We start from the raw sequence: 56847 nt of genomic DNA on the forward strand, positions 1-56847 counted from the left end.
TCGACCTCCTCGTAGGTCTCGGTGAGCGGGTCGTGGGCCCAGTCGAGGTAGGTGAGGTGCGTGCCGAGGTCGACCCGCGGGATCAGGTCGAGGTGGAACGCGTACGTGCCCTGGCCCTGGACCGAGTCGAGGGTGAAGTGCGGGATCGGCAGCCCCTCGCGGGTGAACGCGAAGACCATGTGGCTGTCGAGCCCGATCATCTCCACGGCGAGGCCGACGTAGACCAGCTTGGCGACCGGCTCGGCGTCGTCCGCGGCGGTGAAGACCCGGACCTCCCCCACCGGCGCGGGGGTCATCGGGGAGGTGAGCGTCCGGAACGGACCACCGTCCTCGGCGGTCACCTCGACCAGGCCGCGCGCGGCGACGATGCGCTCCCACGTGCGGTGGCACAGCCCGCTGGGCAGGCTCAGCGTGGCCTCGGACTCGGCGGTGCTCATGCAGGGACCTCTTCCTCACGCGACGGCTTGTTGGACGGCTTCGTCGACGGCTTGTCCTCGGCGGTGTCCGTCCGGGGGACGTCACCGCGCTCCTCGCGCTCGGCACGCTTACCGAGCAGCTCCTTGCTGCGGACCTCCTTGAAGTTCCACGCGGAGGCGAGCTCCGGGACCTCCTTGCGGATCGGCGACGGGATCACCCGTGCCTCGACGCGGGCGGGGCCCTCGCCGACGATCGTGTTGCCCTCGACCGACCAGCCCTTGTCGATCAGCTCCTGGCGACGGCGCCGGTAGAGCACGGCGTTGTAGTCGCTCTTGACGTGCAGCTCGGCCGACAGGTCGAACGGGAGCAGCTCGGGGCGCACGCCGTTGACGACGGCCTCGTCCTCGTACAGCACCTTGAAGACGCGGCGGCGGGCGTCACGGTCGGCCCACCTGCCCTTGAAGAACGTCCGCAGCGCGACGAACTTGACCAGCGTGGTCTCCTCGTCGATCGGGATGTTGACGTCGAAGATCTTCAGGTCGCCCATCGGAGTCTTGACGTGCAGCAGGATCATGTTGGGCAGCCACCAGGTGGTGGAGACGGGCACCTGCGGGCGCTTCTGCAGGTCCTTGGTCTTGTTGGGGTTGAGCAGGCCCCAGATGCCCTTGGAGTTGGGCGGGTTGAGCTTGACCGACACCTTGCAGTGCCACTCCGACTCTTCCACCTCGAATTCGGGGACCTCCGGCTTCTCGCGGTTGCCGAAGACGCCGCCGTGCACGAACGGCGTGTGCGCGACGTCGACCCCGTTCTCGAGGATGCGCTCGTAGTTGGACTTCCAGAGGAAGCTGCCCGTCACGGCGCGGTAGGTCTCGGTGTCGTCGATGTCCGACCAGTCGGGGATCGGCGGACGCTCCGCCTCCGGAAGGTCGCCCATGTAGACCCAGATGAAGCGGTACTTCTCCTGCACCGGGTAGGCGTCGATGCGCGCCTTGCGCGGGATGCCCTTGTCCGGGTGCGCGGGGATCTTGCGCACCGTGCCGTCCGGCTCGTACTCCCAGCCGTGGTACGGGCAGACGATGCAGTCATCCTTGATCTCACCGCTGGACAGGGCCGCGCCGCGGTGGACGCACAGGTCGGACATCGCGACCACGCTGTTGTCGCTCGACTTGCGGTAGAGCACGAGCTGCTGGCCGAGGATCTTGACCTTCTTCGGCGTCCCGGCGACGAGGTCCTCGCTGAACTCGACGGCGTACCAGAAGTTCTTGAACATCGCGGAATCTCCTCACTCGCGTCGCCGGGCGGCGGCGATCTCGGGCACGGGCTGCTCCGCGAGCAGCTCCAGAGCGTTCTTTGCCTCGGCGTCGCCGCGCACGTGCGCACGCAGGAACGTGGAGACGGTGGCGGCAAGCACCTCGCGCAGGGCGTCGGCGTCGCCGGTCGACGGGTCCTCGAGGAACCCGCGGGCGGTCGTGGGGTCCTCGGGGTGCGCGGCGAGCAGGTGCGTGGCGTCAGCCAGCTGCACGAGCCAGGCCTCGGCCGTCGCGGGGAGGGCGCGCTCCCAGGTGGCGGTCACCGGGTCGTGACCGGGCGCCTCGGGATCCTCGCCGTAGCGGACCGCACTCGCGGCGACGACGCCGTCCGCGGTCCCCGCGAGGAGCATCGCCGGCACGGTGACAGGCGTGGGCAGCAGCGTGCTCGGCGGGTGGCCGAGCATCTGGGACGCCATCGTGTGGGCGCCGTAGGTGGTGACCGCGCGGACCTCGGGGAACCACTGCGGGCTCGCCGACTGGAGCGCGACCGTGCCGCCGGCCGAGTGGCCGAAGAGGCCGACCGCGCCGACGTCGAGCAGACCCTCGAGAGGTCCCGACTCCCCCAGCGCGGCGACGGCGTAGAGCACGGGCCGCAGCGCCTGCGTGGTGGGAGCGGTCCCGTAGGTGTCCGGTCCGACGACGCTCAGGTCGACGCCGGGGGTCAGACCCTGCTCGCCGGGGCCGTGCTTGCTCGCAGGAAAGAGCTCACCGACCCAGTCGTACGTGACGGCGACGAAGCCCTCCTCGACCAGCCGGACGGCCAGCCACGCGTACGCGTCGGCCGCCACGTTGACGCCCGAGAGCACCACGACCAGCGGGTACGGGGCACCCGCGGGGTCGGCAGGAAGGCGACCGCTCATGCGCTCTGCCGTCGTGGACGCCGGCAGCGCCGGGTAGCGGACGGTGACGTGCGCGGTGTCGTACGGGGCAGCCGCGCCGGGGATGCGCGCGGCTGTCCGGACGGCGCGGACGAGGACGGGTCGGCTCATCGTGCGGGGTGCGCCTCGTGGTCGATCGCCCGCGGCAGGACCCGGTCCCCGCCCCAGAGGGCACGGACGAGCCGCTGCGTCGTCTCGGCGCCGAAGTAGCGGTCGCCCATGACGTTGGCCGGGTCGCGCTCGGCGATGTTGCGCCGGATGGCCTCGTCGTCGGCGGTCAGCGCGGCGCGCTCGGCGACGGGGACGGCCTCGGCCTGGTCGACCCAGCCGAGCCAGCGGTCGAGGTGCTCCTCGGCGACCTCGGTCACCAGCTTCGTCATCTGCTCGCCGGCCGGTGCCATGTGGCAGAACGCGGTCGGCGAGAGGCCGGCGCGCACGAAGGCCGAGCGGCTGATGAACGGCTCGAGGAAGCTCTCGTTCTGGAGCTGCTCCCAGCGGGGGTTGACGGGCTCGTAGTAGCGGTCGAAGGAGTCGGTGTCGGTGACCAGGTAGCTGCGCGGGACCGAGTCGAGGAAGAACCAGCCCTGCGGGAAGCAGCCGAGCGCCATGCCGAAGTGGGGCACCTTGACCTGCGGGCCGAGCCAGATGGTGAGGTGCACGTTGCAGAAGCCGGCGGTGGCGTTCTCCATGTGGGAGTGGACCATCCAGTCGATCTCCGGGCCCGCGTACGCGCGCACCCGACCCTTGGCACCGGTCTCGCCGCCGAAGTCCTCGAGGACCTCGGTCGACGGGTCGCGCTCGAGGGCGAACCGGTCTGTCACACGCGTCTTGAGCCGCTCGACGAGCTCCAGCCAGGAAGCGAAGGTCTCACTGACGTCGGTCGGACCCGACTCGTCGAGGTGCTCCTGCACGTACTTCAGGCTCTGGCTCACGGAGACTCCTTCATCAAGGCGATTTAACGAGACTATATATGATCTATACCGCTGGAGGACAGAGTTCGGGACGAGAATCTTGTCCTCTGCCGACCGTCCGCCGTCAGCGATGTCGGAAGCCGTAACCGAAACTTGATGCCCAGGTCAGGAGGGGTAAGCGGTGGCCCCGAGGCCAGCTCCACCGGCGCGGAAGGCGGCCGGGGCGTGCAGCACGCAGGTCTGCACGTGCTCGAGGATCCCCTCGTCGGAGTACTCCCTCCCCCATCCCGACCGCTTCACGCCGCCGAACGGCGCGCGCAGCGACATTCCCGTCCGGTTGTGGGTGTTCACGAACGTGAACCCGGCGTCGAGCCGCGTCCCTAGGGCGAAGGCGTGGTCCTCGTCGGCCGACCAGACCGACGCGCCCAGTCCCAGCTCCCCGGCGTTGGCCCGGGCGACCACCTCGTCCTCGGAGTCGAACGCGAGGACCGGCAGCGTCGGACCGAACTGCTCCGTCGCGACGAGGGCGTCGGCGTCGGAGGCCCCCAGGACGAGGGTGGGCAGCACGTAGTAGCCGTCGGACAGCGAGGTCGCGGGGTCGACCGTGCCGATCGGGAGCACGTCCGCTCCCCCGGCCCGCGCGGCGTCGACGAGCCCGCGGACGCGCTCGGCGGACCCGGCGCTCACGACGGGTCCCATCGTGACGCCCGGGTGCAGCGGGTCGCCGGTGCGCAGCACGCGCGCGGCCGCCGCCCGCGCCGCGTCGACGACCTCGTCGACCCGGGACCGGTGCACGTACAGGCGCTTGACCGCCATGCAGACCTGCCCGCTCGTCGCGAAGGCCGCCATCACCAGCCGCTCCGCGACGGCGTCGTCGAGCGCGACGTCGGCGAGGAGGACCGCAGGGTCGTTGCCCCCGAGCTCGAGCAGCGACGGGGTGAGGGCACCGGCCGCGGTCTTGGCGATCGCCCGCCCCGCGACGTCGCCTCCGGTGAAGGCGACCCGGTCGACCCCGCGGTGCCCGACGAGGGCGGTCGCGGTCTCCGCGTCGCCGTGGACGACCCCGAGCAGCCCGTCCGGCAGCACGTCTGCCATCGTCGCGACGACGCGCCCGACCGCGAAGGGCGCCAGCGGCGACGGCTTCACGACCACGGCGTTGCCACCGACGAGGGCGGGCGCCAGCTTGAGCATCGCGAGGATCACCGGCGCGTTCCACGGGGTCACCGCGGCCACCACGCCGTACGGGCGGTGGCGCAGCACGAGCCTCCCCTGCGCGTCGTCGACCTCCCGGTCCACCAGCAGCGTCTCCGCCCGGTCGGCGACCCAGCGCAGGACGGTGACGGCGAAGCCGGCCTCGCCGCGGCAGTCCGTCAGCGGCTTGCCGGTCTCGCGCGCCATCAGCTCCGCGACAGCGTCGAGCTCGGGGTCGAGGAGGTCCGCGGCCCGGCGCAGCGCGGTCGCCCGCGAGGCCACCGGTACGGCAGACCACTCGGCCTGCGCCGCACGGGCACGGGCCACGGCGCGGTCGACCACCGTCACGTCGTCGACCGGCGTCTCGCCGACGATCTCCTGGACGCGGGCCGGGTTCTCGCGCTGCGTGACGGTGGTCGCGACCGTCACCGCGGATCGCCCACCGGGTCGAGAGGGCGCAGCGAGTCGATCATCGAGGTCCGCCGCAGGTAGGCGCGGGCGGCGACGGGGTCGGCGGCGAGCGCCCGCAGCTCCGCGTGGTGCGCGGCGCGCGCGGCGGGGTCCTGCTCGCGCAGCTGCTTCCAGTTGTCGTGGGTGACGGTGCGGACGTACGACAGCGCCACGTCGCGGCGGCGCTCGAGCACCGCGTCGAGGTCGGTGGTCGACGCCTCTCCGCGCACCACCTCCGCGAGCGCCTGGGCCGACAGCACGGCGTCGTGGATGCCGCTGTTCATGCCCATTCCGCCGAGCGGGTTGTTGACGTGCGCGGCGTCGCCGACGAGGATCACCCGCCCGGTGCGGAACCGGTCGGCGACCCGCTGGTGGACGGCGTACAGCGAGGCGTGCAGCACGGCCCAGTCGCGACCGAGGTCGGCGACCCGACGCAGCCGGTCCTGGACCCGCTCGGCCGCGACCTCCGCCTCGGCGGGACTCTCCGGGTCGGTCGGGAAGAGGATCCGCCAGTGCTCCGGCGTGCGCAGCAGCACGAGCCACTCGGACGGGTCGAAGACGTAGTTGACGTCGGCGATGCCCGGGAGCACCTCCGCGAGGTCCTCCGTCGTGGAGACCACGAGGAAGCGCTCGGGGTACGTGATCCCCTCGAAGGCGGCGCCGACGGACTTGCGGACGACCGAGCTCGCGCCGTCGGCACCGACTACCCAGCCGGCCGTCCAGGTGCGGCCCGTGCGGCTGGTCACGCGGACGCCGTCGGCGTCCTGCACGACCTCCTCGACAGGCTCGCCGAACTCCACCGTGCTGCCCTCGTGGCGCAGCAGGTGCGCGAGCAGGATCGGTGTGAGCTTGCTCTGCTCGCACTGCACGCGGAACGGGTACGGGGTGTCGTCGGCGAGCAGACCGAGGTCGAGCTCGGCGACCGGGCCCTCCTCGCGGTCGCGGTACTGGAAGGCCTGGGACACGATCCCGCGCTCCCTCAGCTCCGCGAGCACGCCGAGGTCGTCGAGCATCTCCAGCGTCGGCGGGTGGTACGTGCTGGCGCGGGACTCCGCCGCGAGGGCGTCCCCTGCCTCGAGCACGGTCACGGCGTGACCGGCCCGGGCGAGCGTCAGGGCCGCGGTGAGGCCGACCGGCCCCGCTCCGACGACGATCACCGGTGTCCTCATCGTGTCGCTACCACCTCTGCGTAGCGCTCTTCGAGCGCGATCTGGTCACCGAGCCCGACGAGCTCGGTCAGGTCTGTCCAAGACATCCGGGGCGCCCCGCCGCCGGCGTGCCCGTCGCGGGCGATCGCCGCGTAGGCGTCGGCGGCCGCCCTCGCTGCCGCGAGCAGGGCCGACACCGGGTGGATCACGAGGCGGACGCCGAGACCGGCGAGGGTCGCGTCGTCGGCCCCGCCCTCGACCGGTCCCCCGGCCTCGGAGCGGTTGACGAGGAACGGGACGCCCGCGCCGAGCGAGCTCCGCACCTCGGTCAGCGCCGCCAGGTCGGCACCCTCGACGAAGACGGCATCGGCACCGGCCTCGACGAACGCGTGCGCCCGCTCGACGACCGACCCGATCCCCTCCACGGAGAGCGCGTCAGTGCGGGCGACCACCACGAGACCCGTACCGGCCTCGACGGTCGCCCGGACCCGGCCTGCAGCCTCGGCGACGTCGACGATGGCCTTGCCGGTCATGTGGCCGCACCGCTTCGGTGCCACCTGGTCCTCCAGGTGGAGGCCGGCGACGCCGGCTGCGGCGTAGCGCACCGCCGTACGACGGGCCTGCAGGGCGTTGCCGTACCCGGTGTCGGCGTCGGCGAGAAGCGGGACGCCGTCCAGGGCGGGCACGACCTGCGCCGCCCGGTCGGCGATCTCGCTGCCGTGCACGAAGCCGAGGTCGGGAAGCCCCAGCGCGACCGCCGAGACGACCGCACCGGACAGGCACACGGCACGAGCGCCGGAGCGTACGGCGAGCCTGGCGCTCACCGCGTCGTGCACGCCGGGAAGGTGCACGACCTCGTCGCCGGCCAGCAGCGCACGGAGGCGCGCGCCGGGCGCGGGAGAGGCGCCCGTCATCGGCGGAGCCTCATCGCCCGTGCAGCGCGAAGCTGCCCTCGACGCCCACGACGCGGGCCCCGGTGAAGCAGCGGATCGTCTCCACCGTGCCTTCCTCGCCGAGCCCCGACAGGCCCCACGCGGGCCGCGGCGTCATCAGGTGCAGGCTCATGATCGTCGAGCCGTTGACCTTGACCTCCCCGGCGCGGACCCGCCGCGCGAAGGCGAGCGCCCGGTCGGTGTCGGTGCCGACGACGTAGCCCTCGAGCCCGTACGCGGTGCCGTTGGCGATCGCGAGCGCCTCGCCCTCGTCGGTGTAGGGGTGCACGGTCGCGATCGGGCCGAAGATCTCCTCGACCGCGTCCTGCGGGGCGACCCCGGTCACCAGCGCGGGCGCCAGGTAGTTGCCCTCCTCCGGGACCGTCGTCGCGCGGTGGACCTCTCCCCCGGCGGCCCGGAGGGCCTCGAGCGCCGTCTCCAGCCGCGCCCGGTGGACGGAGTGGACGATCGGGCCGAGGTCGGACGCCTCGTCCAGCGGGTCGCCGGCGTGGAGGGCGGCGAGCCGCTCGAGCGCCAGGCGCACGATCTCGTCGGCCATCGACGCGGGGACGACGAGGCGCCCCAGCGCGCGGCACCACTGGCCGTTGAGGGTGGTGAGGAGGTCCACGGCGGCGTGGGCCGCGGCCGCGGGATCGGCGTCGGGCATCACGACGAGCGGGTTGTTGCCGCCGAGCTCGAGCTGCAGCGCGGCGAGCTTCTCGGCGCACGCGACCGCGACCGCACGGCCGCCGACGGCGCCGCCGGTGAAGGACACGGCCCGGGTCCGCGGGTCGGTGACGAGCACGCCGCCGACACCCGGTCCGCCCTGGAGGAGCTGGAAGACCCCGCCGTCGACACCGGCGTCGGCCAGCACCTGGGCGACGGTCGTTCCCAGCACGGTGGTCGCGTACGGGGCGTACTCGCTGGGCTTGAGGATCGTCGGGCAGCCGGCCGCGAGCGCGCTCGCGACCTTGTGCGCCGCCATCGGGGCCGGCGCGTTCCACGGGACGAGGCAGACCGCAGGACCGACCGGCAGGCGCAGGACCTCGACCGGCTGGCCCGCGGCGCCCTCGACGGGCGGGTCGAGCAGGGCACCCGAGCGCAGCATCTCGGCGGCCAGGTGGAACGCACCGGGGACGATCATGCCGACGACGGAGGTCTGGCGCAGCGGGACGCCGGTCGCGAACGCCTCCAGCGCCGCGAGCTCGCCCTGGCGCGCGGCCAGCGCGACCCCGATCGCGTCGAGCAGGGCCGCACGCTCCTCGGGGGTGGTCGACGACCAGGCGCCGCTCGTGTGAGCGGCGTCGGCCGCGGCCAGGGCGCGCTCGACCGAGACTGGGTCGCTCGCGACGGCCGTGCCGACCTGCGCGCCGGTGGCCGGGTGCTCGAGGACGAGGTCGAGCGTGCCGGTCGCCGGAGCGACCTGGCCGGCCACCACCTCGACGACCTCGGGCAGCGTCACCGCCGTCGTCGCCCCGTCCTGGGTCGCCACCGTGTGCGTCGTACTGGTCATCCCTGTGCTGCCTTCGCCTTCTGGTCGACGGCGTCGGGCGTGGTCAGGCCGATCCACGACTCGTCGGTGACGAGCAGCTGAGCCAGGTCGAGGCGACCCCGCTCGGCGGGGAACGCCTGGACCAGACCCATCGCGGTGTCACGAACGGCCCGGCCGATGACGTTGTCCATCAGCGCACCCGACGTCCCACACATCTTCAACGATCCGATGGCGACGGCGAAGGCCTTCTCGCAAACTGCTCCCTTGGTGAGCTTCCAGTTCTTGACGACCTCGGGCTTGGGCAGGATCGGCGGGTCGCTCGACTCGAGCTCGACCTGGTAGCGCAGCCACAGGTGCATGTCGGCGAGGTCGTGCTGCGCCTCTCCGATCAGGACCTGGTGCATCGGCGAGGAGGCGATCGGCTTGCCGGTGTCGGCGAACCGGGCCTTCATGGTCCGCTCGAAGGCGTAGTCCCACGCCCCCTGCGCGACGCCGGCGTAGATCGCCGCGATGGCGATCTGGTTGCCGACCCACGAGCCGCGCGACATGGAGGTCGCGCGTGCGAACCCGGCCGGCACGGCCAGCGCGTGGTCGCCGGGGACGAAGCAGTCCTCCATCACGAGGCCGTGGTTGTCCGACGCGCGCATGCCGAGGCCGCTCCACTGCTGGCGCGGGCGGATGCCCTCGCTGTCGCGGGCGACCAGGAACAGCGAGATCCCGTCGATCCCGTCGATGTCGGCGCGCCGGGCGGTCACGAGGTAGAAGTCGGCGGTGCCCGAGAGGCAGCCGAACGACTTCTCGCCGTTGAGCACCCAGCCGCCCTCGACCGGCGTCGCGGTGGTGGAGATGAGGACGTTCGCGTTGCTCGCCTTGGCGGCCTCGCTCGCGAAGTTGGCCAGGCAGCGCTTGTCGGTGCCCATCAGGGTAAGGACCCGCTCGGCGAACGCGCGGACCTCGTCCGCCTCGTCGTCGGTGTACAGCCCCGCGTCGAGCGCGGCGAGCGGGAGCAGGCCGCGCGAGGAGGCGGAGCAGTGGAAGAAGTACGCCAGGGCGGTGGAGCCGCACACCGTACCCAGCGCGTACGTGGTGGCGACGAGGTCGCGCAGGCCTCCCCCGAGGCCGCCGTACTCGGTGGGCACGACGAGCCCGAGCAGGCCGGACTCGGCGAGCAGCTTCACGTGTCCCGGGGGGAACTCGCCACGAGCGTCGGCCTCCTGCGCCGCGTCGCGGATCGCGGGAAGGATCGCCTCGACGCGAGCAGCACGCTCACGCTCCTCGGGGCTGAGGTCGGTCAAGAGGTTCTCGGCGGTCAGCATGGCCGTCATCAGCTCCTACAGGGTTGGCAGGGGGGTCGGTTCGGTCGAGGTGCTCGGGGTGGAGCCGTTGGTCGGAGGTGGCACCGCCGGGGCGGGCGCACGGTCCCGCACGCGGCGGGCGAGGCGGTCGAGCGCGACCGCGTCGGCCGGCGTCGTGACGTCGAGGGTGCCGAGGAGACGGACGAGGTCCTCGGTGGCGACGGCGCCGTCGAGGCCGCCGAGCGTGGTGTCGAAGTGGTGGACGCCGGACTTCAGCGCGGTGAGCACGTTGACCAGCCCGAGCCGGTCGTTGTCCCGCAGCCGCAGCCGGAGGGGGACGGGGCGGGCGATCCCGACCGCGTCCTGGAGCAGCGCCCTCACCTGCAGCGGGGTGGCGGCGCCGTCGGTGTCGTCGAGGCAGATCTCGGTCGCCCCGGCGTTGGCGAGCAGGTCGATCGCGGCGAGCGGGTGGTCGCCGCCGGGCACGGCGAAGACGTTCTCGAGGATCACGACCCTGCCCTCGACACCCGTCGTCGCCTCGAGCTCGCGCAGGAGGACGGCGGCGTTCTCCACCGAGCGGGGGTCGCGGCAGTCGGCTCGCAGCTCGAGCACGGGGATCCCCCGCTCGGCCGCCTGGCGGGCCTGGACCGCGGACTCGACGAGCGCGCTGTGCGGGTCGGTGCTCTCACCCCCCGCCCGGGCGCGACGGTCGTCCCACGGGAGGGCGTCGAGCGGGGCGCCGGCGGTGAGGTCGGCGACCCGGACGCGGATCCCGGACCTCCGGACGTGGTGGGCGGTCCGCCGGACGGCCTCTCCGCTCTCACCCCGGGTGACCAGAGAGGAGACCAGGCCGCTGTCGGCCAGCGTCGCGACGTCGGGGAGCACGTCGGCGAACTGTCCCCAGCCGCGGGAGTGGAAGAGCAGCGGCGCGGTCCGGCGGGCAGCGTGCCCGGCGAGCACCTCGCCGACGAAGATCGTGTGGTCGCCCCCGGGATAGGCGTGGACGATGCGGCAGTCGAGCCAGCCCAGCGCGGAGTCCAGCAGGGGCACGCCTGTCGCCGCCGTCGACCAGCTCTCGCCGTCGAAGCGGTCGGCCACGTCGCCCGACATGCCGGCGAAGCGGCGCGCGACCTCGGCCTGGTCCTTCGCCAGGACGCTGATGCCGAAGATCCCGCTCTCGGCGAGGAGGCCGTGGCTGTACAGCCTGCGGTCCAGGCAGATCGACACGAGCGGCGGATCGAGGCTGACGCTCGAGAACGAGCTCGCCGTCATGCCGTGGCGCACGCCGTCGACGACAGTGGTGACGACGGTGACGCCGCTGGGCCACTGGGCCAGCACGTCGCGGAACGTCGACGACTCGACCACGGAACCACCTCCTTCAAGGTGGTAAGAATATACAATATCGAATTGTGATTGCGCCACGGTTCTCGACACGCGAACTGTGAAGGCGTCGCGGATCGGTGCGGAGATGCGCAAGAATCTATGATGTAGAGAGACAACGGCGTCCCGCCCGACCAGAGGAGCACCCGCATGGCACGACGTAGCCGATCCGACCGGGCCACCCGGCCGATCGCCCACGTGTCACTCGTCGACCGCGTCACCAGCGAGCTGCGCGCCTCGATCCTGACCGGAGAGATCCAGCCGGGATCGTCGGTCTCGATCGTCGAGCTCTGCGAGCTCTACGACGTCAGCCACATCCCGGTGCGCGAGGCGCTGCGCCGGCTCGAGAGCGAGGGCATCGTCAGCCTACGGCCGGGGAGGTCCGCGCTGGTCGCCGACCTCAGTGTCGACGACCTCGCCGACATCTACCGCCTCCGCCGTCTCATCGAGGGCGACCTCGCGGCCAAGGCCGTCCGTCACATGACGGAGGACCGGCTGGCCGACGCGGAGCAGGCGCTCGAGGAGTACATCGCGATCGAGCGCGAGCCCGCGGCCCTCGCCGCCGCCCACCACGCCTTCCACGAGACGCTGCTCGCCGACGTCATGGGCAACGTCGACAAGAACGTCCTCGAGATGCTCTGGCACTCCGCCGACCGCTATCTCCACCTGCTCATGAAGGATCTCGACCACGCACCCGAGACCCAGGAGCAGCGCATCGACGAGCACCGCGAGCTCCTCGAGCTCGCACGCGACGGCCAGGCCGCCGCGTTCAAGAAGTCGTGGATCGCGCACCTCGACGGCACCGAGCGGTCGCTGATGGCCGCGCTGGGCAACCGTCAGGTCGCCGACACCGCCTGAGCGCCCTGCGCCACACGTCGACGAGCGTCCCCGGGACCTCCCGCGGGGCGCTCGTCGCGTCCGGGGTCAGCCGACCTGGCGCGCCGGGGTGATCCGCCGCGGACCGGCGGCCACGCGCGGGTCGAACCCGTACGGCAGCTCCAGCCGGTGCCGCGCCATGCGCTCGGTGTCGGTGAGGAGGTCGTACGTCGGGCCGTCGGCGGCGATCACGCCGTCGGAGAGCACGACCGAGCGCTCGCAGAGCTCCAGGGCGTACGGCAGGTCGTGGGTGACCATGAGCAAGGTGAGGTCGAGGGCGCGCAGCGTCTCGGCGAGCTCGCGCCGAGACGTCGGGTCGAGGAACGAGGAGGGTTCGTCGAGGACCAGGACCTCGGGCTGCATCGCGAGCACCGTCGCCAGGGCGACCTTGCGCCGCTGGCCGAGCGAGAGGTGGTGCGGCGGCTCGTCGACGACGTCCAGCATCCCGACGACCTCGAGCGCGTCGTGGACGCAGCGGTCGAGCTCGGCGCCCCGGACGCCGTAGTTCGACGGGCCGAAGGCGACGTCGTCACGGACCGTCGGCATGAAGAGCTGGTCGTCGGGGTCCTGGAAGACGACGCCGACACGGCGCCGGACCTCGCGTGCGGTCTTCTTGGCGACCCGCATCCCGCCGACCGTGACGCTGCCGGACCCGGCGGTCAGGATGCCGTTGAGGTGCAGGACGAGCGTGGTCTTGCCCGCGCCGTTGGGACCCAGCAGCGCGACCCGCTCCCCCGGCTCGACGTGGAGGTCGACCCCGTAGAGGACCTGGCGACCGCCGGGATAGGCGTACGCCAGCGCTGCGACGTCGACCGCCGGCGGCCGGCCGGCCGGCTCCAGCCCGCGGGCCATCAGCGGGCTCCCCCGTCGTACCCGCGGGCGAGCATGGCGAGGTGCACCCGCTCACCACGGGAGTACGCACGGATGAACAGCGCGCCCGCGGCACGGGCGAGCACCCACCAGCCGGCGACGGACCGGGCGCGGAACCCGCGCGCCTCCCGCGCGACGGCCATCCGACGCATCTCGGAGGTGACGACGTCGAGGTAGCGGATCATGAACGCGGTGATCGCCACGAGCTGGGCCGGGACGCGCAGCCGGGCGAGGGCGGCCGGCAGACGGTGCGGCTCGGTCGTCGCCGCGAGCACCAGGGACGCCACGACGCCGAGCGTGGCAGTCGCGAGCAGCTCCCACGCGTCCCACAGCCCGCTCACGGACAACGAGAGTCCCGCCACCTCGACCCGGGGACCGCCCGCGACGAACGGGACGAGCAGCGCGAAGACCACGAACGGCACCTCCACGACCATCCGCCGTGCGAGGTAGCCGAACGGCACGCGCGAGACCAGCACGACGGCCAGGAGCAGGGCGAGGTAGAGGGCGTAGGCGACGAACCACCGTCCCGGCGTCGCGACCACCACCAGGACGAACGCGACGAGCACCAGGATCTTGTGGTGCGGCTGGGCCCGGTGGACGAACGAGTGCCCGTGGAAGTGGACCTTGTGCCCGTGCGGCTCACCCACGTCAGGCCTGCGGATCGCGGCGCGGACGCAGCAGGCGGCCGATGCCGCCGGCGACGACGAGGACGACGGCGCAGCCGATCACGCCGGCGAGCCCGCCGGAGAGCCGGCCGTCGCTCACGCCGGCCGTCGCGTACTCGGCCAGCGGACCGCCGCCCAGCAGGTGCTCGTGGGCGCTGTCCAGGAAGCCCGCGGTGCCTGCGACGTACTCGAGCCCGTCCGGGTGACCCGAGGCGTAGAAGCTCACGACACCGGCGACCAGCAGCGCGGCCACCAGGGAGACGACGACGAAGGTGCGGGTGGTCAGCCGGGCGGTCATCGGGTCGCTCCTGCGCGGATCTCGAGCGGGCGGGCGACGCGCAGGTCGCGCGCGCCGAAGACCAGGTCGGGCCGGACCGCCATCACAGCGCTGACCACGAGCCCGGTGATCACCGCCTCGCCCAGGCCGATCAGGGAGTGCCAGCCGACCATCGCGACCGCCAGGCTGTCCACGGGGACGTCGACCCGTCCGCCGAGGGCGAAGAGTCCGGTGAAGACGAGCGCGGCGACCGGCACGGACGCGAACGCGCCGAGCGCCGCCGCGACGGGGACCGACGCCGGACGTGCCGGGAGCACGGCTCGCACCAGGCGGAAGACCGCCCAGCCGACGAGCACCCCGACGAGCGCCATCAGGGTCACGTTCGTCCCGAGCGCGGTGATGCCGCCGTCGGCGAACAGCAGCGCCTGGACCACGAGGACGACCGAGAGGCAGAGCACGGCGGTCGCCGGACCGACCAGGACCGCCGCCAGCGCGCCGCCGAGCAGGTGGCCGCTCGTGCCGGCCCCCACCGGGAAGTTGATCATCTGCGCGGCGAACACGAAGGTGGCGACGAGGCCCGCCATCGGGGCTGTCCGGTCGTCGGGCTGCTCGGCCCGGGCGCGCGGCAGCGCGACCGCCAGCGCCGAGATCGCGACCACCGCCGTGGCGGCCGAGGTCGGCGCGTCGAGGAAGCCGTCGGGGACGTGCATCCGAGTTCCTTTCGTTAGGGGGCCGAGCGTTGGGGGCCCAGCGTTCGGGACGGGGAGCGTCCGGTACGGCGCTCAGGCGGGCGTGTCGGCCAGATCCTGCCGGCGGACGAGCGCGTCGGCCAGGGCCCAGGGGCGCCCGTCCACCACGTCGGTGCCGCGGGACACGAAGCGGTTGACCGCCTGCTCGGGGCGCAGCGTCGCCACGGTCACCGGGTCGTCGGCGAGCAGCGGCTCGGGCCGGCTGATGACGCCGGCGAACTGCCAGCCTCCGCTCCAGAGCGTGAAGTCGCCCGACAGCGGGACGAGCATGCCCGCACCGTGCTCGCCCGGGCGGGAGGCCACGGCGAGGTTGAGCCGGTTCTCCGCGGACCGCTCGAGGAGCAGCAGGTCGAGGTCGTGCGCGGCTGCCGTGGCGAACGGCACCGCGACCACGTCGGCGTCCTGCAGCGCGGCGAGGCGGAACGTCTCCGGGTAGAGCGCGTCGTCACCCACCACGACCGCGAGCCGACCCCACGGGAGCTCGACCACGTCGAGCGCGTCGCCGAGCCGCGTCGCCCACGCCTCGTGCCGTGCACAGGCGTGCAGCTGGGGCTGGCGCGCCACGACGCCGTCGGCGCCGACCACCAGGCCCACGTGCTGGTCGCCGTCACGCACCGAGGTGACCGCGACCGCGGACGTCCCGGCGAGGGCGGCGCTCAGCGCGTCGGTGTCGAACGACGGTCCGGCGCCGGAGCCGACGACGCCGCCGGACCAGGCGGCGAGCTCGGGCAGGACCACCAGCGCGGCGCCGCCGTCGACGGCCTCGCGGACCAGGGCGATGACGTCGTCGCCGTCGCGCGGGGCGAGCACCGCGACCTCGACCGTCGCGGCACCGGCCTCGGCGCGCCGGCCGTGCGGCGCCTCGACGATGGCGCCGTAGAGCTCGGGTCGGCGGGACGCGAGGACGTCGGTCCCGTCCGCGCGGCGCTTCTCGTCGGCGCGGGCGACGTCGATGTCGGCCACGACGACCGCCTCACCGGCACGGGGGCCGCGGGCGACGACGGTGCCGTCGGGGGCGACGATCTGACTCTCCCCCGCGCCGTGCAGCAGGTCGGTCGGGACCCCCACGGCCTGGGCGACGGCCCCGATGCTGTGGTCGGGCACGAGCGGGCCGACCTTGTTCGCGGCGACGACCCAGACGCGGTTCTCGACCGCCCGCACCGGGATGTGGAGCGAGGCCTCGTCGAGCGCGAAGGAGTTGAGGCTGTTCAGGAGTATCTGCGCGCCACCGACGGCCAGCATCCGCGGGGTCTCGTTGATGACGCCGTCCATGCACGAGTAGAGCCCGATCCGGCCCAGCGGCGTCTCGACCACCGGCGACGCCTCCGTCGCGGGGTCGAGGTGGTCGCGCTCGCTGCCCATGAGCACCTGCTTGTCGCTGGTCGCCAGCACCGTGCCGTCGGGGCCGACGAGGACGTTGCTCCCGGTCGTGCGTCCGTCCTCCTGCGCGAGCGTGCAGTTCACGAGGAGGTAGATCCCGTGCCTGGCGGCCGTCTCGGCGAGCGTGCCGACGAACGCGCCGTCGAGCGTCTCCGCCTTGCGACGCGCGTGCTCGCGGTCGGCGTACCACGACACGTGGTTGCCGAACTCAGGCAGCACGACGATCTGGGCACCCTGGCCAGCAGCCTCGTCCACGAGGCGGACGGCGGCGGCGAGATTGGTCTCGACGTCCTCGGTGGCGGCGAGCTGGACGGCGGCTACGCGAACGATTGTCATGGCAGAACCATATATCCTTCTACGATTCTGCCCTAGACTTTCCCCGACACCCATGCCGACAAGAGGAGCCGGACGTGAGTGAACCGACCGAGCCGAGAGCGCCGGAGCACAGCCCCCCGCCCGTGGACGGAGGACGGACGACCGTCCCGCTCGCGGCGTTCGTCGGGCGCCCGCCGGTCGAGGTGGACCTGCAGCGCCCCGCTCCCTTCGGGTGGTGGGCCGCGATCGTGATCGCCCTCGTGGCGTTCATCGACCGGGTCGAGGTCAACCTGATCGCGGGCGCGCTGCCGGCGATCCAGGAGGAGTTCGGGTTCAGCGACACGTGGGCGGGCGCGATCCCGACGGCCGCCGCCATCGCAGGAGTCGTGCTGCTGCTGCCCGCCGGACGCCTCGCCGACACCGGCCGGCGCTCCGGGATCGTGGCGCTCGTCGTCCTCGTCTGGGCGGCCTGCTCCGTGCTGAGCGGTCTCGCCACGACCTTCGCCCTCTTCTTCGTCACCCGCATCATGCTCGGCGCTGCGGGCCAGCTCTACAACCCCCCGGCGTCCAGCCTGCTCGCCGACTACTACCCGGGAAGCACCCGCGGCAAGGCGTACGGCCTGGAGCGCGCCGGCTACTACATGGGCCTCCCGGTCGGCGTCGCCCTCGGCGGAGCGGTCGCCGAGGCCCTCGACTGGCGCTCGGTGTTCTTCATCGTCGCGGTGCCCGGCGTGCTCGTCGCGGCGCTCGTCCTCACGCTGAAGGAGCCGGTCCGCGGGATCGGCGACCGCATCGACCGTCTCCGCGGCGGGAGCGCGACCAGCGCCGCCGAGCCCACCGCCCCCGGTGGCGAGCGCCCGGCCGTGCTCGCCGAGGCCAAGAGCCTGCTCTCGATCGGCACGCTGCGCGGAGTGATCATCAGCCTCGCGCTGCTCTACCTCGGGCTCGGCGGCCTCTTCTACTGGCTCCCCACGCTCCTCGAGCGCACCGAGTCGCTGTCGTACGACACAGCCGCGGGGCTGGCCGGCGGCGTCGGCGGTATGGGGATCGTCGTCGGCATCATCCTCGGCAGCCGCATCGGCGACCGTGGCCACGGCGTACGCCCGGGCTGGCGGATCCGGACCAGCATCTGGTTCCTCCTGGTCGGCGCCCTCGCGATCACCGGTGTCGTCGTGCTGCCGGGCCTCGGACTGCGCGTGGCGCTCGTGGCGCTGTCCTGCGTCGGGTTCGCCGGTGCGATCCCCAACCTGACAGCGGCCTCGGCCGATGTCGTCCCCGCCGAGCGGCGCGGGCTCGGGTTCGCGCTCGTCCAGTTCCTGCTCACGCTCGGTGGCGCGGGCGGACCGCTGCTGATCGGGGTGGTGTCCGACGTGACGGGCTCGATCAACACCGCGTTCCTCGCGCTGGTGCCCCCGCTGTTCGCGAGCGTGCTCGTGCTGCGGTGGGCGGCGGCGACGTACGACGACGACGCGGCGAAGACCCTCTCGGGTCGCTGACCCACGAACGCCAGGAGGCGCTGCCGACCCGAGTGTCGGCAGCGCCTCCTGGCGTCGTACGGGCGGTCAGGCCCAGTGGCGGACGACGGCCACGCCCTCACCGGCCGGGGCCGCCTCGCCGGCCCCGAGGTGGGCCCAGCGACCGAGCGACGGCCAGTAGACGTCCACCTCGTGGTCGAAGCTGCCGAGGTCCGCGCCGTCGACCTGCTCGACCGAGCCCGACAGCGTTCCCCCGCCCGCCCGGACGGTGCCGGGCGCGAGATCGGAGACGGTGAGCGTCCCGGGCTCGTCGGCCGGACCCTCGGTCCACCCCCCGGCCGCGCCGCTGAACCAGACGAGCGCGCGGGTCTCGTCCTCGGTCCCCGTCTGCGACCGGGTCGCCCGCGGCTCGACCACCAGGAGCTGCCCCGGACGGCACGTGCTGCCGCTCATCGAGAGCGCGCCCTCGAGGACGAGCATCTCCTCGCCCGCCGGCTGGTGGCCGGTCATCGCACGCTGCCACCCGGCGGGGAACCGGACGAAGACCGTGCGGGAGGTGGCGTCGGCGGACTGGTACAGCAGCACCATCTCCGCCTTCTGGTCGGCGCCGGCAGGGGCGAAGCTCGCCCACTCCAGCGCGTCGTCGAACAGGTCCTGGTCGTTCACGGTCGAGCTCCTTCTGAGGTCGGGACGGGGGTTTCTCGCAGGTGGGCCACGACGGCGTCGAGGCCGACCACGTCGGCGTACTTCGCGTCGAGGTCGAAGAGGTTGTGCTCGTGGACCTGGGCGTCCCGGTCGCCGCAGGCCTCCGGCACGACCACCGGCCGGAACCCGTGCTGGAGCGCGTCGGTCGCCGTCGCACGGACGCAGCCGCTGGTCGAGAAGCCGACCACCACGACGGTGTCGACGCCCCAGGCCCTCAGGGTCGAGGCGAGCGACGTCCCGAAGAACGCGGACGCGTACTGCTTGGAGACCACGACCTCGCCCTCGACCGGCGCCGGGTCCTCCGGGAACGCGGCCCACGGGGAGCCCGCCTCGAAGGCGGCGAGGGCCGGGACCTTGCGGCGGAACAGCCCACCGTCGGCACCGCCGGCCATCAGCCGCACCTCGGTGAAGACCACCGGCACACCACCGGCGCGCGCGGCCGCGACCACCTCCGACGCCGCCGCGCGCGCCCGCTCGAAACGCCCGTCGGCGTCGCTCAGGGGCGACCGCGGGTCCAGGTAGGCGGTGACGATGTCCACCACCACCACCGCGGGGCGTGCACCGAAGCCCAGGCGGCCGAGGAACCCGGCCGCGGTGTAGTCGTCGCCGCGCGACATCAGATCACGCCGGCCTCGGCCAGCGCCGTCCGCTCGTCGTCGGTGAGGCCGAGCAGCTCGCCGTACACCTCGTCGTTGTGCTCGCCCAGGGCCGGCCCGGTCCACCGGATGCCGCCGGGGGTGCCGGACAGGCGCGGGACGACGTTCGGCATCGCGAGGGTGCCGAAGGTCTTGTCCGGCACGCGGACGACGGCCTCGCGCGCCGCGTAGTGCGGGTCCTTCAGCATGTCGGCGGCGCGGAAGATGCGGCCGGCCGGGACCCCGGACTCGTGCAGCAGGGTCAGCAGCGCTTCGGCGTCGTGCTTGGCGGTCCAGTCGGCGATGCGCTGGTCGAGCTCCTCCTGGTGGGCGCCGCGGGCGCCGTGGGTCGCGTACGACGGCAGCTCGGCGAGCTCCGGCTCCCCCATGACCGCGGCGAGGCGGGTGAAGACGGTGTCCTGGTTCGCGGCGATGAGGATCGTGTGCCCGTCGGCCGTCGGGTAGACGTTGCTCGGCGCGACGTTGGGCAGGATCGGGCCGGTCCGCTCGCGCTGGTAGCCGGCGACGTCCCACTCGGTCACCAGACTCTCGGTCATCGCGAGCACGGCCTCGTAGATCGCGCTGTCGACGACCTGGCCCTCCCCGGTCCGCTCACGGTGCAGGAGTGCGGCGAGCGTACCGACGGTCGCGTGGGTCGCGGCGAGGGAGTCGCCGATCGACAGGCCGGTCCGCGACGGCGGACGGTCCGGCTCTCCGGTGATGTAGCGCAGCCCGCCCATGGCCTCGCCGATGGAGCCGTAGCCGGCACGCTCGGCGTACGGGCCGGTCTGGCCGTAGCCGCTGACCCGGACCAGGACGATCCCCGGGTTGCGCTCCTTGAGCCGCTCGTAGCCGAGGTTCCACCTCTCGAGCGTGCCCGGGCGGAAGTTCTCGAGGACCACGTCGGCGTGCTCGACGAGGCGGAGGAACAGCTCCTGACCCTCGGGGCGACGCAGGTCCAGGGTCACCGAGCGCTTGTTGCGGGCGACGACCGGCCACCACAGCGAGTGGCCGTGCGGCTTCTCGCGCCCCCACTGCCGCATCGGGTCCCCGACGCCGGGGGCCTCGACCTTGACGACGTCGGCGCCGAGGTCTCCCATCAGCTGACCGGCAAAGGGTCCCGCGAGCAGCTGGCCCGCCTCCACGACACGCACCCCGGCGAGTGCGCCGGGCGTCTGATCCGTTGACATGGGCCAGATCGTATATCAGATAGACTCTGCACGCCCAGGCTTCCCCCAGGAGGACGCGATGACACCGAGCACCCCGCCCCCGACGGTCGAGATCGTCGAGGTCGCCCCGCGCGACGGACTGCAGAACGAGGCCCGGATCTTGCCGACACCGGTCAAGGCCGAGCTCGTCCGCCGCAGCCTCGACGCGGGCGTGCGCCGGATCGAGGTGACCGCCTTCGCCCGTCCCGACCGGGTGCCGCAGATGGCCGACGCGGAGGCGCTGATGGCCGAGGTCCGCGACGACCCGCGGCTCAGCGCGATCGGTCTGGTCCTGAACCGGCGCGGGCTCGACCGGGCGATCGCCGCGGGGTGCGACGAGGTCACCGTGGTCGTCGTGTCGTCCGAGGGCCTCGCGGTGCGCAACCAGGGTGTGGGGACGTACGACCAGGTGGCCGCGTGGCACGCGATCGCCCCGGTCGCGCGCGAAGCCGGGCTCAAGACCTCGGTGATCCTGGCGGCGGCGCTCGGGTGCCCCTTCGAAGGCGAGGTGCCGGCGAGCCGGGTGCTCGAGGTCGCCGAGGCGGTGGTGCAGGAGGCGCCGGACGAGCTCGCGATCGCCGACACGATCGGCGTCGGCGTGCCCGCCCAGGTCGGCGACCTCGTCGCGGGCCTCGGCGCGCTGGCTCCCGGCGTGCCGCTACGTGCGCACTTCCACAACACGCGCAACACCGGGTACGCCAACGCGCTCGCGGCGGTGCAGGCAGGTGTGTCGGTCCTCGACGCCTCTGCCGGCGGGATCGGCGGCTGCCCGTTCGCCCCCGGGGCGACGGGCAACGTGGCGACCGAGGACCTGCTCTACCTGCTCCACCGGTCGGGTTTCAGCACCGGTGTCGATCCGGAGCCGGTGGCCGCGACCGGCGCGTGGATCGCGGACCAGCTGGGGCTCGCGCAGGCGCCCGCCCAGCTCGGGCGCGCCGGGTGGTTCCCCGCGGCCTGAGGCGACGTCGTACGACCCCCGTCCGCTCGCCTCCACTCAGCGACGCTCTGCCCAACTCGGCGACGCATCCCGCCGTCGCCGAGTAGTCCCCGCCGTCGCTGAGTAGTCCCCGCCGTCGCTGAGTGCGGGGCGACCGGAGGTCGGCTGCGCCGATCGTCGATGAGGGGTCCCGACCCGCCCGTGGTCGGAACCCCTCATCGAACCGTGCTGGTCACCGCGAGACTCAGAACAGGTCGCGGATCTCCTTGGGGATCTCGATGTCCTCGCCGGCCTGCGGCGTCCCACCGAAGCCGAAGGCGGACGCGCCGTCGGCCTGCGGCTTCGCGGCCTCCGCCTGCGCAGCGGCCGCCCGCTTGGCCGGGTTGCCCGAGACGCGCCGTCCCTTGCCCTTGCCCTTCTTGGCCTGCTGACGGGCCCCGGCGCGCTTGCCGCCCATGCCGGGCATCCCCGGCATGCCGGGCATCCCCGGGATCCCGCCGCCCTTGGCCATCTGCTGCATCATCTTGCGCGCCTCGAAGAAGCGGTCGACGAGCTGGTTGACGTCGCTGACCTGCGTGCCGGAGCCGCGCGAGATGCGGGCGCGGCGCGAGCCGTCGATGATCTTCGGGTTCTGGCGCTCCGACGGCGTCATCGACTGGATGATCGCCTGGATCCGGTCGATCTCGCGCTCGTCGAAGTTGGCGAGCTGGTCCTTGATCTGGCCCGCACCGGGGAGCATCCCGAGGATCTTGCTCAGCGAGCCCATCTTGCGGACGGCCTGCATCTGCTGGAGGAAGTCGTCGAGCGTGAAGTCGCCGCTCTTGCCGGCCAGCTTCTCGGCGGCCTTCTGCGCCTGCTCGACGTCGAAGGCCTTCTCGGCCTGCTCGATCAGCGTCAGCATGTCGCCGAGGTCGAGGATGCGCGACGCCATCCGGTCGGGGTGGAAGACGTCGAAGTCGGTGAGCTTCTCGCCGTTGGAGGCGAACATCACCGGACGGCCGGTCATCTCGGCGATCGAGAGCGCGGCGCCACCGCGGGCGTCGCCGTCGAGCTTGGAGAGCACGACGCCGGTGAAGTCGACGCCCTCGAGGAACGCCTCGGCCGTACGGACGGCGTCCTGGCCGATCATCGCGTCGACGACGAAGAGGACCTCGTCGGGGTCGGTGGCGTCGCGGATGTCCGACGCCTGCTTCATCAGCTCCTCGTCGATGCCGAGGCGGCCCGCGGTGTCGATGACGACGATGTCGTGCAGGGTCTTGCGGGCCTCGGCGACCGCGTCGCGGGCCACCTGGACGGGGTCGCCGACGCCGTTGCCGGGCTGCGGGGCGTACACGTCGACGCCGGCGCGCTCGCCCACGACCTGCAGCTGGTTGACCGCGTTGGGGCGCTGGAGGTCGGCCGCGACGAGCATCGGCGAGTGGCCCTGGCCCTTGAGGAACAGGCCGAGCTTGCCCGCGAGCGTCGTCTTGCCGGCACCCTGGAGGCCGGCCAGCATGATCACGGTCGGCGGGTTCTTGGCCAGCCGGAGCCGGCGGGTCTCGCCACCGAGGATGCCGACGAGCTCCTCGTTGACGATCTTGATGACCTGCTGGGCGGGGTTCAGCGCCTGGCTGACCTCCGCGCCGCGGGCGCGGTCCTTGACCCGGGCGACGAACTCCTTGACCACGGGCAGCGCGACGTCGGCCTCGAGCAGCGCCACCCGGATCTCGCGGGCGGTGGCGTCGATGTCGGCCTCGGACAGCTTGCCCTTGCCGCGAAGGTTGCGGAAGGTGGTCTGCAGGCGGTTCTGGAGTGTGTCGAACAAGACAGCCGTTCCTCACAGGTGTCGGGCAGCCGCGACGTGCGGCTCGCGCGTTCCAGCCTAACGGCTGACCGGAATCGGCCGACCGCCCAGGCGGCACCCGACCCCGCCGACCCGAGTCGCGGTGAGTGTGGTCCCACCCGCAGGAGGGCGCGGTGAGTACGGTCCCACGCGTGCCGACCGCCGTGGGACCAGGCTCGCCGCCCACCCGGACGACGCCCCCGAGGTGGGACCAGGCTCACCGCCCACCCGTAGGACGCCCCGTCACAGCGGCAGGGCGCGCAGGCGTGCGACCAGACCGTCGGCCTGCTCCGCGCTCAGCGCTCCCCCGGCCCGGTCGACCACGTAGAACACGTCCCGCGCCTGCGGCCCGAACGTCGACAGGTGGGCCGAGCGGATGCCGTACCCCTCCTGGCTGATCGTCCGCGCCACCGCCCACACGAGGCCGCGCTGGTCCTGCGCGCGGACCTCGACGACGGCGGCCGAGGACGACGAGTCGTGGTGGAGCAGCACCTGCGGCGGGACGCTCTGCCCCTCCGACGTGAGCGTGAGCCGGTCCTCCAGCGCCAGCGCACCGGTGAGCACCTGGCGGATCCGGCGGGTGAGCCGCCCGCTGTCGACGTCGGGGTCGGCCACCTCCCAGATGCTCGTCGTCGTGCCGTCGCGCTCCACCAGGCGCGCGGACCGGATCTGCTGCCCGGCCACGCTCAGCGCGCCGGCGAGGTCCGCGAGGAGACCGTGGCGGTCCGGGGCGGTGATCTGCACCAGCGACCCGTCGTGGTGCGCCGCCACGTCCACCACGAACGGCTCGCCGCCGAGGGCCGCGGTCGGGAACGCCAGCGCCGACGGCCAGCCCGCGTACGACGGGTCCTCGAGCGCGGTCGCGTCGCCGAGCACGGCGCGCACCTTGGCGACCAGCCCGCGGACCAGCCCGGAGCGCCACGCCGACCAGGCCGGGGGGCTGGTCGCCCGGGCGTCGGACTCGGTGAGCGCGGCCAGCAGGTCGAGGCGGTCGACGTCGCCGACGAGCGACGCGACGTTGGCTGCGGTGTCCGGGTCCTCGATGTCGCGCCGGGTCGCGACCGTCGGCAAGAGCAGGTGCCAGCGGACCAGGTCCTCGACCGCGGTGGCGTCGGCCTCGTCGAAGCCCCACCGCTCGGCCACGGCCCGGGCGACCGGCGCCCCGACCTCGCTGTGGTCGCCGTCGCGTCCCTTGCCGACGTCGTGGAGGAGCGCGGCGACGGCGAGCAGGTCGGGGCGGGCGACGGCGCGCATGAGCTCGGACCCGACCACGACGGCCTCGATCGAGTGCCGGTCGATGGTGAACCGGTGGACCGGCGACGAGGACCCCCGCAGCCGGATCGGCGCCCACTCGGGAAGCCACCGGTCGACGAGGCCCGCGAGGTCGATCTCCTCCCACACGCTCACCAGACCGCGGCCCGCCGTGAGGAGCTCGACCAGCAGGCGCCGCGCCTCGGGTGGCCACGGCTCGGGCGGCACGGCTCCGGCCGCCAGGCGGGCGGCCGACGCCGCCGCGAGCGGGATCCCCCGGCGCGCCGACTCCGTGACCGCCCGCAGCGCGACGAGCGGGTCGTGCGCGGGGTCGGGCGAGCCGGTCAGGACGATCTCGTCCCCCAGGACCGCCACGCCGGGCGCGACCGGGTCCAGCCGCGGGCCGGGAGCGGTCCGCGACCGGGGCCGGTCGGCCAGCACCGCGTCGACGCGGCGCCATGTGGTCGTCGCGAGGTGCGCCGTACGCCGTGCGAGGTCGCGGACGTGCAGGTCGAGCTGGTCCGGCGCGTAGCCCATCGCGGACGCGACCTCCGGGACCAGCTCGGGGGTCAGCCGGTCCGTCGGGCGTCCCGCGACCTCGTGGAGCACGTCGCGCACGTCGAGCATCGCGGCCCGCAGCGCCTCCAGCTCGCGGTGCGGCACGTCGACCAGCCAGCTCGCGACGAGGGCCCGCATGACGGTGCCGTCGCGCAGCCCTCCCCCGGACTCCTTCAGGTCCATGATCGCCGACTGCGCGAGCCAGCCGACGCGGTCGACGCGCTCCCGGGTGGCGCGCTCGAGCTCGGGGAGACGACGACGGGCGGTACGGCGCCAGGCGGCCAGCACCTCCGACCGCAGTGCGACCACGGCGGAGGAGTCGCCCGCGACCGCGCGGGCGTCGAGCATGCCCAGCGCGGCGCGGTAGTCCTCGTCGGCGGTGCGGAGCATCTGGTCGGCGCTGCGGACCGCGTGGTCCAGCGCGACGCCGTCGTCCCACAGCGGGTACCAGACCTGCTCGGCGACCTGCTGCACGAGCGCAGCGGGTGCCCCTTCGCGATGGACCAGGACGACGTCGACGTCGCTGAACGGAGACATCTCGCCACGGCCGTACCCGCCGACGGCGACGAGCGCGAGGCCGTGCCCGCCTGCCTCGGGCAGGTCGGACACGGCCTTGGTGAAGCAGTCGCGCAGACGCCGGTCCAGGGCCTCAGCCCGGGACCGGCGCCGTGCGCTGAGCTCCTCGGTCAGAGCGCCGCCTCGTCCTTCTCGCCGGTGCGGACCCGGACGACGGACTCGACGGGGACGACCCAGACCTTCCCGTCACCGATCTTGCCGGTGGCGGCGGACTTGACGACCACGTCGACGACGTCCTTGACGTCCTCGTCCTCGGTCACGATCTCGACCCGGATCTTCGGGACCAGCGAGACGTCGTACTCGGCGCCGCGGTAGACCTCGGTGTGGCCCTTCTGGCGACCGTAGCCGCTGGCCTCGGTGACAGTCATGCCGGTGATGCCGAAGGTCTCGAGGGCCTCGCGGACCTCTTCCCACTTGTGCGGCTTGATGACCGCGGTCACGAGCTTCATGCCTTGGCTCCTTCAGGGGTGGTGGTCAGCGTAGCCGTCGTGACGGGGCGGGCGACGCCGGACGCCGGCGCGAGGTCGTACGCGGACTCCCCGTGCTCGGCGAGGTCGATGCCCTCGACCTCGTCCTCCTCGGCGACGCGCCAGCCCATGACGGCCTTGATCGCGAAGCCGATGATCGCGGTGAAGATCCCCGACCACAGGATCGCGAAGGCCGCGATCGAGAGCTGGACGACGAAGAGCTTGATCCCGTCGCCGTAGAACAGGCCGCCGCTGGTGGCGAGGAAGCCGATGCCGAGCGTGCCCACGATGCCGCCGACGAGGTGGACGCCCACGACGTCGAGCGAGTCGTCGTACCCGAGCTTGAACTTCAGGCCGACCGCCAGGGCGCAGAGGGCGCCGGCGACGAGGCCGAGGATGATCGAGCCGACAGGGCTGAGCGCGCCGCAGGCGGGGGTGATCGCGACCAGACCGGCGACGATGCCCGACGCGGCACCGAGCGAGGTGGCCTTGCCGTCGCGGATCTTCTCGACGACCAGCCAGCCGATGATCGCGGCCGCGGCGGCGACGGCGGTGTTGACCCAGACGAGGCCGGTCTCACCGGAGAACGCGGTGGCGTAGGCGATCGAGTTCTCGATGAAGCCGTCAGCGCCGTTGGAGATCGGCTCGGCACCCGTCGCGTCGACGTAGGAGCCGACGTTGAAGCCGAACCAGCCGAACCACAGGAGGCCGGCACCGAGCATCGTCAGCGGGAGGTTGCCCGGACGGGTCGGCTCCTTGCCGAAGCCACGACGCTTGCCGATGAGGAGGACGAGGACCAGCGCGGCGACACCGGCGTTGATGTGGACGACCGTTCCGCCGGCGTAGTCGATCGGCGCGACCGTCGCAGCTCCGTCGGTCGTGCCGAAGATCTTCGCGGCCAGGCCGTCGGCGCTGCCGGAGAGGAAGCCGCCGCCCCAGACCATGTGCGCCAGCGGGAAGTACGCGAGGGTCACCCACAGCGGCATGAAGACCAGCCACGACGAGAACTTCACGCGCTCGGCGAGAGCGCCGCTGATGAGCGCGGCCGTGATGATGGCGAACGTCGCCTGGAACGCGACCGAGATGTAGGTGGTGCCCTCGACACCGCTGAGCCCGAACAGCTCGAAGGGGTTGGCGAACAACCCGCCGACGTCCTCGGAGCCGTAGGACATCGACCAGCCCCACAGCACGTAGACGACCATGACGACGCCCAGGGCGCTGAAAGACATCATCATCATGTTGAGGATGGACTTGGTTCGCGTCATCCCGCCGTAGAAGAGCGCCAGCGCAGGCGTCATCAGGAGCACGAGCGACGCGGAAGTCAGGATCCAGGCTGCGTGGCCGGTGTCCATGGAACCTCCAGGGTTAGGTATCTGAGACGTGGCCGGCGCTCGAACGGCGATGTCCGGGACGGCGTCGTTGACGATTAGGTTCGCGGCGGTTCGTTTCGGGTCGGGCGACGCGTTGTTTCGCGGAGGTGACACTTCCCCGGGTTTTGTTACGTCGAGATTTCCCGAGTTGCCGACGCGCGGGACCCGTGCCTGTCGTCGCTGAACCACCGGCGGGTAAGGATGGAGGCATGCCGTCCCCCGCCCGCCGTCCCCGTCCAGCCGCCCTCGCCCTGACCGCGCTGCTCGCGGCCGGCGTGCTGAGCGCCTGCAGCAGCGCGTCCGCCGATCCCGAGGCCGAGAAGCTCGCCGACGGCCTGTCGGCGCTCGACCTCTCCAAGGTCGCCCTCGACGACGCCGCGGCCGGCGACGACCTCGCCCGGATCACGAAGGGCCTGGACGGGATCGAGCCGACGGTCACGGTGAAAGACGTCGAGGAGGAGGACGACAAGGCGACCGCCACCCTCGCGTACCGGTGGCAGCTCGGTCCCGAGGTGCGGTGGGAGTACGAGACCGAGGCCACGATGACCCGCAAGGACGACAGCTGGACCGTCGCCTGGTCGCCGGCGCTCGTGGCCCCGGACCTGGCGGAGGGCCAGCGCCTGCGGGTCCGCTCGGTGGCGCCGAAGCGCGGCGACATCATGGGTGGTGACGGCACGGCCCTCGTCACCTTGCGCCCGGTCCTGCGGATCGGGCTCGACAAGGCCGCGGTGGAGCCCGCGAAGCAGGCCGCGTCCGCCCGGACGATCGCCACGATGGTCGGCATCGACCCCGCGTCGTACGCGAAGGAGGTCGCGGCGTCGGGTCCGAAGGCGTTCGTCGAGGCGCTCGTGATGCGCACGGGTCAGGCGCCCCCGCTCGGCGAGGTGGAGGCCGTCCCCGGTGCGCTGGTGATCTCCGACGAGCTGCCGCTGGCCCCGTCGCGGACCTTCGCCGCGGGGATCCTCGGCACCGTCGGCGAGGCGACCAAGGAGCTCGTCGACGACAGCGACGGGCGCCTCACGGCGGGTGACGAGACCGGGTTGTCCGGCCTGCAGCGCCGGTACGACGAGCAGCTGCGCGGGCGCAACGGCTACGTCGTCGAGGTGGTCAGCGACGCGGCCGACGATCCCGCCAACCCCTCTCCGGAGATGAAGGACACGCCCGTCTTCGAGCAGGCCCCGGCCCCCGGTGAGCCGCTGCGGACCACGCTGGACCTGCGGCTCCAGGACCTCGGCGAGCGGGTGCTGGCCGGGACCAGGCCCGCGAGCGCGCTGGTCGCGATCCGGCCGTCGGACGGCGCGATCCTCGCCGCCGCGACCGGCCCGGGCGCGCAGGGGCAGGCGATCGCGACCACCGGCCAGTACGCCCCCGGGTCGACGTTCAAGATCGCGACCGCCCTCGCGGCGCTGCGCTCGGGCGTCACGCCGACCACCACGACGCCCTGCCCCGCGACGACGGTCGTCGACGGCAAGTCGTTCAAGAACTACGACGACTACCCGAGCAGCTCCCTCGGCCGCATCCCGTTCGCGGAGGCGTTCGCCCAGTCGTGCAACACGGCGATGATCGGCCTGCGCGACACGGTCTCCCAGGCGGACCTCGCGTCCGCGGCCGCGTCGCTCGGGATGGGGGTCGACCAGGACCTCGGGTTCCCGGTCTTCTTCGGGTCCGTGCCGTCGGAGGCCCCGGCCACCGAGCACGCGGCGTCGATGATCGGACAGGGCAAGGTCCTCGCCTCGCCCTTCACCATGGCCACCGTGAGCGCCTCGGTCGCCGCCGGACGTACGGTCGTCCCGGTCCTGCTCCCCGACCTCGAGGCCCCCAAGGTCGAGTCCAGCCTGAAGCCAGCCGAGGCACGTCGGCTGCGGTCGCTGATGCGCCGCGTCGTGACCGACGGCAGCGGGCGGGGTCTCGCGGACCTCGGAGGGTCGATCGGCGCGAAGACGGGGACGGCCGAGTACGGGTCCCCGGTCAAGACGCACACGTGGATGGTCGCGACCGACGGTGACCTCGCGGTGGCGGTGTTCGTGGAGACCGGCGAGTCCGGGTCGCAGACCGCGGGACCGCTGCTGAAGCGGTTCCTCGCGGGCGCCCGCTGACCGCGTGACGGCCAGGGGCGGTCAGGGGCGCGAGAGGAGGTAGGTGCCGCGGCGCTCGGGCACGTCTCGGCCGCGGCGCCACACGACGTCGCCCGCGACGACGACGGTCTCGACGCCCCCCGGGTGGCGGCGCGGCTCGGCGAACGTGGCGCGGTCCTCCAGCGCCGCCGGGTCGAGGACCACGAGGTCTGCGACGTTCCCCGTCTCGACCGTGCCGCGCCCGCGCAGGCCGAACCGACGCGCCGCCAGGCCGGTCATCTTGTGCACCGCCTCCTGCCGCGACAGTGGCCCCCCAGCACCGGCGTACTCGGTCAGCACGCGCACGAACGTCCCGTACAGCCGCGGGTGGACGTAGCCGCTCCGGTGCGGGAGCCCGTCGGAGCCGACCATGGTGTGCGGCCACGACAGCGCCTGACCGACGCCCTCGGGGTCGGTGTGGAACAGGACGACGGTCAGCGACCCGCCCTCCTCGTCGAGCAGGTCGACGAGGCACGCGTACGGCTCCTGCCCCCGCGCCGCGGCGATGTCGGCCAGCGCGAGCCCCTCGTACGCCGAGCTCGCCGGCCTCGAGAAGCCCGCGAGCAGCACGCGGGACGGGCCGATCTCGGGCAGGAGGTTCTCCTTGCCCGGCTCGTCCCACGGACGTGCCAGCTCGGCGGCGAGACGGCGGCGCGAGGCCGGGTCGCGGACGGCACGCCGTACCGACGCCATGCCGTCGCGCAGCGCCCAGGCCGGCAGCAGCGTCGACGTGGTGGTGCTCCCGGCCGCGTACGGGTAGACGTCCACCGTGACGTCGATCCCGGAGGCGCGGTGCGCGTCGAGGCGGTCGAGGATCCGCGGCATCGACCCCGCGTTGCGGGGACCGGTCACCTTGAGGTGGCTCACGTGCACCGCGCAGCCGGTCGCGGCCCCGAGCGCCGCGACCTCGTCGATCGACGCGATCACGTCGTCGCCCTCGTTGCGGACGTGGGCCGCGAGCACGCCGTCGTGGGCGGCGACGACTCCCGCCAGCGCCTCGAGCTCGGTGCGGTCCGCCGCGTCGCCGGGCGCGTAGAGCAGTCCCAGCGACAGCCCCGCCGCGCCGGCCGCCATCGCGTCGCGGAGCTGCCCGCACATGGCGTCGACCTCGCGCACGCTGGCGGGCCGCGCCTCCGGCCCCGCCGCCGCGACCCGCAGCGCGCCGTGCCCGACGAGGACCGCGGCGTTGACCGTCCGCGGCTCGGCGGCGATCGTCTCGGCGTAGCCGCGGACCGAGGCGAACGACAGGTCCGTGCGCTCGCCGCCGAGCACCGGCGCGAACAGCGCGCCGAGCCCCGACCCCGGCGTCGTCGGCGCGCAGGCGTGCCCGCAGTTGCCCACGACCACCGTGGTCACGCCCTGGCGCAGCTTCGGCACGCAGCCCTCGACGTCGAGGATCGCCAGGTCGTCGTGGGCGTGGGTGTCCACGAAGCCGGGGACGACCTCCCGACCCGCGACGTCCTCGACCACGCATCCCTCCGGCGGGGCGAGGGCGGGCCCGACAGCCGCGACCCGTCCGGCGACCACGAGGACGTCGGCGCGCCGGGGCGCACCACCGGTGCCGTCGAGGACGGTGCCTCCGCGCAGGAGCATCGTCATCGGTCGACGTGCTCCGGCTCGCCGAGGACAGGCAGGTCGTCGCGGAACGGCAGGCCCTCCCAGTCGCCGTCCACGGTGCAGGCGAACGCACCGAGCGTCACCGCGAGCTGGAGCCGTGCCGCGGGCGCGTCGTCGTCGACCAGTCCGGCGAGGTAGCCGCCGACGAACGCGTCGCCCGCACCGACCGGGTCGACCACCGGGACGCGCAGCGCCTCCTGACGGTGCACCGCGCCGTCGACCACGGCGACGCAGCCCTGCGACCCCAGCTTCACGACCGCCTGAGCCGGTCCGAGCCGGGTGAGGGCGTGCGCGACCTCGGCAGGATCCGCGTCGGCGTCCACGTCGACGAAGAGGGCGGCCTCGTCGAGCCCCGCGAACACCACGTCGCTGCGGGCGACCAGCGACGCGAGCGCCGCCGCAGCGGCAGCGCTCCCCCACAGCTTGCTCCGGTGGTTGACGTCGAACGAGACGAGCACGCCCGCCTCGCGCGCGAGGTCGACGGCACGCTCCGCGGCGGCCGCGGCTGATGCCGACAGCGCGGGCGTGATGCCGGTGACGTGCAGGACCCGGGCCCGGGCGACGACGTCCTCCGGCACGTCCGCGGGCTCCAGCCGCGACCCGGCGCTGCCCGCGCGGTGGTACCAGACGCGGGTCGTGGCCGCCGAGCGGTGCTCCTTGATCATCACGCCGGTCGGCGCGTCCGGGTCCCGGACGACGACGAGGTCCACCCCCTCGGCACCGAGCTCGCGTCGTACCACGTCGCCCACCGCGTCGGTCCCGAGCCGTCCGATCCACGTGACCGGGACGCCGAGCCGGCTGAGGGCGATCGCGACGTTGCTCTCGGCTCCCGCCACGCTCAGGGTCAGCTGCGTGCCGTGCGCGAGCGGTCCGGTGCCGCGCGAGGACAGCAACCCCATCGACTCCCCGAGGGTGACGACGGAGCCGTCAGCCACGACCGGGCTCCTCGAGCGGGCCGGCGGCCGCCACCGCGGCGACGAGCGCGCGGGCGCGGGCGGCGAGCGCGTCGAGGTCGCCGCCGTCGAGCGCGTCCCCGAGCAGCGGACCGCCCACGCTCACCGCGACGCAGCCGGCGTCCAGCCACGACCGCGCGTCGTCGATCGCCACGCCGCCGGACGGGATCAGCGCCACGTGCGGGAGCGGGCCGCGCAGCTGGGACACGTACGAGACGCCCACGAGCGAGGCCGGGAACACCTTGACCGCGCTCGCGCCCAGCTCCCAGGCCGCGCTGATCTCGGTCGGTGTCAGCGCCCCCGGGATCACCGGGACCCCGGCGTGGCAGAAGGTCACCACGACCTCCGGCACCACGGTCGGTGTGATCGCGTAGTCGACGCCGGCGTCCACCGCACGGGCGGCGTCGTCGCGGGTCAGCACGGTGCCGACCCCCACGTCGCAGGTACGAGGCAGCCGCTCGCGCAACGTCGCGACCGCCTCCAGCGCCCCGGGGGTTCCCAGCGTCACCTCGACGCTGACGACCCCGTTCGCGGCGAGGGTCTCCGCTGCCGGGACGACGTGGTCGCCGCGGCGTGCACGCAGCACCGCGACGATCCGAGACGTCCGGGTCGGCCCGGGCAGCGGAAGCCGCGACATCAGGACCTCAGCAGGGCGACGCCGTCGATCTCGACGAGGATGCCCGACAGCTGCGACCCCACCGTCGTCCGTACGGGGTGCGGCGTCGGCAGCGCTGCCCCGTACGCCGCGTCGAACGCCGCCCAGTCGGCGAGGTCGGCCAGGTGGACGGTGGTCTTCACCAGCAGGTCGAGCCCGCTCCCTGCGGCGACGAGCGCGGCCTCGAGGTTCCGGATCGTCTGGACGGTCTGGGCCTCGATCCCTGCGGGGATCTCTCCGGTCGCCGGGTCCTGCGGGCCGAACCCGGCGGTGAACACGAAGCGGTCGGCCACCATCGCCTGGTTGTACGCACCGGCCGGGCGCGGCGCGTTCTCGGTGCTGACAGGTTCACGAGAAGTCATAGACGCAACGTATCCACATCGCGCCCGACCTGCGCCGCTGCGCGGCCTGTGCCGCTCAGAAGGCTGCGCCGTCAGAAATACGTACGGACGACGCCGGCCACGGTGTCGTCGTCCTCGAGCACCGCGATCACGCGCCACCTGTCGAAGGCCGTGCAGGGGTGCGAGATGCCGAAGCGGACGAGGTCGCCCGGGACGAGCGGCTCCATGTCCGCCGGCACGTCGAGATAGCCGTGGTGGTCGTTGATCCGGGCGAGCACGAGCCCGTCGGGAGCCGGCTCCACCACGGCGGAGCCGACGCGGCGGACCCCTCGCGGCACGGCGAGCCCTTCGTCGTACGGGGCCTCACGCTTGCCGAGCCCGACGATCGCGAGCCCGGGCTCCGGCGTCGACGTCACCTGCGCCCACACCTCGAGCGCCGCGTCGAGGCCCCCCTCGTCGGGGACCCGGTTGAACGGCGTCTTCGTGCGGTAGACGCCGTCGTCGTGCGAGACGTACGCCCCGCTCCGCAGCACCACCTCGGGCTGGGGACCGGGCCACTCCCGCCCGAGGACCTCGACGACGACGTCGAAGTACGCGCTCCCGCCTGCGGACACGACCGGTCGCACCCCGTCGGCGAACGGCATCCGCGACGCCGCCTCGCGGAGCGTCTCGAGGAACGCCCGGGCGTCGTCGACGGACGTCAGCCCACCTTCGTAGCCCGCCGCCCCGGCGAGCCGCAGGCCCGGCGTCTGGGTCACGAGCCGGGCGAGGTCGACGGCGCCCGCCACGGTGCGTACGCCGGTCCGCCCGCCGTCGTGCCCGACCTCGACGAGGACGGAGAGGGGCCGCGTCCCCCCGGCGGCCGCGAACGCCGAGCCGGCGGTCTCGACGCCCTGCACGGAGTCGACGTAGAACAGGACCTCGAGGTCGGGGTCGGCGTCGAGCTCGCGGGCCATCCAGGTGAGCGCGCCGTGGTCGAGCAGCTCGTTGGCGACGAGGATGCGCCGCACCCCCATGCGTCGGGCGGCGAGCAGCTGGTTGGCGGTCGCGACGGTGATCCCCCAGGCTCCGGCGGCGAGCTGGGCGTCGAACAGCACCGGCGCCATCGTGGTCTTGCCGTGCGGAGCGAAGGCGAGCCCGTGGCGGGCGCAGTACTCCGCCATGGTCGCGACGTTGCGCTCGAGGGCGCTCTTGCGCAGGACCATCACGGGCCAGGTGAACGTGCCGTCGAAGAGCGACGCGCCGCGCGAGACGAGCGCGTCGTCGGTGAGCTCGCCGTCGGGAACCCAGAGGCCGGTCGTCCGCCAGTCGACGACGCCCGCCTGCTCGTGCACCACCATCGCCCCTCCTCCGTGCATCAGGACAGCAGCGCGTCCACGAACCCCTCGGGATCGAACGGTGCGAGGTCGTCCGCACCCTCCCCGAGCCCGACGAGCTTGACGGGGACGCCGAGCTCGCGCTGGACGGCGATGACGATGCCGCCCTTGGCCGTCCCGTCGAGCTTGGTGAGCACGATCCCGGTGACGTCGACGACCTCGGCGAACACCCGTGCCTGCGTGAGCCCGTTCTGGCCGGTGGTGGCGTCGATGACGAGCAGCACCTCGGTGACCGGGGCCTGCTTCTCGATGACGCGCTTGACCTTGCCGAGCTCGTCCATGAGCCCGGCCTTCGTGTGCAGGCGGCCGGCGGTGTCGACGACCACGGTGTCGTAGCCGCCCTCCTTGCCGGTCTTGACAGTGTCGAAGGCGACCGAGGCCGGGTCGCCGCCCTCGGGTCCCCGCACGGTCGGGACGCCGACGCGCTCGCCCCAGGTCTGCAGCTGGTCGGCAGCGGCGGCGCGGAAGGTGTCCGCGGCACCCAGGACGACGGTGTCGCCGTCGGCCACCAGGACGCGCGCGAGCCGGCCGACGGTCGTGGTCTTGCCGGTGCCGTTGACCCCGACGACGAGCACGACGCCCGGCGCGCCGTCGGCGCCCTTCGCCGCGATCGACCGGTCGTAGGACGGGTCGACGAGCGTCACGAGCTCCTCGCGCAGGATGGAGCGCGCGACCTCCGGATCGGCCACGCCCTCCACGCGGATCCGGGTCCGCAGCCGCTCGACGAGCTCCTGGGTGGGCGTGACGCCGACGTCGGCGGTGAGGAGGGTGTCCTCGATCTCCTCCCACGTGTCCTCGTCGAGGCGGTCGCGCCCGAGGAGGGCGAGGAGCCCCTTGCCGAGCGACGACTGCGAGCGGGACAGCCGGGCGCGCAGCCGGACCAGGCGCCCCGCCGTCGGCGCCGGCGCCTCGATCTCCGGCGCCACGGCCTCGGGCTCTGCCGTGGCGACCGCCCCGGGCTCGGCGTTGTCGGCGTCGCTCTCGTCGATCTCCCCGGGCTCCGGGAGCACCGGTTCGAGCCCGTCGCCGGTCGGCGTGGGTTCGTGCTCGGGGTGCTCGCGCAGGTCGTCGAGGCGGCGGTCGACCGTGTCGGCGGGCGGCAGGGCCTTGCCGCGCGAGCCGACCACGAAGGCGGCGATCCCTCCGATCAGGAGGATCGCGACGACGAGACCGATGAAGACGTAGAGCGTGGTGTCAGACACGGTCCACGATCCTAGTCGGCGCATCGAGGCGAACGACGTGCGACGCGGCCGCGAGCGCCCGTTCGTCGTGACTGACCAGCAGGATCGAGCGCTGCGGGGCGAGCGCGACGAGGTCGCGGAGGAGCGCCTCGGCGGTGGCGGCGTCGAGGTGCTCGGTCGGCTCGTCCAGCACGAGGACCCGGTGTCCACCCAGCAGGAGACGGGCGAGTCCGAGCCGCTGCCGCTCCCCTCCGGACAGGCGGTCGCCGTTCTCGCCCACCTCGGTGTCGAGACCCTCGGGCAGCCCGGCGACGAACGGCCCGAGGCCCGCCGCGTCGAGGGCGTCGAGCAGCGTGAGGTCGTCGGCGGCAGGGTCGGCGATCCGGAGGTTCTCGCGGATGGTCGTGTCGAAGACGTGCTCGTCCTGTCGCAGCGTCGCGACGACCTGGCGGACCTGGTCGCCGGTGAGCGCCTCGATCGGGGTCCCGCCGAGCGTGATCGTGCCGGCCCGTGCCGTCGCCAGGCGGAGCAGGACCGCCGCGAGGGTCGACTTGCCCGACCCGCTGGGCCCCGCGACGGCGACCACCTCCCCTTCGGGCAGGTCGAGGTCCAGCCCTGTGACGAGGTCGTCGGCAGTGCCCCACCCGAGCGCGACGTCACGCAGGCGCAGAGCGAAGCCGACGGGATCAGGCGCCGAGACGTCGGGGTCCACCACGTCGTCATCGGCCTCGACCAGCTCCTCGATCCGACGGCGCGAGGCCGCCGATCGCTGCTCCTGTTGCTCGATCGCGCTGAGGCCCTCGAGCGGTTCGGCGAGGGCGACCGGGGCGAGGACCACGACGGCGAGCAGGACCGGTCCCAAGGTCCCGTCGGCGACCGCCGCCACTCCCGTCCACGCGATGACGCAGGTCGCGACGCCGAGGCACACCCGGACGACGAGGATCCCGAGCCCGTCGAGGAACGCCGTACGCCGTTCGGTTTCCGCCAGCCGCGCTCCCGTCTGCGCCACCGCGTCGCGGGCGCCGGCCACCGCGCCGTACGCGACGAGGTCCCGCGAGGTCCGCAGCGTCTCGGACACCTCGGCCGCGAGCTCGCCGCGCAGACCCGCCGTGGCGGCGTTCGCCCGCCGGCCCCCGACGCGCACGGCGACGAGGACCCCGACCCAGGCCAGCACGACCGCGGCCGCGAGTACGAGGCCGCCGAGCGGGAACACCGCGAGGACGAGCCCCGTCACGACCGCCACGGACGCCGCCGTCACGAACCGCGGGATGGTCGCGCGCACGATCCGGTCCTGGAGGGCGTCGACGTCGGAGACGATGCGGGAGATCCGCTCGCCCCGCCGCCCGGCTGCCAGCGTCGAGGGCGAGAGCCTCTCGAGCCGCTCGTACACGGCCAGCCGGATCTCCGTGCCGACGCGCAGCGCGCCGTCGTGGGTGAAGAGCCGCTCGACGTAGCGCAGTGCGGCGCGGGCGATCCCGAACGCCCGCACCGCGACGATCGCGACCATCAGGTACAGCACGGGCGGGTGCTGGGCCGCGCGCGAGATCAGCCACGCCGAGACGAGGAGCAGCCCGATCGCGCTGAGGCTCGCCAGCAGGCCGAAGACCCCGCCGACCACCAGGCGCCGTCGTGCCGTCGTCATGCCGCCACCTCCGTCGTACGGACCGGCACCACGACGTCCGCGTCGTCGACGAGGGCGCGCCGGTGGGCCACGACGAGCACGGTCACGCGGGCCGCGCGCAGCGCCCGTCGTACGTCCTGCTCGGTCGCGGCGTCGAGCCCGGCGGTCGGCTCGTCGAGCAGCATGACCGCGGCGCCGCCACGGCGTACGCGCAGGAGGGCGCGGGCGACGGCCAGCCTCCGCCGCTCGCCCGCCGAGAGGTTCGCCCCGCCCTCGTGGACCTCCCGCCGTGGGTCGAGGTCGGGCGCACCGGCATCACGGAGGGCGGCCGCGACATCGGCCTCGGAGGCGTCCGGCGCGCCGAGGCGGACGTTGGCGCCGACGGTGCCGGCGAGCAGCCCGGGGACCTGCGGAACCCACGCGAGGCGGGCACGCCAGGAGGCGAGGTCGAGGTCGGCGAGGTCGTACGTCGTCCCGTCGGCCGCGCGGACGGTCACGCGCCCGGTGGTCGGGGCCACGAACCCCATCAGCACGTCCACGAGCGTGCTCTTGCCGCACCCCGACGCTCCGGTGACGGCCACGACTCGGCCGGGCTCGAGCACGAGCGACGTCGGCGCGAGGGCGGGCAGGACGCGGCCGGGGTAGGAGACGGAGACGTCCTCCACCGTGATCGTGGCACCGGCGAGGTCAGGGGCGGGGTCTCGATACGCGGGCTCGGCTGGCGCCTCGCCCACTCCTCGACCAACGGAGGCTGGGGTGGGGGCGCCGTCGAGGATCGTGTACACGTCGTCGGCGACCGACTGGCCCTCCGCCGAGTCGTGGAAGTGGGCTCCGACCTGACGGAGCGGCAGGTACGCCTCCGGCGCGAGCACGAGGACGAACAGCCCGGTCATCAACGACAGGTGGCCCTCGACGATGCGCAGGCCGATGGACACGGCGACCAGTGCCACGGAGATCGTCGCCACGAGCTCGAGCACGAACGACGAGAGGAACGCGAGGCGCAGCGCGCCCATCGTCTCCTGCCGGTTGCGCTCCCCCACCTCGGCGATGCCCTTGGTCTGGTTGCGCGAGCGGCCGAAGACCTTGAGCACGACCAGCCCGTCGAGCACGTCGGCGAAGTGGTGGCTCAGCCGCACCAGGGCCCGCCACCGGCGCTCCGTCCGGTCCCGCGTCATGTAGCCCACGAGCACCATGAACACGATGATCAGTGGCAGCGTCACCGCGATGGTGATCCCCGACAACGGGTCGGCGAGGAACACCGCGACCACCACGACCGCCGGCGCCGTGAGCGCGAGGGCGAGCTGCGGGAGGTAGCGGGCGAAGTAGGTGTCGAGCTTGTCCAGCCCCGGCCCCAGCAGCGTGACCACGTGGCTCGACTCCGGCCGTACCCCACCGTCCGGGGTCCCGTCGAGCAGCCGGTCGACGACCTCGTCGCGCAGCTGCACCTTGACCCGTGCGGCCGCCCGGGCCGAGACCACGGCGTGGACCCACCCGAGCACCGCGCGGGCGAGGAGCGCCACCGCGAGCGCCGCCACAGCAGCACTCACGACGGACGTCACGCCCGATCCCTCGAAGCCCTCCGACACGACCGTCGCGATGAGCCACGACTGCGCCACGACCAGCGCTGCCATCGCGGTCGCGACCAGGACGCTCGCGCCGAGGTAGGCGCGGACGGTGCGGGAGCGGCGTACGAGGCGGGGGTCGACCGGACGCGACGACCCTGCCCGCGCGGTGGCTGTGGTCATGCCGGGGTGTGCTCGGGCGCGGCGCCGTGGTCGGCAGGGATGGACTCGACGCTGATCCGCTTGCGGAACACCCAGTAGCTCCACGCCTGGTAGCCGATGACGATCGGGACGAAGACCAGCGCGACCCAGCTCATGATCGTGAGCGTCTTGTCGGTCGAGGAGGCGTTCTCGGTCGTCAGGCTGTACGCCGGGTCGAGCGTGGACGGCATCACGTCGGGGAACAGCGCCACGAACAGCGCCGCGACCGCGAGCCCGATCGCCGCCATCGTCCCGACGAAGGCCCAGCCGTCGCGCCGGACGTACGCCGCGACGAGGCCGCCGACGAAGGCGAGCGCCGCGAGACCGGACAGGATCCAGACCCAGGCGTCGTCGTGGTCCAGGCACGTCCACAGCAGGAACGCGACCGCCAGCACGGCGGCGACGAGCCCGACCTGGAGCGACGTCCTGCGCGCCCGCTCGTGGATGACCCCGCGGGTCTTGAGCGCGAGGAAGTTCGCCCCGTGGGTGAGGAACAGCGTCAGCGTGACCAGGCCCGCCAGCAGGGCGTACGGGTTCAGCAGGTCGAAGAAAGAGCCGACGTAGTTCTTGTCCGCGTCGATCTCGACGCCGCGGACGATGTTGCCGAAGGCCACGCCCCACAGCAGCGCGGGGACGTACGAGCCGAAGATGATCGCCGCGTCCCAGCGCGCCTTCCAGGTGGCGTCGTCGCGCTGGTGCCGGTACTCGAAGGCGACGCCCCGCAGGATCAGCGCCACGAGGATCAGCAGCAGCGGCAGGTAGAAGCCGCTGAACAACGTCGCGTACCACTCGGGGAACGCCGCGAAGATGCTCGCGCCGGCGACGATCAACCAGACCTCGTTGCCGTCCCAGAGCGGGCCGATGGTGTTGATCATCGTGCGCCGCTCGCGGTCGTCACGACCCAGGACCGGCAGCAGCATCCCCACGCCGAAGTCGAACCCCTCGAGCACGAAGTAGCCGATGAAGAGGAACGCGACGACGCAGAACCAGACAGTGGTGAGCTCCATGATCCCTCTCCTCTCAGTACGCGAACGCCATCGGGCGGTCGTCGGGTTGCTTGCCTGTCTCGTTGTCGGGGTCCACCTCGGGCAGGCCCGTCCTGATCGCCTTCAGCAGGAGCTTGACCTCGACCACGGCGAGGGCGCCGTACAGGAGGGTGAAGACGATCAGCGAGGTCAGGACCGTGCCGGCCCCGACGTTCGGCGAGACGCCCGCCTCGGTGCGCATCAGCCCGAAGACGATCCACGGCTGGCGGCCCATCTCGGTGAAGATCCAGCCGAACGAGTTCGCGAACAGCGGCAGCAGCGGCGCCGCGATCGCCAGCCAGATCGGCCACCTGCGATCACCCCGGGGCACGCGTCCCTTGCGGGTCGACCACAGCATCCAGGCGCCGATGACCATCGCGAGCGCACCGCAGGTGATCATCGCCCGGAACGACCAGTAGGTGACGGGGATGTAGGGCTTGTAGTTGCCCGGCCCGAACTCCTCTTCGTACTGAGCCTGGAGGTCGTCGATGCCCTGGACCTCGGCGTTCCAGTCGCCGGTGGCGAGGTACGACAGCAGGCGCGGGACCTCGAGCTGGTAGAACGGCTCGTGCCCGTCCAGGGACCCGATCGTGAGGATGGAGAACGGCGCGGGCTGCTTGGTCTCGTACAACGCCTCCGCCGCCGCCATCTTCATCGGCTGCACCTCGGTCATGACCTTGCCCTGGATGTCGCCGGTGACGATCGTGCCGAGCCCGGCCACGAGCAGCGTCACCGCGCCCAGGCGCAGGGTCGACCGGAAGGCGTCGGCGTCGACGGGCTTGCGGCGGATCAGCCACCACATCGACACCGCGGCCATCAGCCCGCCGGCGACCATGAAGGCGCCGAAGAGCGTGTGCGGGAGGGTGATGAGGACGACCTTGTTGGTCAGGACGTCGGTGAAGCTCTCCAGCTCCGCACGTCCGCGCTCCTCGTTGAAGGTGTAGCCGACCGGGTTCTGCATGAAGGAGTTGGCGGCGAGGATGAAGTACGCCGACAGCGCGGTGCCGATCGCCGCGATCCACATGCAGGCGTTGTGGACGCCGGGTGAGAGCTTGTCCCACCCGAAGATCCACAGCCCGAGGAACGTCGACTCGAGGAAGAACGCCAGCAGGCCCTCGACCGCGAGCGGCGCGCCGAAGATGTCGCCGACGAAGCGCGAGTAGTCGGACCAGTTCATCCCGAACTGGAACTCCTGCACGATGCCGGTCACGATCCCCATCGCGAAGTTGATGAGGAAGAGCTTGCCGAAGAACTTCGTCAGACGGAGCCACTTCTCGTTGCGCGTACGCACCCAGGCCAGCTCGAGGCCGGCGACGAGGAATGACAACCCGATCGTGATCGGGACGAAGAAGAAGTGGTACACGGTGGTGATGCCGAACTGCCACCGTGCGATATCGAGTGCTTCCATGCTGCCCCTCATGGCTCGAACTGCTCGTCACGCTAGTACGGGAGCCCGTGGGCGGCGACTCGGCGTGGACGCCTTCCGCTCGACCGTCTACGACGCTCTGTAGGAGAACCTACTACGTCGTGTCGTACTTCGGGAGGCGGGGTACGACACCGTGTCGTAGACCACGTACGCTTGACGCATGGCACGACTCGGCGAGCTCGAGCGCGAGGTGATGGAGCTCCTCTGGGACTCCCCCACCCCGCTGACCGGGCGCGAGGTCCTGGACCTCCTCACCCCTCGACGCGACCTCGCGTACACGACCGTCACGACCATCCTCGACCGGCTCGCCCGCAAGGACGTCGTCGTGCGGGAGCGCAGCGGGCGGGCGTTCACCTACGCCCCGTCGGTCGGGCGCGACGAGCTGACGGTCACGCTCCTCCACGAGGTGCTGGCCTCGGCCGGCGAGGACCGTACGGCCGCGCTGGTCCACTTCGCCGAGACAGCCACCGACGACGACGCCCGCGCGCTCCGCGAGGCCCTGGCACGCATCGAGGCACGCGAGCCGTGACCACCCCCCTCCTGCTCGGGCTGATCGGCCTCGCGCTGGCCCAGCCCGTCCCGGCGCTGCTCGCGCGGATGGAGTGGCCGTACCGCGCTCCCCGCGCGGCGATCGTGCTCTGGCAGGCGCTGGCGCTCGCGGCGATCCTCGCCGTGGTCGGGGCGGGCCTGTCGGCATCGCTCTGGCTGGTGGTCCACGAGGGCGTCCCGAACCCCGAGCCCGACGCGTGGCGGGTCGCGCTGCACGTCGCCTTCCTCGCGCTCACCGCGGTCGTCGTCGTCCGGACGGCGTGGTCGATGCTCAGCGTGGGGCTGGAGGTCCGCGCCACCCGCCGGCGGCACCGCACGATGGTGGACCTGGTCGGTGCGCGCGACGCCGTACGCCGCTCCGTGCGCATCCTCGACGCGAACGAGCCGCTCGCGTACTGCGTCCCCGGACTCGACGCCCGCGTGGTCGTCTCGCGCGGCGCTCTCGACTCCCTCGCGCCGGACGAGCTCGACGCGGTGCTCGCGCACGAGCGCGCCCACCTGCGGGCACGGCACGACCTCGTCGTCGACACCTTCTCCGCCCTGCACCGCGCGTTCCCGCGCGCCCTGCGAAGCGACGCCGCGCTGGTGAGCACCCGCGTCCTCGTCGAGCTGCTCGCCGACGACCGCGCACGCCGACGTGCTGGTACGACGCCGCTGGCGCGCGCCTTGGTCAAGCTGGGGACGCGGCCGGCTCCGGCCGGGGCGCTCGGCGCGACCAGCACCCTCGTCCGCCGGATCGAGCGCCTCGAGCGTGAGGCACGCGACGACCACCGGCACGGCCGCGTCGAGGCCGTCGCCTGCTACGTCGTCGCCGCGGCGGTGGTGCTGGGTCCGACCTTCAGTCTTGCCGTGCCGTGGATGAGCTCAGCGTGGACGACGCTGCGCTGACGCTCTCGCGAGGCTCCGCGTCAGGGTGACGGCCGACGCCCAGCTGGTCGGCGAGAGCCTCGAGACCGCGGTCGATCGTCGGCGCACCGGGCAACACGTCCGGCACCGCCTTCCCGCGGTACGGGAAGGCGAGGACCGCGACGAGCAAGCCTGCGGCCACCACGATGATCAGCATGACGGGCACGATGACAACTGCCGGCGACATGGACGCAGACCCCCCAAGATTCGGTCTAAATCGGACCGGTTCAGGCTCTCACACGTTCGGTCCAGGCGCGCACCGGGACGGCGCGCCCCGGCCGTGACGTGCCTCACGCCGGCCCTCTCGTACGATCACCTGGTGCCCCTCCCCCGCGTCAGGATCGTCCAGCTCTCGCCGGAGACCCTTCGCGCCCTCGCCGACGGCGACCTCAATGGTGCAAACGCGTCGGCCCCCGTCCCGCTCTCCGCGGCGTTCGTGAGCGACAGCTTCCGCCACGTCTGGAAGATCCGCGCCCACCAGGTCGTCGAGGATCCACCGAGCGTCGACTGGGTCACCGGCGCGGTGTGGGACGAGGACGCCGGTCGCGCCGTCGGGCGTGCAGGGTTCCACGGGCCGCCGGACGACGCGGGGATGGTCGAGATCGGGTACGAGATCGACCCGGAGCACCGGCGACGCGGCTACGCGAGGGCGGCGCTCGAGGCCCTGCTCGCGCGCGCCGACGCCGAGCCCGACGTGCGGGTCGCGCGGGTCACGATCGCGCCGGACAACGCGGCGTCGCGCGCGCTCGCCCTCCCGTACGGCTTCGTCGAGGTCGGCGAGCAGTGGGACGAGGTGGACGGCCTCGAGATCGTCTACGACCGGCCGGCGGGCTGAGGGCCGGACACGGCCGGCCGGGCTGGCGGCGATCAGCCGCGCACGAGCGGCGCCACCGCCGTACGGATCGCGTCCGGCACCGGGGTCACGGCACGCCCCTCGCGTGTCACGTACACGTGCACGAACCGCCCGATCGCGGCCGGCTCCGGCAACGCCCCCTGGAACAGCCCGATCTCGTACACGATCGACGACGTGCCCAGCTTCTCCACCGCGAGCCCCACCTCGACGTCCTCGGGGAAGCCGAGCTCGCGCTTGAAGCGGCAGCCCGTCTCGACCACGAGCCCGATCGCGTCGAGCCGGCGGATGTCCGTCCCCGTCGCGTCGATGAGGAAGCCGTTCACCGCGGTGTCGAAGTACGAGTAGTACGTCACGTTGTTCACGTGCCCGTACACGTCCTCGTCCGACCACCTCGTCGTGATGCGGCGGACCACCGGGAAGTCGTCGCGTGTGCGGGCAACGTCGGATCGAGGGGAGTCGGCGCTCACGTCGTGAGGATACCGAGCAGGGGTCTGGGCGCTGACGAAGCCATCGCTGCTAGGACGAAGCGCAGGTGATAGGTGTGGCTTCGTGCTAGGCAGCGTGGCTTCGCCCAGCCTCCCCATCTGGACCGCTACGCCGGCTCGGCCTCGCGCATCCGCTGGCTGATCACCGCGGACACGCCGTCGCCACGCATCGAGACGCCGTACAGCGCGTCGGCGACCTCCATCGTGCGCTTCTGGTGCGTGATCACGATGAGCTGGCTGTTCTCGCGCAGCTCCTCGTAGATCTCCAGCAGGCGCCCGAGGTTGGTGTCGTCCAGCGCGGCCTCGACCTCGTCGAGGATGTAGAACGGGCTCGGCCGCGCCTTGAACAGCGCCACGAGGAAGGCCACCGCGACGAGCGACCGCTCGCCACCGGAGAGCAGCGAGAGGCGCTTGACCTTCTTGCCCGGGGGCCGCGCCTCGACCTCGATGCCGGTCGTCAGCATCGACGACGGGTCGGTGAGCACGAGCCGCCCCTCGCCACCGGGGAACAGCCGCGAGAACACGTGCACGAACTCCCGGCTCACGTCCTCCCAGGCGCTGGTGAAGACCTGCTCGACGCGCTGGTCGACCTCGGTGACGATGTCGAGCAGGTCCTTGCGGGTCTTGCGCAGGTCCTCGAGCTGCTCGGACAGGAACTTGTGCCGCTCCTCCAGCGCCGAGAACTCCTCCAGCGCCAGCGGGTTGACCTTGCCGAGCAGCGCGAGCGCCTTCTCCGCCGTGCGCAGCCGCTTCTCCTGCTCGGCCCGCACGTACGGGACCGGCTCCGGGTCGGGCTCGTCCTCCGGCGCGTCGGGCTCGCGCGGGACCGGGACGAGCGTCTCCGGCCCGTACTCGGCGACGAGGGTGTCGGCCTCCACGCCGATCTCCTCCAGCGCACGCTGCTCGAGCGCCTCGATCCGCAGGCGCTGCTCGGCCCGGGCGACCTCGTCGCGGTGGACCGAGTCGGTCAGGCGCGAGAGCTCGACGGACAGGTCGCGCAGCCGGCGGCGTACGTCGGCGAGCTGCTGCTCGCGTCCGGCGCGCGCCTCGGTGATCTCGTCGCGCGCCTTCTTGGCCGCGGCCAGCGACACCGCGACGTGCTCGAGGACGACCTGCGCGGCCTCCCCGACCGCACGTGCGGCGGCACCCTCACGACGCAGCCGCTCCCGGCGTACGCGGTCGCGCTCACGGGCGGCCCGCTCCTCGGTCGCACGGCGGCGCAGCCCCGCGGCGCGCCCCGAGATCGCCCGGGCCCGCTCCTCGCTGGTCCGCAGCGCCAGACGGGCGTCGGTCTCCTCGGCGCGACGCTCCCGAGCCGCCTCCGCGAGGCCCTCCATCGCACTGGTGTCCGGCTCCTGCTCGGGCGCGTTCTCCGCGTCGGCGAGCCGCTGCTCGAGGTCGACGAGACCGGAGGCCGCGTCGTCGCGCGCCTTCTCGGCGTTGGTGATCGCGGTCGCGAGACGCGTCGCCTCGTCCTTGGCGGCCTTGACGGTCGAGCCGAGCTGGGCCAGGCGCTCGGTCAGTGCGTTGGACTTCGCCTCCGACTCGCGACGCTTCGCGGTGGCGACGTCGAGGCGCTGCTTGGACTCGTCGCGCTGCGCCTTCAGACGGACGACCTCGGCGTCGAGCTCCTCGCGGCGAGCGGCGACGTCCCGCAGGCTCTCGGCGGCGTGGTCGACCGCGGCCTGCACCTCGATGAGGCTGGGCACGTCCTGCGAGCCGCCCGCGACGTAGTGCCCGCCGACGAGGTCGCCGTCTCGGGTCACGGCGACCAGCATGGGCTCGCGCTCGACCAGGCCTCGCGCGTCGTCCAGGTCGTCGACGACGGCGACCCGGTCGAGGAGCCGGCTCAGCGCGGCGTGGACACCCGCAGGCGCCTCCACGACGTCGACCGCGTACGCCGCCCCGGCCGGCAGCGACGGCCACGACGACCGCTCGGCGTCACCCGCGCGCGTACCGCCCTCGCCCACGACCAGCCCGGCGCGTCCGTCCGCCGACGCCTTCAGCGCCGCGACGGCGCTCAGGGCGGTGCCCAGCGTGTCCACGGCGACGGCGTCGGCGGCCGGTCCGAGCGCGGCGGCGACCGCGGTCTCGTACCCGGCCTGCACGGTCATCACCGCCGCGACCGACCCCAGCACGCCGCCGAGACGGTCCGACGCCCCGAGGACGGCACCCGCGCCGTCCTTGCGGGCGAGGCCCATCTCGAGGGCCTCCTTGCGCGCCTCGAGCGCCGCTCGCTCACGGTCGGCGGCATGGACGGCGTCGGTGGTCTTGGTGAGCCGGTCGGTGACGTCGGTCAACGCCGCCTCGGCCGCGTCGATCTCCGCGGCGAGTCCGGTCTCCCCCGAGTCGAGGCCGGCCACCTGCGTCTCCGCGACCGTGAACTCGTGCTGGGCGCGCTCCGCGCGCTTCTCCGCAAGGAGCCGGTTCTCCTCCAGACGCCCGATCTCCTCCTCGGCGGCGAGCACGCGCGTACGGAGGGTGTTGACCTGGCCGGTCAGCCGAGCGAGGCCTTCGCGGCGGTCGGAGGCGGCCCGCAGCAGGTCGGCGATGCGGCGCTCCTCGGTCTGGTACGCCTGCTCCGCGTCCTTGCGCGTAGCGATCGCGTCCTGGAGCCCCTTCTCGGCGGCGGCGACCTCCTCGGCGATCGCCTTCTCCTGGGCCTCGAAGCGCGTGGCCTCGTCCTCGAGCTCCTCGGGGTCGCGGCCCCGGCGCTCGTCCGGTGGGAGCGCCGCGGCGTTGCGGACGCGCTCGGCGGCGAGGCCGGCGGTGCCCTGGAGGCGCTCGCGCATGCTGTTGAGGCCGTACCAGGTGTCCTGCGCCTCCTGCAGGCGCGGCGCGTCCGCGCGCAGCGCGTCCTCGAGGGTCGCCTCCTCGGTGCGCATCTGGTTGACCGCTCCCTCGACGGCCGTGCGCTTCTGCTTGAGCGCCTCCTCGTCGGCGAGCTCCGAGCGCAGGTGCTCGCGGGCGCGGACCACGTCGTCGGCGAGCAGGCGGGCCCGGGCATCACGGACGTCGGCCTGGACCACGGCGGCCTTGCGGGCCACCTCCGCCTGCCTGCCGAGCGGCTTGAGCTGGCGCCGGATCTCGGCGAGGAGGTCCTGGAGCCGGGTCAGGTTGCCCTCGGTGGCGTCGAGCTTGCGGAGCGCCTTCTCCTTGCGCTTGCGGTGCTTGAGGACGCCGGCGGCCTCCTCGATGAAGCCGCGACGGTCCTCCGGGGAGGCGTGGAGCACCGAGTCGAGCTGGCCCTGCCCGACGATCACGTGCATCTCACGCCCGATGCCGGAGTCGCTCAGCAGCTCCTGGACGTCGAGGAGCCGGCAGTGGTTGCCGTTGATCGCGTACTCCGAGCCGCCGTTGCGGAACATCGTCCGCGAGATGGTGACCTCGGCGTAGTCGATCGGGAGCGCGCCGTCGGCGTTGTCGATGGTGAGGACGACCTCGGCACGACCGAGCGGGGCGCGACCGGAGGTGCCGGCGAAGATGACGTCCTCCATCTTGCCGCCGCGCAGCGACTTGGCGCCCTGCTCGCCCATCACCCAGGCGAGCGCGTCGACGACGTTGGACTTGCCGGAGCCATTGGGTCCGACGACACACGTGATGCCGGGCTCGAGCTGCAGATGGGTGGCGGACGCGAAGGACTTGAACCCACGCAGCGTCAGGCTCTTGAGGTGCAAGCCATGCTCCTTCACGCGTTCGACTCTGAGGACGGCGCCGAGTGCAGCACGTCGTCCGTGTGGCACCACAAACGACGGGTCTGACGGCAGCGGGGAAGGATGCCGCTCTCAGCGTAGGTGACCGACGGGACTCCTCCGTCGCGCCACGCCCGGGCAGCCCGACAGTGGCGTCGGGCCCGGATGGGGACCGTTGCCGGTCAGGAGCCGGCGGTCTCGAGCAGGTCTGCGGTCGAGAGGTGCACCGGATCGAGGTCGGTGGACGCGATCAGCTCGTCGTTCTCGTGCTTGAGCCTGATCACCTCTGCCTCCAGATCGGCGATGCGTCGGCGGAGCTGTGCCTCGCGGGCCTGGTGGTGGACGTTCGGCGTCGCCACGTAGCCGAGGAGAGCCTTGGCCATCGGAATCCTTCTCATCGGGAGTGATCGGATGGGCGCGGGTCCGCGTCCACGAAGAAAGGAACGGGACGGAATACGCCGTCTCCCAGTGTCCCACCCGGGCCCCATTCGGGTCAATCTGGCGTACGTCACCCTCGCTGGACGGCTGGTCGACGCAGGGGCGGACGCGAAGGTAACGAAATGCCAACGGCTCTTGACCGACGTTTGTTAGTACGGTGAACTAACAACGTGATCGAGCGGACCACCCTCCCCGGAGACGCGCGGACCATCCCGCCGCTGCGTCAGCGCACGACGCGTCGTGCGCACGAGAAGGTGCTGCCCGCCGACACCCGCCGGCACCACCTCTCCCTGATCCTCCAGTGCCTCGCCGACGAGGGTCCGCTGAGCCGCGCCGACCTCGCCCGAGCGACTTCGCTGACCCGCGTGACGGTCTCCGACCTCGTGACCGAGCTGCTGGCCGACGGGCTCGTGGCCGAGCTCGGCACCAAGCCCGGCGCACGCCCTGGCAAGCCGGCCACGCTCGTCGGGCTCGTCCACGACGCGGTCCTCATCGTCGCCCTCGACCTCTCCGACGACACCGTCCTCCACGGCGCGCTGATGGACCTGCGCGGTCAGATCGTGACCCGCAGCGCCGTCGAGCTCGGCGACGCCCGGGGCGACGCGGCCGTCGACCTCGTCGTCGACCTCGTCCGAGGACTCGTCGCGTCCTCCGAGCGCCCCGTCCTCGGTGTCGGGATCGGCACCCCCGGCGTGGTCGACGGCCTGGGCGTGGTGCGCCAGGCGCCCAACCTCGGCTGGTACGAGCTCCCGCTGGCCGACGCCGTCGGCGCACGGGTCGGCCTCCCGGTCTCGATCGCCAACGACGCCAACATCGCCGCGCTCGCCGAGTGCACGTTCGGTGCGGGCAACGCCGACGGCCTCCTCCTGGTCGCTGTCGGCCACGGCGTCGGCGGCGGCATCCTCATGGACGGCACCATCCTCGGCGGCCCGCTCCTGTCGGCGGGCGAGGTCGGCCACGTCGTCGTCGAGCCCGGCGGGGCGCCGTGCGCCTGCGGCAACCGCGGCTGCCTCGAGACCGTGCTCGCCGTCCCCCACCTGCGCGACCGCCTCGCGGCCGCCTCCCCCGACGCCGTCGAGTCCGAGCTGCGGACCGTCGGCACGACGCTGGGAGCGGTCCTCGCCCCCATCGTCACCACGCTCGGCATCACCGATGTCGTGCTCTACGGCCCCGCCGAGCTGCTCGACGGCCCCCTCCTGGGGGCGGTCCGCGCCGCGGTCGCCGAGCGGAGCATGCCGGTGGTCGCCGAGCACCTCGACGTGCGGATGGCATCGCTGGCACGCGACGTCGTCCTCACGGGTGCGGCGGCGCAGGTCCGCTTCGCCCAGCTAGGGGTGGTCTGACGCCTGGTGTCACCGCGGCTGCCGTCACACCGACCCCTCCCCTCCGAAGGCCTCATCCCCCGGGGCCCTCACCTCTAAGGAAGAAACCATGAAGAATCTCACCCGACTGGCGGCTCTGGGCGTGGCCTCCGCACTCGCCCTCACCGCGTGCGGGTCCGACTCCGGCGACGACAGCGCGTCGGGCGGCACCACGACCGTCAAGCTCTGGCTCGCCGGCGAGACGGACACGCCCGAGGACCTGACCACGTGGCTCGAGAAGGAGTACGAGGCCCAGAACGCGGGCACCGACCTCAAGATCGAGCGCATCGACTGGGGCGAGCTGATCCCGCGCCTGCAGACCGCGCTCAGCGACGCTGGTCAAACTCCGGACGTCTTCGAGATCGGCAACACGCAGTCGCCGACCTTCACCTCGGTGGGCGCGTTCACCGACCTCACCGACAAGGTCGCCGACCTCGGCGACGACGTCGGCCCGGAGAGCTTCCTCAAGGCCGGGTCGTACGACGGCAAGCAGTTCGCGGTCCCCTACTACTGGGGCTCGCGCTACGTCTTCTACAGCAAGAAGGCGCTCGCCGACGCCGGCGTCGCGGTGCCGACCACCCTGGCGGAGTTCAACCAGGCCGCGGTCGCGCTCAAGGAGAAGTCGGGCGACAAGAACTTCTCGGGCTTCTGGGTCCCCGGTCAGGACTGGCGCAACGGCATCTCGTGGCTCTTCGCCAACGGCGGCGACATCGCCGTCCAGGAGGGTGACTCGTGGGTCGGCAAGCTGTCCTCCCCCGAGAGCGTGAAGGGTCTCGAGGAGTGGAAGACCCTCTCCGACAAGGCCAGCACCGCGCCGAAGGACGGGCTCGACGAGGAGTCGTGGGTCCCGTTCAACAACGGTGAGGCCGCGATGTTCATGGCTCCGGGCTGGGCCCGCTGGAGCGTCGACGAGAAGCTCGCCGACGACCTCGGCGGCTTCGCGCTCCCCGGCACCGACGGCGGCGCGGCCCCGGTCTTCGCCGGCGGCTCCAACATCGGCATCTCGGCCAAGTCCAAGCACCAGGACGAGGCCTACGCGCTGCTCAAGCTGATCTACAGCGACGAGTACCAGTCGATGCTCGCGGAGAACGGGCTCGGCCCGGCCAACTCCACGTTCACCGCCAAGATGGGTGACGACGAGTTCGCGAAGGCGTCGATCGCCGCCGCCTCGAGCTCCCAGCTGACGCCGGCCTCGCCGCACTGGACCGAGGTCGAGACCACGCAGGTCATGGAGGAGTTCTTCGGCAAGATCGCCGGCGGCGCCGACGTCGCGTCGACGGCGAAGGACTACGACGCCAAGCTCGAGGCCATCCTCAACAAGTAAGGCCGTCGGGACCCACCCCGACCGCACGACCGGTGCGGGACCCCGTCGCTGCTCCCCCGGAGCGACGGGGTCCCGCCCCACCCCCACGATCACGACAGGCAGACCATGGCTCAGGCGATGACCACCCCCGACGCACCTCCCGGGCACACCGAACCCGAGCCTCCGCCGCTGCGGAACCGCCGGCGGCGCCCCGCGCCGTACCTGCTGCTGGTCCCGGCGCTCGCGACCCTCGCCCTCGGCCTCGGCTATCCGTTGGTGCGCCAGGTGGTGATGTCGTTCCAGGAGTTCGGCCTCGCCCAGCAGTTCGGCACCGCCGACCCGGGCTGGATCGGCTTCGACAACTACGCCGACGTGCTGACCGACCCCACGACCTGGGCCGTGGTCCTCCGCTCGATCGCCTTCTGCCTCGTCGCCGCCTCGCTCACCCTCGTCATCGGCATGGCGGTCGCCCTGCTGATGCGCCAGGTGTCGACCACGGCGCGGATCATCCTCCAGATCTCGATGCTCGCCGCGTGGGCCAGCCCGCTGGTCGCCAGCCTCACCATCTGGAACTGGCTCTTCGACACCCGCTACGGCATGGTCAACTGGCTGCTGGTCAAGATCGGCTTCGAGGGCATGGAGGGCTACTCCTGGCTCGCGAACCCCTGGACCTTCTTCTTCGTCGCCGGCGTCATCGTCGTCTGGATGAGCGTGCCGTTCGTCGCCTTCAGCCTGTACGCGGCGCTCACCCAGGTCCCGGAGGAGACCGTCGAGGCGGCCCAGCTCGACGGCGCCACGCGCACCCAGCGCTTCCGCTTCATCGTCCTGCCGACGATCCGGCCCGTGCTGTCGATCGTCATGCTGCTGCAGATCGTGTGGGACCTGCGGCTGTTCGCCCAGATCAAGTACCTCCAGGGCGCCGGCGGCACGGTGAGCGAGACCAACCTCCTGGGCACCTACCTCTACCAGCTCGGCGTCGCGCAGAGCGAGTACGGCGTCGCGTCCGCGGTCGCGATGCTGATGCTGCTGCTGACCCTGGGCCTCACCTTCGGCTACGTCCGCTCCCTGCTGCGTGAGGAGCGCACCGCATGACCCCCTCGACCCCGACCGTGACCCGCAACCGCCGCCCGCGGACCGGACGCACGCTCCTCAGCACGCTCGCGATCGTGATCGCCGTCGTGTGGGCGTTCCCCGTCTACTGGATGGTCAACAGCTCCTTCCAGAGCCTGCGGCGTCTCCACTCCCCCGACCCCGCCTGGCTGCCGTTCGGCGAGGGCACCAGCGCCGACGCGTACGGGCGCGTGGTCGACGCGTCGTTCTGGGACTCGATGCAGCTCAGCCTCACGGTGACCCTGCTGGCGGTGGGCTCCGGCCTCGTGTTCGCGTTCCTCGCCGCGCTCGCCATCTCGCGCTTCCGGATCCGCGGCAAGGCCACGTTCATCGTGGTGATCCTCGTGGTCCAGATGATCCCCGCCGAGGCGCTGTTCATCTCGCAGTACAAGATGCTGTCCGGCTGGGGTCTCTTCAACACCGTCGCCGGCCTCACGCTGCTGTACCTCGCGATGATCCTTCCCTTCACCATCTGGATGCTGCGCGGCTTCGTCGCCGGTGTCCCCGCGGAGCTGGAGGAGGCGGCGATGGTCGACGGCTGCAGCCGCTTCCGCGCGTTCTTCACGATCACGTTCCCGCTGCTGGCCCCCGGTCTGGTCGCGTCCGGCGTGTACGGCTTCCTTCAGTGCTGGAACGAGATCACACTGGCGACCGTGGTGATGGATCCGTCCAACCGGACGATCCCGCTCTGGCTGCAGGGGATGACGACGGTGTCCAACAAGGCGATCGACTGGCCCGCTGTGATGGCGGGCGCGACGCTCGTGGCGATCCCGGTGATCGCGCTGTTCATGTTCGTCCAGAACAAGATGACCAGCGGCATGGTGTCGGGGGCGGTCAAGGGATGACGCCCGACCGCTCCGTGCGCCGAGCCGCGCACAAGGTCGTCCTGGGCGCGTTCGAGGGGACCGAGCTGCCCGCGTGGCTGCCGGGCCTGGTCGAGGACGGGCTCGGCGGCATCTGCCTGTACGGCAACAACCTGACCGCGGACCCGGCCGACGTCCTCGCCCTCGGTCGTACGCTCAGCGACCTCGCGCCGTCGCTGGTGCTCGCGCTGGACGAGGAGGGCGGCGACGTCACGCGGCTGCACTACGCCAGCGGCAGCCCGTACCCCGGCAACGCCGTGCTCGGTCGTGCCGACGACCTCCCGACCACGACCGCGGTCGCCCGCGCGATCGGCGCGGAGCTGAAGGCGGGCGGCCTGTGGCTCGACCTCGCTCCCGACGCCGACATCAACTCCAACCCGCGCAACCCCGTGATCGGCACCCGCAGCTTCGGCGCGGACCCCGCGCTCGTCGCCCGCCACACCGCGGCCTGGGTGCGAGGCCTGCAGGAGCAGGGCGTCGCTGCATGCGTGAAGCACTTCCCCGGCCACGGCGACACCGCCACCGACTCGCACCTCGCGCTGCCCCGCGTCGACGCCGACCTGGCGACGCTGCGGGCACGCGAGCTGGTCCCCTTCGTCGCCGCGATCGAGGCCGGCGTGGCGACGGTCATGACCTCGCACATCGTGCTCGGTGCCCTCGACCCTGACCGTCCGGCCACGCTGAGCCCCGCGATCCTCACGGGCCTGCTCCGCGAGGAGCTCGGGTTCGACGGCGTCATCGTCACCGACGCCCTCGACATGGCCGGAGCGAGCGCCGCGATCGGCATCCCGGCGGCCGCGGTCGCGTCCCTGGTCGCCGGAGCCGACCTCCTGTGCATCGGACCGTCGTTGCGCGGTCGCGGCGCCGACGACGTGCTCGACGTGGTCGACGCGATCGTCGCCGCGGTCGCCGACGGCACGCTGCCCGCCGACCGCCTCCTGGACGCCGCCGCCCGCGTGGACGCGCTGGGCGCCGCGTACGGCACGGGCGTCGTCCCCGCGGACCAGGCTCTCGTCGAGGCTGGTCGCGCAGCGGGTCGTCGCGCCGCAGCGGCGGCCGTCGACCCGATCGAGGCGCTGCCCTCCGGGTCGCCGCTGGTCGTCCGCCTCGAGACCGGCGCCAACATGGCCGTCGGTGACGCGGCGTGGGGCGACCTCGGAATCACGGGGGCGACGGTCCGCTCGACGTCCGACGGCGTCCCCGCGCTCGAGGAGCTCGTCGGCCACGACGGTCCGCTGGTCCTGGTGGCCCGTTCCGCCGCCGCGGACGCCGAGGCCTGGACGTGGTTGCGCATGGTCGTCGACGCCCGCCCCGACACGCTGGTCGTGGAGCTGGGCTGGCCCTCGCCCGAGGTCGAGGCGCTCCCCCGCGTCGTACGAGGCTGGGGCGCGGCGCAGCCCCCTTCGCGCGCGATCGGTGACACGATCGACCGTGCACGGGCGACGAGGCCCGGGCCGACCGGAGAGGAACGATGATCGCCGTCACCATCGGGCTCGACATCGGCGGGACGAAGATCCACGGGATCGCCGCCGACGTCACGCGTCCGGACGCGGTGCTGGCCGAGGTCCGCACCCCCACCGTCCTCGGCCCGACGGGAGTCGTCGCGACCGCGCTCGAGGTCGTCAAGCACCTCGTCGAGGCGCTCCCGGACGACACGACGGTCGTCGCGGTCGGAGCCGGGATCCCCGGCGCGGTCGACGCCGACGGCGTGCTCACCAACGCCGTCAACCTCGACATCACCGAGGCGCTGGACCTGCGCGGCGCTCTCAGCAGCGCGCTGTCGGTGCCGGTGACCGTGAACAACGACGTGAACGCTGCCGCGCGCGGCGTCGCCACCTGGCTGCGCTCGCGCGGCGAGCCGGAGGACGTGGCGCTGCTGTCGGTCGGGACGGGACTCGCGGCCGGGTTCGTGCTCGACGGCCGGCTGCGGCGCGGCGCGTCCGGGCTCGTCGGCGAGATCGGGCACCTGGCGGTCGTCGAGGACGGGCCGCGGTGCACGTGCGGGCAGCACGGCTGCCTCGAGCTGTACGCGTCGGGGCGCGGGCTCGCCCGCCAGTGGCCGTACGACGGTCCGGGGCCCGAGCCGGTCGCGGTCTTCGACGCGGCCGACGCCGGCGACGAGCGGGCGATCGCGGTCCGCGACACGTTCCTGCACTGGCTCGGCGAGGCGATCCGGATCGTGACGCTGAGCGTCGACCCGGCCCGCGTGGTCCTGACCGGCGGCGTGATGCGGCTCGGTCCCCGCGTGATCGAGCCGCTGTTCGCCCGGCTGGGATCCGACGAGACGGCGTCCTCGTTCGTGTCGAGCCTCCGGCTGCGTGAGCGGACGGTGGCCCTGCCGGTCGAGTACCCGGCCGCTGCCCTCGGCGCCGCCGAGCTGGCGACCGACCAAGGGAGGAGTGGTTCGTGGAGGTCGTGATCTGCCCGTCCGCGGAGGACATCGGGCGGCACGTCGCGGACGTGTACGAGGCGGTGCTGCGCACGGAGGCGCCGGTGATCGGGCTGGCGACCGGGTCGTCGCCGCTGGTCGCGTACGCGGAGCTGATCCGGCGGCACCGCGAGGAGGGGCTGTCGTTCGCGCACGCGTCGGCGTTCCTCCTCGACGAGTACGTCGGCCTGCCCGCCACGCACCCCGAGTCCTACGCCGCCGTGATCCGCCGCGAGCTCACCGACCACGTCGACATCGACCCGGCCCGCGTCCACTCCCCCGACGGCACCGCGGACGACCTCGCCGCGGAGTGCGCGCGCTACGACGCCGCGATCGACGCCGTCGGCGGGGTGCACGTCCAGCTGCTGGGGATCGGGACCGACGGCCACGTCGGGTTCAACGAGCCGATGTCGTCGCTATCGTCACGGACGCGACCCAAGACGCTGACGCAGCAGACGCGGAAGGACAACGCGCGCTTCTTCGACTCCGTCGACGAGGTGCCGACCCACGTCCTGACGCAGGGCCTCGGCACGATCCGCAGCGCCCACCACCTCGTCCTGGTCGCGACCGGCGAGGCCAAGGCGGAGGCGGTCGCGGCGGCGGTCGAGGGACCGTTGTCCGCGCGCTGCCCCGCCTCGATCCTCCAGTGGCACCCGCACGCGACGGTGTTCGTCGACGACGCGGCGGCCTCCCGGCTCGACTACGCCGACTACTACCGCTACACGCTCGCGAACAAGCCGGACTGGCAGGGCTTCTGACCCGTACGACCACGTCCCGGTGGTCGGCGCACACGAAAGACCCCGGTCCCGCAGGAGGGACCGGGGTCTGTTCGCGTGGTCGGCGTCAGCCGAGGCGGAGGCCGGTCTCCTTGGAGAAGACGTGCACGCGCTCGGGATCGACGGCCAGGTGGACGACCTCGCCGATGCGCGGCGGCGTACGCCAGTTGACGCGGCTGACCAGCGTCTGGTCCTTCTCGCCGTGCTTGGTGTGGCCGTAGGCGAAGGCGTCCGAGCCGAGCTCCTCCACGACGTCGACGACGGTGGCGATGCCGTGGTCGCCGAGCGTCATGTCCTCCGGCCGCACGCCGAGCGTCACGACGGGGGCGTCGGTCTGGGCCAGGATCTCGCGGGCGACCGGGACGACGGTGTCGCCGACCTTGACGCCGCCCTCGCTGACCGGCACCTCGAAGAGGTTCATCGCCGGCGAGCCCAGGAAGCCCGCGACGAAGACGTTGTTGGGCTTGTCGT

General features: G+C 72.9%; 50 protein-coding genes (2 of these 50 running past the window's edge). 14 read left to right on the forward strand and 36 right to left on the reverse strand.

The window, feature by feature from the left end; all coding sequences use genetic code 11:
• The 10 genes from ACQSSQ_RS19530 to ACQSSQ_RS19575 form a co-directional block, all read right to left on the reverse strand.
• On the reverse strand, positions 1-437 hold the 5' portion of the coding sequence (locus tag ACQSSQ_RS19530; protein WP_431328793.1) for a hypothetical protein. The gene continues 343 nt to the left of window position 1, outside the view; the window shows 437 of its 780 coding nt (coding positions 1-437); it begins with the start codon at positions 435-437; the stop codon falls past the left edge of the window.
• On the reverse strand, positions 434-1687 hold the full coding sequence (locus ACQSSQ_RS19535; protein ID WP_431328794.1) for an aromatic ring-hydroxylating dioxygenase subunit alpha: 1254 nt from the start codon (positions 1685-1687) through the stop codon (positions 434-436). The genes ACQSSQ_RS19530 and ACQSSQ_RS19535 overlap by 4 nt, the downstream gene beginning before the upstream one ends.
• 12 nt (positions 1688-1699) lie before the next feature.
• Complete coding sequence (locus tag ACQSSQ_RS19540) at positions 1700-2716, reverse strand: alpha/beta hydrolase (protein WP_431328795.1); 1017 nt, start codon at positions 2714-2716, stop codon at positions 1700-1702.
• Positions 2713-3537 (reverse strand): hypothetical protein, encoded by an 825-nt coding sequence (locus ACQSSQ_RS19545; RefSeq protein WP_431328796.1) that lies wholly within the window; start codon positions 3535-3537, stop codon positions 2713-2715. The genes ACQSSQ_RS19540 and ACQSSQ_RS19545 overlap by 4 nt, the downstream gene beginning before the upstream one ends.
• Positions 3538-3681: 144 nt before the next feature.
• The gene (locus ACQSSQ_RS19550; protein ID WP_431328797.1) at positions 3682-5136 is read right to left on the reverse strand and encodes an aldehyde dehydrogenase family protein; all 1455 of its coding nucleotides are present in this window, start codon (positions 5134-5136) and stop codon (positions 3682-3684) included.
• Positions 5133-6326: an FAD-dependent oxidoreductase gene (locus ACQSSQ_RS19555; protein WP_431328798.1), complete on the reverse strand. Its 1194-nt coding sequence runs from the start codon at positions 6324-6326 to the stop codon at positions 5133-5135. The genes ACQSSQ_RS19550 and ACQSSQ_RS19555 overlap by 4 nt, the downstream gene beginning before the upstream one ends.
• Entirely contained in the window at positions 6323-7219 is an 897-nt protein-coding gene (locus tag ACQSSQ_RS19560; protein WP_431328799.1) for an isocitrate lyase/PEP mutase family protein, read from the reverse strand. The genes ACQSSQ_RS19555 and ACQSSQ_RS19560 overlap by 4 nt, the downstream gene beginning before the upstream one ends.
• Positions 7220-7229: 10 nt before the next feature.
• A complete protein-coding gene (locus ACQSSQ_RS19565; RefSeq protein ID WP_431328800.1) occupies positions 7230-8750 on the reverse strand; it encodes an aldehyde dehydrogenase family protein in 1521 nt (506 codons plus the stop codon).
• Positions 8747-10054, reverse strand: a complete 1308-nt coding sequence (locus tag ACQSSQ_RS19570; RefSeq protein WP_431328801.1) for an acyl-CoA dehydrogenase family protein — start codon at positions 10052-10054, stop codon at positions 8747-8749. The genes ACQSSQ_RS19565 and ACQSSQ_RS19570 overlap by 4 nt, the downstream gene beginning before the upstream one ends.
• 6 nt (positions 10055-10060) lie before the next feature.
• On the reverse strand, positions 10061-11389 hold the full coding sequence (locus tag ACQSSQ_RS19575; RefSeq protein WP_431328802.1) for a flavin reductase: 1329 nt from the start codon (positions 11387-11389) through the stop codon (positions 10061-10063).
• A gap of 165 nt (positions 11390-11554) precedes the next feature.
• On the opposite strand from ACQSSQ_RS19575, the gene ACQSSQ_RS19580 reads away from it, so the two are divergent.
• Entirely contained in the window at positions 11555-12262 is a 708-nt protein-coding gene (locus tag ACQSSQ_RS19580; RefSeq protein WP_431328803.1) for a GntR family transcriptional regulator, read from the forward strand.
• A 66-nt stretch (positions 12263-12328) separates the two neighbouring features.
• Here ACQSSQ_RS19580 and ACQSSQ_RS19585 read toward each other — a convergent pair whose 3' ends face one another.
• The 5 genes from ACQSSQ_RS19585 to ACQSSQ_RS19605 form a co-directional block, all read right to left on the reverse strand.
• A complete protein-coding gene (locus ACQSSQ_RS19585; protein WP_431328804.1) occupies positions 12329-13132 on the reverse strand; it encodes an energy-coupling factor ABC transporter ATP-binding protein in 804 nt (267 codons plus the stop codon).
• A complete protein-coding gene (cbiQ, locus tag ACQSSQ_RS19590) occupies positions 13132-13797 on the reverse strand; it encodes a cobalt ECF transporter T component CbiQ (RefSeq protein WP_431328805.1) in 666 nt (221 codons plus the stop codon). The genes ACQSSQ_RS19585 and cbiQ overlap by 1 nt, the downstream gene beginning before the upstream one ends.
• 1 nt (position 13798) lies before the next feature.
• A complete protein-coding gene (locus ACQSSQ_RS19595; protein WP_431328806.1) occupies positions 13799-14113 on the reverse strand; it encodes a PDGLE domain-containing protein in 315 nt (104 codons plus the stop codon).
• Positions 14110-14802: an energy-coupling factor ABC transporter permease gene (locus ACQSSQ_RS19600; RefSeq protein ID WP_431328807.1), complete on the reverse strand. Its 693-nt coding sequence runs from the start codon at positions 14800-14802 to the stop codon at positions 14110-14112. The genes ACQSSQ_RS19595 and ACQSSQ_RS19600 overlap by 4 nt, the downstream gene beginning before the upstream one ends.
• A 72-nt stretch (positions 14803-14874) precedes the next feature.
• Positions 14875-16557 (reverse strand): nitrilase-related carbon-nitrogen hydrolase, encoded by a 1683-nt coding sequence (locus ACQSSQ_RS19605; protein ID WP_431328808.1) that lies wholly within the window; start codon positions 16555-16557, stop codon positions 14875-14877.
• Positions 16558-16631: 74 nt separating this feature from the next.
• On the opposite strand from ACQSSQ_RS19605, the gene ACQSSQ_RS19610 reads away from it, so the two are divergent.
• A complete protein-coding gene (locus ACQSSQ_RS19610; RefSeq protein ID WP_431328809.1) occupies positions 16632-18032 on the forward strand; it encodes an MFS transporter in 1401 nt (466 codons plus the stop codon).
• Positions 18033-18098: 66 nt separating this feature from the next.
• Here ACQSSQ_RS19610 and ACQSSQ_RS19615 read toward each other — a convergent pair whose 3' ends face one another.
• The 3 genes from ACQSSQ_RS19615 to ACQSSQ_RS19625 are packed head-to-tail and all read right to left on the reverse strand — an operon-like array spanning position 18099 to position 20541.
• Entirely contained in the window at positions 18099-18677 is a 579-nt protein-coding gene (locus ACQSSQ_RS19615; RefSeq protein WP_431328810.1) for a hypothetical protein, read from the reverse strand.
• On the reverse strand, positions 18674-19333 hold the full coding sequence (locus tag ACQSSQ_RS19620) for an isochorismatase family protein (RefSeq protein ID WP_431328811.1): 660 nt from the start codon (positions 19331-19333) through the stop codon (positions 18674-18676). The genes ACQSSQ_RS19615 and ACQSSQ_RS19620 overlap by 4 nt, the downstream gene beginning before the upstream one ends.
• Positions 19333-20541, reverse strand: coding sequence for a CaiB/BaiF CoA transferase family protein (locus ACQSSQ_RS19625; RefSeq protein WP_431328812.1), 1209 nt, complete (start codon positions 20539-20541; stop codon positions 19333-19335). Before ACQSSQ_RS19625 ends, ACQSSQ_RS19620 begins: the two co-directional genes overlap by 1 nt.
• 58 nt (positions 20542-20599) lie before the next feature.
• On the opposite strand from ACQSSQ_RS19625, the gene ACQSSQ_RS19630 reads away from it, so the two are divergent.
• Entirely contained in the window at positions 20600-21517 is a 918-nt protein-coding gene (locus ACQSSQ_RS19630; RefSeq protein ID WP_431328813.1) for a hydroxymethylglutaryl-CoA lyase, read from the forward strand.
• Between the two features lie 223 nt (positions 21518-21740).
• On the opposite strand, the gene ffh is transcribed toward ACQSSQ_RS19630, so the two are convergent.
• The 4 genes from ffh to ACQSSQ_RS19650 all read right to left on the reverse strand — a co-directional run bounded on the left by ffh (position 21741) and on the right by ACQSSQ_RS19650 (position 27522).
• Complete coding sequence (gene ffh / locus ACQSSQ_RS19635) at positions 21741-23300, reverse strand: signal recognition particle protein (RefSeq protein WP_431328814.1); 1560 nt, start codon at positions 23298-23300, stop codon at positions 21741-21743.
• A gap of 261 nt (positions 23301-23561) precedes the next feature.
• A complete protein-coding gene (locus ACQSSQ_RS19640) occupies positions 23562-25880 on the reverse strand; it encodes a [protein-PII] uridylyltransferase (RefSeq protein ID WP_431328910.1) in 2319 nt (772 codons plus the stop codon).
• Entirely contained in the window at positions 25814-26152 is a 339-nt protein-coding gene (locus ACQSSQ_RS19645) for a P-II family nitrogen regulator (RefSeq protein WP_262849134.1), read from the reverse strand. Before ACQSSQ_RS19645 ends, ACQSSQ_RS19640 begins: the two co-directional genes overlap by 67 nt.
• Complete coding sequence (locus tag ACQSSQ_RS19650) at positions 26149-27522, reverse strand: ammonium transporter (RefSeq protein ID WP_431328815.1); 1374 nt, start codon at positions 27520-27522, stop codon at positions 26149-26151. Before ACQSSQ_RS19650 ends, ACQSSQ_RS19645 begins: the two co-directional genes overlap by 4 nt.
• A gap of 227 nt (positions 27523-27749) precedes the next feature.
• Between ACQSSQ_RS19650 and ACQSSQ_RS19655 the strand changes: the two genes are divergently transcribed.
• On the forward strand, positions 27750-29636 hold the full coding sequence (locus ACQSSQ_RS19655) for a penicillin-binding transpeptidase domain-containing protein (protein ID WP_431328816.1): 1887 nt from the start codon (positions 27750-27752) through the stop codon (positions 29634-29636).
• 21 nt (positions 29637-29657) lie between these two features.
• On the opposite strand, the gene ACQSSQ_RS19660 is transcribed toward ACQSSQ_RS19655, so the two are convergent.
• The 10 genes from ACQSSQ_RS19660 to ACQSSQ_RS19705 form a co-directional block, all read right to left on the reverse strand.
• Positions 29658-31253 (reverse strand): N-acyl-D-amino-acid deacylase family protein, encoded by a 1596-nt coding sequence (locus tag ACQSSQ_RS19660; RefSeq protein ID WP_431328817.1) that lies wholly within the window; start codon positions 31251-31253, stop codon positions 29658-29660.
• On the reverse strand, positions 31250-32206 hold the full coding sequence (locus ACQSSQ_RS19665; RefSeq protein ID WP_431328818.1) for a sugar kinase: 957 nt from the start codon (positions 32204-32206) through the stop codon (positions 31250-31252). Before ACQSSQ_RS19665 ends, ACQSSQ_RS19660 begins: the two co-directional genes overlap by 4 nt.
• Entirely contained in the window at positions 32199-32861 is a 663-nt protein-coding gene (locus ACQSSQ_RS19670; protein ID WP_431328819.1) for a bifunctional 4-hydroxy-2-oxoglutarate aldolase/2-dehydro-3-deoxy-phosphogluconate aldolase, read from the reverse strand. The genes ACQSSQ_RS19665 and ACQSSQ_RS19670 overlap by 8 nt, the downstream gene beginning before the upstream one ends.
• Complete coding sequence (locus tag ACQSSQ_RS19675; protein WP_431328820.1) at positions 32861-33241, reverse strand: RidA family protein; 381 nt, start codon at positions 33239-33241, stop codon at positions 32861-32863. The genes ACQSSQ_RS19670 and ACQSSQ_RS19675 overlap by 1 nt, the downstream gene beginning before the upstream one ends.
• 71 nt (positions 33242-33312) lie before the next feature.
• Positions 33313-34560, reverse strand: a complete 1248-nt coding sequence (locus ACQSSQ_RS19680) for an alanine racemase (protein WP_431328821.1) — start codon at positions 34558-34560, stop codon at positions 33313-33315.
• Between the two features lie 17 nt (positions 34561-34577).
• Positions 34578-35798: a signal recognition particle-docking protein FtsY gene (ftsY, locus tag ACQSSQ_RS19685; RefSeq protein WP_431328822.1), complete on the reverse strand. Its 1221-nt coding sequence runs from the start codon at positions 35796-35798 to the stop codon at positions 34578-34580.
• Positions 35791-37419, reverse strand: a complete 1629-nt coding sequence (gene cydC, locus ACQSSQ_RS19690) for a thiol reductant ABC exporter subunit CydC (RefSeq protein WP_431328823.1) — start codon at positions 37417-37419, stop codon at positions 35791-35793. The genes ftsY and cydC overlap by 8 nt, the downstream gene beginning before the upstream one ends.
• Complete coding sequence (cydD, locus tag ACQSSQ_RS19695; protein WP_431328824.1) at positions 37416-39143, reverse strand: thiol reductant ABC exporter subunit CydD; 1728 nt, start codon at positions 39141-39143, stop codon at positions 37416-37418. The genes cydC and cydD overlap by 4 nt, the downstream gene beginning before the upstream one ends.
• Positions 39140-40168 carry a cytochrome d ubiquinol oxidase subunit II gene (gene cydB / locus ACQSSQ_RS19700; RefSeq protein WP_431328825.1) on the reverse strand — a complete coding sequence of 343 codons (1029 nt, stop codon included), beginning with the start codon at positions 40166-40168 and terminating at the stop codon, positions 39140-39142. Before cydB ends, cydD begins: the two co-directional genes overlap by 4 nt.
• Before the next feature lie 13 nt (positions 40169-40181).
• On the reverse strand, positions 40182-41594 hold the full coding sequence (locus ACQSSQ_RS19705; protein WP_431328826.1) for a cytochrome ubiquinol oxidase subunit I: 1413 nt from the start codon (positions 41592-41594) through the stop codon (positions 40182-40184).
• 178 nt (positions 41595-41772) lie between these two features.
• On the opposite strand from ACQSSQ_RS19705, the gene ACQSSQ_RS19710 reads away from it, so the two are divergent.
• The 3 genes from ACQSSQ_RS19710 to ACQSSQ_RS19720 all read left to right on the forward strand — a co-directional run bounded on the left by ACQSSQ_RS19710 (position 41773) and on the right by ACQSSQ_RS19720 (position 43902).
• Positions 41773-42141 (forward strand): BlaI/MecI/CopY family transcriptional regulator, encoded by a 369-nt coding sequence (locus ACQSSQ_RS19710; protein WP_431328827.1) that lies wholly within the window; start codon positions 41773-41775, stop codon positions 42139-42141.
• Positions 42138-43049, forward strand: coding sequence for a M56 family metallopeptidase (locus ACQSSQ_RS19715; protein ID WP_431328828.1), 912 nt, complete (start codon positions 42138-42140; stop codon positions 43047-43049). The genes ACQSSQ_RS19710 and ACQSSQ_RS19715 overlap by 4 nt, the downstream gene beginning before the upstream one ends.
• 337 nt (positions 43050-43386) lie before the next feature.
• Positions 43387-43902 carry a GNAT family N-acetyltransferase gene (locus ACQSSQ_RS19720; RefSeq protein ID WP_431328829.1) on the forward strand — a complete coding sequence of 172 codons (516 nt, stop codon included), beginning with the start codon at positions 43387-43389 and terminating at the stop codon, positions 43900-43902.
• 32 nt (positions 43903-43934) lie between these two features.
• Here ACQSSQ_RS19720 and ACQSSQ_RS19725 read toward each other — a convergent pair whose 3' ends face one another.
• The 3 genes from ACQSSQ_RS19725 to ACQSSQ_RS19735 form a co-directional block, all read right to left on the reverse strand.
• On the reverse strand, positions 43935-44387 hold the full coding sequence (locus ACQSSQ_RS19725; RefSeq protein ID WP_431328830.1) for an acyl-CoA thioesterase: 453 nt from the start codon (positions 44385-44387) through the stop codon (positions 43935-43937).
• A 125-nt stretch (positions 44388-44512) separates the two neighbouring features.
• The gene (gene smc / locus ACQSSQ_RS19730; protein ID WP_431328831.1) at positions 44513-48082 is read right to left on the reverse strand and encodes a chromosome segregation protein SMC; all 3570 of its coding nucleotides are present in this window, start codon (positions 48080-48082) and stop codon (positions 44513-44515) included.
• Positions 48083-48279: 197 nt separating this feature from the next.
• Positions 48280-48480 (reverse strand): hypothetical protein, encoded by a 201-nt coding sequence (locus tag ACQSSQ_RS19735; RefSeq protein ID WP_431328832.1) that lies wholly within the window; start codon positions 48478-48480, stop codon positions 48280-48282.
• A 225-nt stretch (positions 48481-48705) separates the two neighbouring features.
• On the opposite strand from ACQSSQ_RS19735, the gene ACQSSQ_RS19740 reads away from it, so the two are divergent.
• From ACQSSQ_RS19740 to nagB, 7 genes are all read left to right on the forward strand, one after another.
• Positions 48706-49878: an ROK family transcriptional regulator gene (locus ACQSSQ_RS19740; RefSeq protein WP_431328833.1), complete on the forward strand. Its 1173-nt coding sequence runs from the start codon at positions 48706-48708 to the stop codon at positions 49876-49878.
• Between the two features lie 88 nt (positions 49879-49966).
• A complete protein-coding gene (locus ACQSSQ_RS19745) occupies positions 49967-51220 on the forward strand; it encodes an extracellular solute-binding protein (protein WP_431328834.1) in 1254 nt (417 codons plus the stop codon).
• Positions 51221-51337: 117 nt separating this feature from the next.
• Positions 51338-52291, forward strand: a complete 954-nt coding sequence (locus tag ACQSSQ_RS19750; protein ID WP_431328835.1) for a carbohydrate ABC transporter permease — start codon at positions 51338-51340, stop codon at positions 52289-52291.
• Positions 52288-53154, forward strand: a complete 867-nt coding sequence (locus ACQSSQ_RS19755; protein WP_431328836.1) for a carbohydrate ABC transporter permease — start codon at positions 52288-52290, stop codon at positions 53152-53154. The genes ACQSSQ_RS19750 and ACQSSQ_RS19755 overlap by 4 nt, the downstream gene beginning before the upstream one ends.
• A complete protein-coding gene (locus ACQSSQ_RS19760; RefSeq protein WP_431328837.1) occupies positions 53151-54647 on the forward strand; it encodes a glycoside hydrolase family 3 protein in 1497 nt (498 codons plus the stop codon). Before ACQSSQ_RS19755 ends, ACQSSQ_RS19760 begins: the two co-directional genes overlap by 4 nt.
• Positions 54644-55591 (forward strand): ROK family protein, encoded by a 948-nt coding sequence (locus tag ACQSSQ_RS19765; protein WP_431328838.1) that lies wholly within the window; start codon positions 54644-54646, stop codon positions 55589-55591. The genes ACQSSQ_RS19760 and ACQSSQ_RS19765 overlap by 4 nt, the downstream gene beginning before the upstream one ends.
• The gene (nagB, locus tag ACQSSQ_RS19770) at positions 55579-56358 is read left to right on the forward strand and encodes a glucosamine-6-phosphate deaminase (RefSeq protein ID WP_431328839.1); all 780 of its coding nucleotides are present in this window, start codon (positions 55579-55581) and stop codon (positions 56356-56358) included. Before ACQSSQ_RS19765 ends, nagB begins: the two co-directional genes overlap by 13 nt.
• 85 nt (positions 56359-56443) lie before the next feature.
• Here the strand turns inward: nagB and ACQSSQ_RS19775 are convergent, their stop codons facing one another.
• Positions 56444-56847: the 3' portion of an ABC transporter ATP-binding protein gene (locus ACQSSQ_RS19775; RefSeq protein WP_431328840.1), read on the reverse strand. Its footprint extends 670 nt past the window's final position; the window shows 404 of its 1074 coding nt (coding positions 671-1074); its start codon lies off the right edge, out of view; it ends in the stop codon at positions 56444-56446.

This window comes from Mumia spirodelae (assembly GCF_050632745.1).
GTDB lineage: Bacteria > Actinomycetota > Actinomycetes > Propionibacteriales > Nocardioidaceae > Mumia.

What these genes read in the sequence shown, in the direction of transcription:
- ACQSSQ_RS19535 (WP_431328794.1), bottom strand. Translation starts at nt 1,687, where the DNA reads ATGTTCAAGAACTTCTGGTACGCCGTCGAGTTCAGCGAGGACCTCGTC.
- ACQSSQ_RS19540 (WP_431328795.1), bottom strand. Translation starts at nt 2,716, where the DNA reads ATGAGCCGACCCGTCCTCGTCCGCGCCGTCCGGACAGCCGCGCGCATC.
- ACQSSQ_RS19555 (WP_431328798.1), bottom strand. Translation starts at nt 6,326, where the DNA reads ATGAGGACACCGGTGATCGTCGTCGGAGCGGGGCCGGTCGGCCTCACC.
- ACQSSQ_RS19560 (WP_431328799.1), bottom strand. Translation starts at nt 7,219, where the DNA reads ATGACGGGCGCCTCTCCCGCGCCCGGCGCGCGCCTCCGTGCGCTGCTG.
- ACQSSQ_RS19565 (WP_431328800.1), bottom strand. Translation starts at nt 8,750, where the DNA reads ATGACCAGTACGACGCACACGGTGGCGACCCAGGACGGGGCGACGACG.
- ACQSSQ_RS19570 (WP_431328801.1), bottom strand. Translation starts at nt 10,054, where the DNA reads ATGACGGCCATGCTGACCGCCGAGAACCTCTTGACCGACCTCAGCCCC.
- ACQSSQ_RS19580 (WP_431328803.1), top strand. Translation starts at nt 11,555, where the DNA reads ATGGCACGACGTAGCCGATCCGACCGGGCCACCCGGCCGATCGCCCAC.
- ACQSSQ_RS19585 (WP_431328804.1), bottom strand. Translation starts at nt 13,132, where the DNA reads ATGGCCCGCGGGCTGGAGCCGGCCGGCCGGCCGCCGGCGGTCGACGTC.
- ACQSSQ_RS19595 (WP_431328806.1), bottom strand. Translation starts at nt 14,113, where the DNA reads ATGACCGCCCGGCTGACCACCCGCACCTTCGTCGTCGTCTCCCTGGTG.
- ACQSSQ_RS19600 (WP_431328807.1), bottom strand. Translation starts at nt 14,802, where the DNA reads ATGCACGTCCCCGACGGCTTCCTCGACGCGCCGACCTCGGCCGCCACG.
- ACQSSQ_RS19605 (WP_431328808.1), bottom strand. Translation starts at nt 16,557, where the DNA reads ATGACAATCGTTCGCGTAGCCGCCGTCCAGCTCGCCGCCACCGAGGAC.
- ACQSSQ_RS19620 (WP_431328811.1), bottom strand. Translation starts at nt 19,333, where the DNA reads ATGTCGCGCGGCGACGACTACACCGCGGCCGGGTTCCTCGGCCGCCTG.
- ACQSSQ_RS19625 (WP_431328812.1), bottom strand. Translation starts at nt 20,541, where the DNA reads ATGTCAACGGATCAGACGCCCGGCGCACTCGCCGGGGTGCGTGTCGTG.
- ACQSSQ_RS19630 (WP_431328813.1), top strand. Translation starts at nt 20,600, where the DNA reads ATGACACCGAGCACCCCGCCCCCGACGGTCGAGATCGTCGAGGTCGCC.
- ACQSSQ_RS19645 (WP_262849134.1), bottom strand. Translation starts at nt 26,152, where the DNA reads ATGAAGCTCGTGACCGCGGTCATCAAGCCGCACAAGTGGGAAGAGGTC.
- ACQSSQ_RS19650 (WP_431328815.1), bottom strand. Translation starts at nt 27,522, where the DNA reads ATGGACACCGGCCACGCAGCCTGGATCCTGACTTCCGCGTCGCTCGTG.
- ACQSSQ_RS19655 (WP_431328816.1), top strand. Translation starts at nt 27,750, where the DNA reads ATGCCGTCCCCCGCCCGCCGTCCCCGTCCAGCCGCCCTCGCCCTGACC.
- ACQSSQ_RS19660 (WP_431328817.1), bottom strand. Translation starts at nt 31,253, where the DNA reads ATGACGATGCTCCTGCGCGGAGGCACCGTCCTCGACGGCACCGGTGGT.
- ACQSSQ_RS19670 (WP_431328819.1), bottom strand. Translation starts at nt 32,861, where the DNA reads ATGTCGCGGCTTCCGCTGCCCGGGCCGACCCGGACGTCTCGGATCGTC.
- ACQSSQ_RS19675 (WP_431328820.1), bottom strand. Translation starts at nt 33,241, where the DNA reads ATGACTTCTCGTGAACCTGTCAGCACCGAGAACGCGCCGCGCCCGGCC.
- ACQSSQ_RS19680 (WP_431328821.1), bottom strand. Translation starts at nt 34,560, where the DNA reads ATGGTGGTGCACGAGCAGGCGGGCGTCGTCGACTGGCGGACGACCGGC.
- cydC (WP_431328823.1), bottom strand. Translation starts at nt 37,419, where the DNA reads ATGACGACGGCACGACGGCGCCTGGTGGTCGGCGGGGTCTTCGGCCTG.
- cydD (WP_431328824.1), bottom strand. Translation starts at nt 39,143, where the DNA reads ATGACCACAGCCACCGCGCGGGCAGGGTCGTCGCGTCCGGTCGACCCC.
- cydB (WP_431328825.1), bottom strand. Translation starts at nt 40,168, where the DNA reads ATGGAGCTCACCACTGTCTGGTTCTGCGTCGTCGCGTTCCTCTTCATC.
- ACQSSQ_RS19705 (WP_431328826.1), bottom strand. Translation starts at nt 41,594, where the DNA reads ATGGAAGCACTCGATATCGCACGGTGGCAGTTCGGCATCACCACCGTG.
- ACQSSQ_RS19710 (WP_431328827.1), top strand. Translation starts at nt 41,773, where the DNA reads ATGGCACGACTCGGCGAGCTCGAGCGCGAGGTGATGGAGCTCCTCTGG.
- ACQSSQ_RS19735 (WP_431328832.1), bottom strand. Translation starts at nt 48,480, where the DNA reads ATGGCCAAGGCTCTCCTCGGCTACGTGGCGACGCCGAACGTCCACCAC.
- ACQSSQ_RS19745 (WP_431328834.1), top strand. Translation starts at nt 49,967, where the DNA reads ATGAAGAATCTCACCCGACTGGCGGCTCTGGGCGTGGCCTCCGCACTC.
- ACQSSQ_RS19750 (WP_431328835.1), top strand. Translation starts at nt 51,338, where the DNA reads ATGACCACCCCCGACGCACCTCCCGGGCACACCGAACCCGAGCCTCCG.
- ACQSSQ_RS19755 (WP_431328836.1), top strand. Translation starts at nt 52,288, where the DNA reads ATGACCCCCTCGACCCCGACCGTGACCCGCAACCGCCGCCCGCGGACC.
- ACQSSQ_RS19760 (WP_431328837.1), top strand. Translation starts at nt 53,151, where the DNA reads ATGACGCCCGACCGCTCCGTGCGCCGAGCCGCGCACAAGGTCGTCCTG.
- ACQSSQ_RS19765 (WP_431328838.1), top strand. Translation starts at nt 54,644, where the DNA reads ATGATCGCCGTCACCATCGGGCTCGACATCGGCGGGACGAAGATCCAC.